At 54.1% G+C, this 57671-nt stretch carries 48 protein-coding genes and 2 pseudogenes (1 of these 50 running past the window's edge); 24 read left to right on the top strand and 26 right to left on the bottom strand.

Translation table 11 applies throughout. The features are described 5' to 3' along the window. On the top strand, nucleotides 1-707 hold the 3' portion of the coding sequence (argF, locus tag KXR87_RS11165) for an ornithine carbamoyltransferase (RefSeq protein WP_437432335.1). Its footprint begins 298 nt before the window's first position; the window shows 707 of its 1005 coding nt (coding positions 299-1005); its start codon lies beyond the left edge, outside the window; it ends in the stop codon at nucleotides 705-707. Between the two features lie 87 nt (nucleotides 708-794). Here the strand turns inward: argF and KXR87_RS11160 are convergent, their stop codons facing one another. The 7 genes and pseudogenes from KXR87_RS11160 to KXR87_RS11130 form a co-directional block, all read right to left on the bottom strand. Continuing rightward, nucleotides 795-1520 (bottom strand): GntR family transcriptional regulator, encoded by a 726-nt coding sequence (locus tag KXR87_RS11160; protein ID WP_437432334.1) that lies wholly within the window; start codon nucleotides 1518-1520, stop codon nucleotides 795-797. A gap of 86 nt (nucleotides 1521-1606) precedes the next feature. Beyond that, on the bottom strand, nucleotides 1607-3025 hold the full coding sequence (locus KXR87_RS11155; protein WP_437432333.1) for a YfcC family protein: 1419 nt from the start codon (nucleotides 3023-3025) through the stop codon (nucleotides 1607-1609). 68 nt (nucleotides 3026-3093) lie between these two features. Then, complete coding sequence (locus KXR87_RS11150; protein ID WP_437432332.1) at nucleotides 3094-4662, bottom strand: amidohydrolase; 1569 nt, start codon at nucleotides 4660-4662, stop codon at nucleotides 3094-3096. An 89-nt stretch (nucleotides 4663-4751) separates the two neighbouring features. Then, on the bottom strand, nucleotides 4752-5582 hold the full coding sequence (locus tag KXR87_RS11145; RefSeq protein WP_437432377.1) for a PfkB family carbohydrate kinase: 831 nt from the start codon (nucleotides 5580-5582) through the stop codon (nucleotides 4752-4754). A 10-nt stretch (nucleotides 5583-5592) separates the two neighbouring features. Next, nucleotides 5593-6567, bottom strand: a complete 975-nt coding sequence (locus tag KXR87_RS11140) for an SIS domain-containing protein (RefSeq protein WP_437432331.1) — start codon at nucleotides 6565-6567, stop codon at nucleotides 5593-5595. 481 nt (nucleotides 6568-7048) lie between these two features. Then, nucleotides 7049-7501, bottom strand: a complete 453-nt coding sequence (locus KXR87_RS11135) for a YhcH/YjgK/YiaL family protein (protein ID WP_437432330.1) — start codon at nucleotides 7499-7501, stop codon at nucleotides 7049-7051. A gap of 202 nt (nucleotides 7502-7703) precedes the next feature. Then, nucleotides 7704-7796: pseudogene (locus KXR87_RS11130) on the bottom strand (hypothetical protein); the annotation flags it as partial. Between KXR87_RS11130 and pyrL the strand changes: the two are divergent. The 5 genes from pyrL (at nucleotide 7776) to KXR87_RS11105 (ending at nucleotide 10383) form a co-directional block, all read left to right on the top strand. Next, nucleotides 7776-7922, top strand: a complete 147-nt coding sequence (gene pyrL / locus KXR87_RS11125) for a pyr operon leader peptide (RefSeq protein ID WP_437432329.1) — start codon at nucleotides 7776-7778, stop codon at nucleotides 7920-7922. The pseudogene KXR87_RS11130 and the gene pyrL sit on opposite strands and share 21 nt — an antisense overlap. Continuing rightward, nucleotides 7915-8850 carry an aspartate carbamoyltransferase gene (gene pyrB, locus KXR87_RS11120; protein WP_437432328.1) on the top strand — a complete coding sequence of 312 codons (936 nt, stop codon included), beginning with the start codon at nucleotides 7915-7917 and terminating at the stop codon, nucleotides 8848-8850. Before pyrL ends, pyrB begins: the two co-directional genes overlap by 8 nt. A gap of 12 nt (nucleotides 8851-8862) precedes the next feature. Beyond that, nucleotides 8863-9324 (top strand): aspartate carbamoyltransferase regulatory subunit, encoded by a 462-nt coding sequence (gene pyrI, locus KXR87_RS11115; RefSeq protein ID WP_437432327.1) that lies wholly within the window; start codon nucleotides 8863-8865, stop codon nucleotides 9322-9324. Between the two features lie 102 nt (nucleotides 9325-9426). Further along, nucleotides 9427-9813 (top strand): 2-iminobutanoate/2-iminopropanoate deaminase, encoded by a 387-nt coding sequence (gene ridA / locus KXR87_RS11110; protein WP_437432326.1) that lies wholly within the window; start codon nucleotides 9427-9429, stop codon nucleotides 9811-9813. Nucleotides 9814-9924: 111 nt separating this feature from the next. Beyond that, complete coding sequence (locus tag KXR87_RS11105; RefSeq protein WP_437432325.1) at nucleotides 9925-10383, top strand: transposase; 459 nt, start codon at nucleotides 9925-9927, stop codon at nucleotides 10381-10383. Nucleotides 10384-10755: 372 nt separating this feature from the next. On the opposite strand, the gene KXR87_RS11100 is transcribed toward KXR87_RS11105, so the two are convergent. From KXR87_RS11100 to mgtL, 3 genes are all read right to left on the bottom strand, one after another. Beyond that, on the bottom strand, nucleotides 10756-11169 hold the full coding sequence (locus KXR87_RS11100; protein ID WP_437432324.1) for a hypothetical protein: 414 nt from the start codon (nucleotides 11167-11169) through the stop codon (nucleotides 10756-10758). Between the two features lie 282 nt (nucleotides 11170-11451). After that, nucleotides 11452-14157, bottom strand: a complete 2706-nt coding sequence (gene mgtA / locus KXR87_RS11095) for a magnesium-translocating P-type ATPase (RefSeq protein WP_437432323.1) — start codon at nucleotides 14155-14157, stop codon at nucleotides 11452-11454. A gap of 114 nt (nucleotides 14158-14271) precedes the next feature. Then, nucleotides 14272-14322 (bottom strand): mgtA regulatory leader peptide MgtL, encoded by a 51-nt coding sequence (gene mgtL, locus KXR87_RS11090; protein ID WP_437432376.1) that lies wholly within the window; start codon nucleotides 14320-14322, stop codon nucleotides 14272-14274. Nucleotides 14323-14485: 163 nt separating this feature from the next. Here mgtL and treR point away from each other — a divergent pair, with 163 nt between their 5' ends. From treR to nrdG, 6 genes are all read left to right on the top strand, one after another. Then, nucleotides 14486-15433 (top strand): trehalose operon repressor TreR, encoded by a 948-nt coding sequence (treR, locus tag KXR87_RS11085; RefSeq protein WP_437432322.1) that lies wholly within the window; start codon nucleotides 14486-14488, stop codon nucleotides 15431-15433. A gap of 130 nt (nucleotides 15434-15563) precedes the next feature. Further along, complete coding sequence (gene treB / locus KXR87_RS11080) at nucleotides 15564-16982, top strand: PTS trehalose transporter subunit IIBC (protein ID WP_437432321.1); 1419 nt, start codon at nucleotides 15564-15566, stop codon at nucleotides 16980-16982. Between the two features lie 47 nt (nucleotides 16983-17029). Further along, nucleotides 17030-18691 carry an alpha,alpha-phosphotrehalase gene (treC, locus tag KXR87_RS11075; RefSeq protein ID WP_437432320.1) on the top strand — a complete coding sequence of 554 codons (1662 nt, stop codon included), beginning with the start codon at nucleotides 17030-17032 and terminating at the stop codon, nucleotides 18689-18691. Nucleotides 18692-19075: 384 nt separating this feature from the next. Continuing rightward, nucleotides 19076-21211 (top strand): anaerobic ribonucleoside-triphosphate reductase, encoded by a 2136-nt coding sequence (nrdD, locus tag KXR87_RS11070; protein ID WP_437432319.1) that lies wholly within the window; start codon nucleotides 19076-19078, stop codon nucleotides 21209-21211. Between the two features lie 33 nt (nucleotides 21212-21244). Beyond that, nucleotides 21245-21559 (top strand): hypothetical protein, encoded by a 315-nt coding sequence (locus tag KXR87_RS11065; protein ID WP_437432318.1) that lies wholly within the window; start codon nucleotides 21245-21247, stop codon nucleotides 21557-21559. A gap of 37 nt (nucleotides 21560-21596) precedes the next feature. Further along, entirely contained in the window at nucleotides 21597-22061 is a 465-nt protein-coding gene (gene nrdG, locus KXR87_RS11060) for an anaerobic ribonucleoside-triphosphate reductase-activating protein (protein ID WP_437432317.1), read from the top strand. 68 nt (nucleotides 22062-22129) lie between these two features. Here nrdG and KXR87_RS11055 read toward each other — a convergent pair whose 3' ends face one another. From KXR87_RS11055 to KXR87_RS11045, 3 genes are all read right to left on the bottom strand, one after another. Further along, a complete protein-coding gene (locus KXR87_RS11055; RefSeq protein ID WP_437432316.1) occupies nucleotides 22130-23131 on the bottom strand; it encodes a fimbrial protein in 1002 nt (333 codons plus the stop codon). 44 nt (nucleotides 23132-23175) lie between these two features. Then, nucleotides 23176-23886 carry a fimbrial biogenesis chaperone gene (locus KXR87_RS11050; RefSeq protein WP_437432315.1) on the bottom strand — a complete coding sequence of 237 codons (711 nt, stop codon included), beginning with the start codon at nucleotides 23884-23886 and terminating at the stop codon, nucleotides 23176-23178. 614 nt (nucleotides 23887-24500) lie between these two features. After that, nucleotides 24501-25100 carry a nitroreductase family protein gene (locus tag KXR87_RS11045; RefSeq protein WP_437432314.1) on the bottom strand — a complete coding sequence of 200 codons (600 nt, stop codon included), beginning with the start codon at nucleotides 25098-25100 and terminating at the stop codon, nucleotides 24501-24503. Nucleotides 25101-25486: 386 nt separating this feature from the next. Here KXR87_RS11045 and KXR87_RS11040 point away from each other — a divergent pair, with 386 nt between their 5' ends. Beyond that, on the top strand, nucleotides 25487-25966 hold the full coding sequence (locus tag KXR87_RS11040; protein ID WP_437432313.1) for a hypothetical protein: 480 nt from the start codon (nucleotides 25487-25489) through the stop codon (nucleotides 25964-25966). A gap of 148 nt (nucleotides 25967-26114) precedes the next feature. On the opposite strand, the gene KXR87_RS11035 is transcribed toward KXR87_RS11040, so the two are convergent. From KXR87_RS11035 to pmbA, 3 genes are all read right to left on the bottom strand, one after another. Beyond that, nucleotides 26115-26318 carry a hypothetical protein gene (locus KXR87_RS11035; protein ID WP_437432312.1) on the bottom strand — a complete coding sequence of 68 codons (204 nt, stop codon included), beginning with the start codon at nucleotides 26316-26318 and terminating at the stop codon, nucleotides 26115-26117. 182 nt (nucleotides 26319-26500) lie between these two features. Next, entirely contained in the window at nucleotides 26501-26890 is a 390-nt protein-coding gene (cybC, locus tag KXR87_RS11030) for a cytochrome b562 (protein ID WP_437432311.1), read from the bottom strand. A 153-nt stretch (nucleotides 26891-27043) separates the two neighbouring features. Next, a complete protein-coding gene (gene pmbA / locus KXR87_RS11025) occupies nucleotides 27044-28396 on the bottom strand; it encodes a metalloprotease PmbA (RefSeq protein ID WP_437432310.1) in 1353 nt (450 codons plus the stop codon). 94 nt (nucleotides 28397-28490) lie between these two features. Here pmbA and yjgA point away from each other — a divergent pair, with 94 nt between their 5' ends. The 3 genes and pseudogenes from yjgA to KXR87_RS11010 all read left to right on the top strand — a co-directional run bounded on the left by yjgA (nucleotide 28491) and on the right by KXR87_RS11010 (nucleotide 31101). Further along, entirely contained in the window at nucleotides 28491-29042 is a 552-nt protein-coding gene (gene yjgA / locus KXR87_RS11020; protein WP_437432309.1) for a ribosome biogenesis factor YjgA, read from the top strand. Between the two features lie 259 nt (nucleotides 29043-29301). Further along, nucleotides 29302-29640, top strand: a pseudogene (locus KXR87_RS11015) (NadS family protein). A gap of 252 nt (nucleotides 29641-29892) precedes the next feature. Next, complete coding sequence (locus KXR87_RS11010) at nucleotides 29893-31101, top strand: aldose 1-epimerase family protein (RefSeq protein WP_437432308.1); 1209 nt, start codon at nucleotides 29893-29895, stop codon at nucleotides 31099-31101. A gap of 66 nt (nucleotides 31102-31167) precedes the next feature. Here the strand turns inward: KXR87_RS11010 and mpl are convergent, their stop codons facing one another. Continuing rightward, nucleotides 31168-32547 (bottom strand): UDP-N-acetylmuramate:L-alanyl-gamma-D-glutamyl-meso-diaminopimelate ligase, encoded by a 1380-nt coding sequence (gene mpl, locus KXR87_RS11005; RefSeq protein ID WP_437432307.1) that lies wholly within the window; start codon nucleotides 32545-32547, stop codon nucleotides 31168-31170. Between the two features lie 174 nt (nucleotides 32548-32721). Between mpl and fbp the strand changes: the two genes are divergently transcribed. Continuing rightward, on the top strand, nucleotides 32722-33720 hold the full coding sequence (gene fbp / locus KXR87_RS11000; RefSeq protein ID WP_437432306.1) for a class 1 fructose-bisphosphatase: 999 nt from the start codon (nucleotides 32722-32724) through the stop codon (nucleotides 33718-33720). 60 nt (nucleotides 33721-33780) lie between these two features. Here the strand turns inward: fbp and KXR87_RS10995 are convergent, their stop codons facing one another. The 6 genes from KXR87_RS10995 to ytfQ all read right to left on the bottom strand — a co-directional run bounded on the left by KXR87_RS10995 (nucleotide 33781) and on the right by ytfQ (nucleotide 40780). Then, the gene (locus KXR87_RS10995; protein WP_437432305.1) at nucleotides 33781-34302 is read right to left on the bottom strand and encodes a DUF2569 domain-containing protein; all 522 of its coding nucleotides are present in this window, start codon (nucleotides 34300-34302) and stop codon (nucleotides 33781-33783) included. 54 nt (nucleotides 34303-34356) lie between these two features. Continuing rightward, a complete protein-coding gene (locus tag KXR87_RS10990) occupies nucleotides 34357-35922 on the bottom strand; it encodes a methyl-accepting chemotaxis protein (RefSeq protein ID WP_437432304.1) in 1566 nt (521 codons plus the stop codon). 111 nt (nucleotides 35923-36033) lie between these two features. Continuing rightward, complete coding sequence (gene yjfF, locus KXR87_RS10985) at nucleotides 36034-37032, bottom strand: galactofuranose ABC transporter, permease protein YjfF (RefSeq protein ID WP_437432303.1); 999 nt, start codon at nucleotides 37030-37032, stop codon at nucleotides 36034-36036. Further along, nucleotides 37019-38044 (bottom strand): galactofuranose ABC transporter, ATP-binding protein YtfT, encoded by a 1026-nt coding sequence (gene ytfT, locus KXR87_RS10980; RefSeq protein WP_437432302.1) that lies wholly within the window; start codon nucleotides 38042-38044, stop codon nucleotides 37019-37021. Before ytfT ends, yjfF begins: the two co-directional genes overlap by 14 nt. A gap of 10 nt (nucleotides 38045-38054) precedes the next feature. Then, nucleotides 38055-39557, bottom strand: a complete 1503-nt coding sequence (gene ytfR, locus KXR87_RS10975) for a galactofuranose ABC transporter, ATP-binding protein YtfR (RefSeq protein ID WP_437432301.1) — start codon at nucleotides 39555-39557, stop codon at nucleotides 38055-38057. A 266-nt stretch (nucleotides 39558-39823) separates the two neighbouring features. Then, nucleotides 39824-40780 carry a galactofuranose ABC transporter, galactofuranose-binding protein YtfQ gene (gene ytfQ / locus KXR87_RS10970; RefSeq protein ID WP_437432300.1) on the bottom strand — a complete coding sequence of 319 codons (957 nt, stop codon included), beginning with the start codon at nucleotides 40778-40780 and terminating at the stop codon, nucleotides 39824-39826. A 401-nt stretch (nucleotides 40781-41181) separates the two neighbouring features. Between ytfQ and ppa the strand changes: the two genes are divergently transcribed. From ppa to bla, 4 genes are all read left to right on the top strand, one after another. Beyond that, a complete protein-coding gene (ppa, locus tag KXR87_RS10965; RefSeq protein ID WP_263098289.1) occupies nucleotides 41182-41712 on the top strand; it encodes an inorganic diphosphatase in 531 nt (176 codons plus the stop codon). 130 nt (nucleotides 41713-41842) lie between these two features. Beyond that, nucleotides 41843-42913 (top strand): YncE family protein, encoded by a 1071-nt coding sequence (locus KXR87_RS10960; protein WP_437432299.1) that lies wholly within the window; start codon nucleotides 41843-41845, stop codon nucleotides 42911-42913. 272 nt (nucleotides 42914-43185) lie between these two features. Beyond that, nucleotides 43186-44769: a methyl-accepting chemotaxis protein gene (locus KXR87_RS10955; protein ID WP_437432298.1), complete on the top strand. Its 1584-nt coding sequence runs from the start codon at nucleotides 43186-43188 to the stop codon at nucleotides 44767-44769. Nucleotides 44770-44920: 151 nt separating this feature from the next. Then, the gene (bla, locus tag KXR87_RS10950) at nucleotides 44921-45775 is read left to right on the top strand and encodes a class A beta-lactamase (RefSeq protein WP_437432297.1); all 855 of its coding nucleotides are present in this window, start codon (nucleotides 44921-44923) and stop codon (nucleotides 45773-45775) included. 43 nt (nucleotides 45776-45818) lie between these two features. Here bla and KXR87_RS10945 read toward each other — a convergent pair whose 3' ends face one another. The 3 genes from KXR87_RS10945 to tamA are packed head-to-tail and all read right to left on the bottom strand — an operon-like array spanning nucleotide 45819 to nucleotide 51672. After that, nucleotides 45819-46163, bottom strand: coding sequence for a gamma-glutamylcyclotransferase family protein (locus KXR87_RS10945; RefSeq protein ID WP_437432296.1), 345 nt, complete (start codon nucleotides 46161-46163; stop codon nucleotides 45819-45821). A 2-nt stretch (nucleotides 46164-46165) separates the two neighbouring features. Then, on the bottom strand, nucleotides 46166-49942 hold the full coding sequence (tamB, locus tag KXR87_RS10940) for an autotransporter assembly complex protein TamB (protein ID WP_437432295.1): 3777 nt from the start codon (nucleotides 49940-49942) through the stop codon (nucleotides 46166-46168). Further along, nucleotides 49939-51672, bottom strand: coding sequence for an autotransporter assembly complex protein TamA (gene tamA / locus KXR87_RS10935; protein WP_437432294.1), 1734 nt, complete (start codon nucleotides 51670-51672; stop codon nucleotides 49939-49941). Before tamA ends, tamB begins: the two co-directional genes overlap by 4 nt. A 213-nt stretch (nucleotides 51673-51885) precedes the next feature. Here tamA and msrA point away from each other — a divergent pair, with 213 nt between their 5' ends. From msrA to KXR87_RS10920, 3 genes are all read left to right on the top strand, one after another. Then, the gene (msrA, locus tag KXR87_RS10930; RefSeq protein ID WP_437432293.1) at nucleotides 51886-52527 is read left to right on the top strand and encodes a peptide-methionine (S)-S-oxide reductase MsrA; all 642 of its coding nucleotides are present in this window, start codon (nucleotides 51886-51888) and stop codon (nucleotides 52525-52527) included. Between the two features lie 326 nt (nucleotides 52528-52853). After that, nucleotides 52854-54197, top strand: a complete 1344-nt coding sequence (locus KXR87_RS10925) for a hemolysin family protein (RefSeq protein ID WP_437432292.1) — start codon at nucleotides 52854-52856, stop codon at nucleotides 54195-54197. A gap of 214 nt (nucleotides 54198-54411) precedes the next feature. Further along, nucleotides 54412-57671: DUF6531 domain-containing protein (locus KXR87_RS10920; protein WP_437432291.1), on the top strand; the 3260-nt coding region annotated here is incomplete at its 3' end.

Below are 57671 nucleotides of genomic sequence, written 5' to 3'. Positions count from 1 at the left end.
TGTACGACGGGATTCAGTATCGTGGTTACGGCCAGGAAATCGTTGAAACGCTGGCGGAATTCGCCGGAGTACCGGTATGGAATGGCCTGACAAATGAGTTCCACCCGACCCAGCTGCTGGCCGATTTACTGACCATGCAGGAACACCTGCCGGGAAAACCCTTTAACGAGATGACCCTGGTGTATGCCGGCGATGCGCGCAATAACATGGGTAACTCAATGCTGGAAGCCGCCGCCCTGGTTGGCCTGGATCTGCGTCTTGTCGCCCCGACCGCCTGCTGGCCGGAAGAGCGCCTGGTGACAGAATGCACGGCGCAGGCCAGGAAGAACGGCGGCAACATTACACTGACTGAAGATATTGCCGCAGGCGTGAAGGACGCGGACTTTATCTACACTGACGTGTGGGTCTCAATGGGCGAGGCAAAGGAAAAATGGGCAGAGCGGATCAGCCTGCTACGCCCGTACCAGGTGAACAGCCAGATGCTGACACTGACCGGCAATGCCAATGTGAAATTCCTTCACTGCCTGCCGGCATTCCATGACGACCAGACCACGCTCGGCAAGAAAATGGCGGAAGAGTTTGGTCTGCACGGCGGGATGGAAGTGACGGATGAGGTGTTTGAATCAGCCGCAAGCATTGTGTTTGATCAGGCTGAAAACCGGATGCATACGATTAAAGCGGTGATGGTGGCGACGCTGGCTCCGTAATCATTTCCACGGCGCGCTACGCCTACCGTGGCGACACTCAGGCGTAGCCCGGATAAGCGCAGCGCATCCGGGAGAATCACCCGCATCTCAAAAATTGAATTTATACCGCTCGGCAACGATAAGCTGCTCGCCGTAGTGAATAGGCTGGTAGTCGGCATCCAGAATCAGCGTCTTCATTAAAAACAGCGGCTCTCCGAGCGGCTGTTCCAGCAACGTTGCCGTCTCGCCGTGGGCGCGCACCATCTCCACGGTGGTTTCCCCGGCATGGGTCGGGCAAATCGCGTACTTTTCGCGTAAAAGCTGATACAACGAACCGCTCAGATCTTCCTGCTGTAAAAAACCAAATCGCTTGAGTGAGTAGTAGTTATTCTCCAGCATCAAAGGTTGGTCCCCCGCGCGACGCAGGCGTTGAATATAGAGCAGCGAGTCGTCGTCAGCTAAGCGCAGCGCTTCGCGAATATGGTGATAATCGTCGAGGATAGCGGTACGCAGCACCTTGCTGGCGGTAGTCAGATGGCTACTGTCACAGGCATCGGTAAAGCTCAGCAGATGCACCACTTTACGTTCAATCTTCGGCAGACAAACAAAGGTACCCTTTCCCTGTTTCTTAACCAGATAGCCTTCGTCCACCAGCTCTTTAATAGCGTTACGCACCGTCACACGGCTAATGTCATACAGCTCGCTCAGCTCAACTTCGGTGGGTATTTTCGCCCCTTCCGTAAGTTTGCCGGAGGAGATATCGCTGAGGATTTTATCCTTCAACTGTCTGTATAGCGGGACAGCGGTCTGCTGTTGCAGTCCATTACTCAACATCGCGTATTCACCAACAGGGCCAATGATTTGAACCCGGATTATAGTCGATGCGCGCACGGCAAACTATGCCGGCGCGCATAGCGCGGTTAAACCCAGGCGGAGATGGCCGCAAAAATGGCGCTGGTGATCCACAGCAGCGGAAATAGGCGCATAATCACCCGCAGCCACTGACCAAACCCTACGCGCGCAATCGACAACCCGGCCAGCAGCACACCGCCGGTGGGCGAAATAAGATTGGTCAGCCCGTTACCAAATTGATAGGCCATCACCATCGCCTCTTTATTGATATTAACCAGATCGCCCAGCGGTGCGAGCACCGGCATGGTTAACGCCGCTTCCCCCGAAGAGGACGGCACGAAGAAGGTGATGATGTTATGGCTCAGCAGCATCAGCGTCGTAAAAGCATACTGCGGCAAACCATCCAGCATTTCCGACAGGCCATAGAGCAGGGTGTCGATGATTTTGCCGTTTTCCGCCACCACCAGAATGCCGCGCGCCAGGCCGATAACGACCGCGGCATAGACAAACTCTTTGCAGCCATCGACAAAGCTTTCCGCCACATCGCTCACAGACATTCTGCTGACGATACCGGCAAACAGCCCCAGCGCTAAAAAGACGGTACCAATCTCCACCATATACCAGCCACGGGTGATGAGCCCCCAGGAGATAACCGCCAGCGCGAGTACAAAGGCGATGATGATCAACCGGTCACTCAGCGAGAAGTATACCGTTCCTGTCTGCTCTCCCATAAACAGCGTGCGGTTCTGGGAGTCGCTTTCATACGACGGTGATTTGCTCGGATCACGCTTCACGCGATGGGCGTACCACATGGTGAAGATAATCGACATCGCGGTAAAAACCACCCAGGCAATGGCGCGCAGCCAGAGCTGTGGGTTGCCCTGAATACCGGCAACGCCCTGGGCGATAAGCACGGAAAAGGGGTTGGTCATCGCGCCGACGTAGCCAATCTGCGTCCCCAGAAACAAGATCAAAATGGCGGTGAGGGAGTCATAGCCCAGTGCGAACATCAGTGAAATGAAGATGGCATAGAGCGGAATGACCTCTTCGCTCATGCCGAAAGTCGCACCGCCCAAGCTGAACAGCGTCATAGACAGCGGAATCACCAGAATCCCTTTGCCTGCCAGCCGCTGCGCCAGCGCAAGCAGGCCGCGCTCAATGGCGCCGGTCCGCATAATGATGCCAAACGCGCCACCGACTATCAGCACAAAGGCGATCACATCGGCTGCTTTAATGATGCCTTCTAAGGGAGCGGCAAGAATTGCCGAAAGTCCCTGTCGTAAGTCACCATCAGTGGTGACTTTTTCAAGTACATGATAAGAGCCGGGCACCACCAGGCTTTTGGTCTCGCCACCCGGTAAAGTGACCGCGTGATAGTCAAAGCTGCCGCTGGGGATGCACCACGTTAAAACGGCAACCACAACAATGATAAAAAAGATCAGAGCGTAGCAGTGGGGTACGGCCCATTTTATTGTTGGAATACGCATAATCTGCCTCGGTAAGAATTCGCTTTATCGCCTGTCATCACGTCGTCTGTGCGCGTGAAGGCGGGCGTCTATAAAACATCGTGTGTTGTACGGCCATCCATCAGGGTCAGCACCACTCGCGCGTTACGCACTTCATCATCGGCACAGGTGAGCAGGTTGCGGTCGAACACGGCAATATCCGCGCGCTTGCCCACGGTCAGACTTCCGGTCTGTGCCCCCATGCCATGCTGAACGGCGGCGTTGATGGTCCAGGCTTTCAGAAGCTGTGTTCGCGTCATTCCGTGTTCGCGATACCACCCTTCTGGTGGCGAACCATCGGCAAAATGGCGACAGCAGGCCGCATAGATCGCATCGGGAATACTGGGGATAAACAGCGGCAAATCGGTGCCGATGGTCACCAGAACCCCGGCATTGAACAGCGCGGCATAGTTAAAGAACTGCCTCTCCCTGGCTTCGCCTCCGCGCTCACGCATATAGGCGTCAGACGCGCTCTGATTAAGCAGCAGTATCTGCGCGTAGACCTCAGCAGAAAGGTCCAGTGCGGCAAGACGTGGGATATCGTCCGGATGCGGGCACTCGAGATCGCTTAAGGCGTGATGGCGCACTCGAGGAGGATTGACGCGGTGACATTCAGCGAAAATATCGATGCAATGACGTATGGCGGCATCCCCTTCGGCGTTCAGGCAGCAATTAAGCCCAAGCCGGTCGGCTTCCAGCACCTGTTGGCGCAATACCGCGTAATCCACCGGTTTTTCGTTATGCGTGTGCGGCCGGTCAGTATAAGGCTGCAACATATCGCCGGTGTAATCGGCAATCACGCCATCTACCATAAATTTAAAGCCATGAAAACGCAGCCGGTAAGAGTGAAAACGGTCACGCGCCTGGCGGGCAAAAGTAAAATTAGCGGCGCTGGCCACTGGCTCACTGACCAGGCTGACGCGCAGTGACAGTTCATCATTCGCCTCAAGCCCGGCCCAGGCGTCCAGCAGCGCGGGGGCATCATCAAAACAGACATCTTTAATTGCCGTTATACCGCGCGTCGCCAGCATCGCCATAAAGGCGCGCAACTCTTCTTTTACCTGCCCCACGTCGTTAAGCATTTCTGTAAGCAGGTGCACACGTGCCTCCGCGCTACAGTCGTCAGGCGTGAACCCGTAGCGAGCGATCGCTGCCTGATTCATCCAGCAGTAGCTCTTGTCACTATTAATCGCGACCACCGGGCGATGGGGAAAAGCGTCGTCAAGTTCTGCACTGTCAGGCAACGCTCCCCACTGCGCCGCAGACCAGCCCCACGCGTAAAGGCTTTTTCCGGCAGGCAGACCCTGCTCCGCTTTTTTGAGCAGCGATAGTGCCGCCGCGCTAGTGTTCGTGGCGCTAAGATCTACGCCGCGATGCATGCTCATATACCCCGTGAAAAAGGTGTGATTATCACAAAAACCAGGACAAATTAGCCGCTCGCCAAGATCGCGAAAATGGGTAGTGGGGCCGCGCCACGGGCGAATATCTTCATCGTTTGCAAGTATCGCTGAAATAACGCCGTGGCTTATAACAATATATCCAGAAAATAATTCATCGCTGTCGGCAGTAAATATATTATCCGACCGCAGAATAAGATCGGCAGTATGATATTCAGGCATAACTCTTTCCTTATTGGGGAAAAAGCGCAAAACCGCGCCCCTTCCCCTCATAAAATGAGCGAAATAAAAACCTATTTAGATAGCGTTATTTAATAGCGAACACCGTAGCCGAAAGCCCCCTCTTTGAGGCAGATTTTCGCCGAAAATAATGCGGCTTGCTTAAGGCTTGCAGGAATCGCTTCTTCATCCGGGGTATTTGTCTGTGCAAGATAATGGCACAGGAAGGCGGTAATAAACGCGTCGCCTGCCCCCATCGTATCCACAGGCGTGACATATTCCGGGGCCTGTTGATACCACTGCTTGCCATCAAACAGAATTGCCCCTTCGCTGCCACGCGTGGCACAGACAATCCGACTGCCGCTATTATGCGCCTGCTGAATAATGCCTCGCGTCTGCTCAAGGCTGTAATCAGCGCAGGAGAAAAAGGCAAAGTCGACATACTGACAAAGCGGCAACGCCTCTTCGAGCACAAAATCATCCGAGAAGTCATACGAGACGGGCACACCCAGTTGCTGTAATGCCGGAAGCTGTTCTTCCATATAGCTATAACAACCGCTGTGAATGAGAGAATATTCCCGCAGATAGTCCGTATGATGGAAAATAAAATCCATTGAAGTTGTTTTACGAATACCTCCGGCATTTGATCCGAGAAATATTCGCTCGCCATTCTCTATTTTAAGCTGCGCACAACCATTCTCCCCGGAGACATATAAACAGTGCGGATGTTTGACACCCAGTTCGTCCAGTACGGAAATAACATGTTCTGCCGCGCTGTCATTGCCAAAAATGCCCAGATACGCCGCTTCATAGCCCAGCATAGAGGCATAAGCTGCAAAATTAAGCGCATTGCCGCCTGGGTACATCGTACGAATATGGGCATACTGATCGACGACATTATCGCCAACGCCTATGACTTTCATCATGCTCTCCTTAATACGCGACTTGTCCCATATAGCGACGTGTTTCCAGCGGGTGTTGACGAATATCCGCCAGCGCCGAACGATATTCACACATAATGCTGTAGAACAGCACCGGGTTAAAGAACTCCACGACGCGGGGAGGAAGTACGCCAATACCCAGCTCTTTTGCATCAACCACTTCCACTTTTTCTGCGTAGGTGGAAAGGAAAGCGTTAGCCCGCTCATCCATCACGCGCGTGCGACCTTCGTTCATCAGTAAGATAAACGGCGTCTCTTTATCGGTCACTTCAAACGGCCCGTGGAAATATTCGCCGGAGTGAATGGGCGCGGCGTGCAGCCACTGCATCTCCATTAACGAACAAATGGCGAAGCCGTAAGCATGGCCATAGGACGCACCGCTGGAAAGGATATAAAACAATTTTTCGTCCTGATAAAGACGGGCAAAGCGCTGGCAGCGGTCAGCCACCTGTTGACGCGCTTTTGCAATAACGCCGTTGATTTGTTCCATGCCCTGCTGAAAATCCGCATAAGGCGCATACCCTTCCACCTGATTGAGTACCTCGACGCACAGGCTGAGGATAATCGCCATCGGGTTATCAACGACATTGGTATCGTTGCCCCAGGCATACAGAATGTTATGGCTGGCGTGCTGAATAAGCTTCGCCTGTTCGTTGTGGGTCAGGGTCACGGTTTGCGCCTGATGCGCACGCGCCAGTTTTGCCGCCGCGACCGATTCCGGCGTATTGCCGCCGTGCGAACAGACAATGACCAGTGAGTTTTCACTGAGGGTTTTCGGGGTGGCATAAACAAATTCATTCGCGGTGTACATGCCCACATGCAGCGTGGTGGCTTCGCTGTCGAAGAAGTATTTTGCCGGATACATATCCACCAGCGAACCGCCACATGCCACCAGAAACACCTGGCGAATCCCGCCATTGTCTTTAACATTGGCCGCCAGTTTTTCAATAATTTCTTTGATATTCATAACGTTGAAAATCTCCACATAAGTTAGACGCAGGGATATTGAATTCGGGATAACATTAATACGTTATAATACGTATTAATGAGATCGCCATCATGTTTTCGTTATGCGATGTGGTAAGGGGAAGCCAGGCAGGGAGGGAAAGTGGAAAGCCAGATTCGTTGGGTGCGCTGTTCGTGTAGCTCTGATAAGGGGTGAGGGGTAGCCAGATGTTTTCCCGGGTGTGCATGCGCTTACCCGGGCTACGACCGGTTTTCTCCCTCTCCCCCCGGGGAGAGGCCAGGGCTAGGGGGGAAAATGCGGCTCGGGAGGTGGGTTCCGTTCACCTTATGTTCATGGCGAAATGGATCTCCGGACACGTGAACGGGTAAAGGGGAACACCGCGTTCCCCTTTACAATCTCTGCGGCCCCGCAAAGAAATCGGTGCTTCGCACGGCGATCGCTCTCCTCGCCCGGTAGGATGAGGGGAAACGGGTAACGCGAGTCAGGCTACTAAAACCTTCACCACCACTTTGCGCACCTGCGCAGGCGCACCGACGGCGCACAGCGGTTTATGCACTTCGCCGGGATAGAAGACCACAAAATCCCCTTCGCTCAGGGTGAAGGTTTTTTCCTCGTCGCCTTTCGGCAAAAACGCAATGTCTTTATCCGCCAGCCAGTCGGTATCCGGCGCACCCGCAGGCAGGGTGCTGAACGTCATGCCTTCCTGACCTTTCAGGACAATCTGGATATCCAGATAGCGCGCATGATACTCCGCACGGCGCTCGGCGAAAGGCTGAGTCATATCTTCTGACACCAGGTAAAACAGGCGGCTGCCGTCGATGTCATGTTTACCGGTTGGGGTGGCCTCGGTGACATGCGCTTTAATATGTTCAATGGCCTGGCGCAGCTCCTGCGGAAGCCAGCTCTGGAGGTGGTGGATATTGCCAACGATCATGATTCACTCCTTAATATAAAACAATGTTTCATTTTTTCTTTTATACGGAAAAACCCTGTTGGCTACCACCCCTTTCTGCCGAAGCTTTGCGCTAACGCATGTTTATTCCAGCGATCTCCCCTCCGTACCTGGCCCATGCAGGCACATCAGTTAATTACCCATAAATTATGCATTTATATGCAAATAAACCGATTGCTTATGGTAAATGTTGCATTAATCGCTTGATCGACCAAAACAGCTGAGTATAATCGCGGACAATTTGCCGGGAGGAAGCATGGTCCAGTGTGTTCGACATAGTGTCCCTGGGCGTCTGAAAAAGGACGCTGGCCTGCCGTTTTTCTTTCCGCTGCTTACCCCATTCCACAGCCCCTCTATTGAGGGGCTTTTTTTTGCGCAGTCGTCAGGAGATAACCATGGCTAATCCGCTGTATCAAAAACATATCATTTCCATAAACGATCTCAGCCGCGAAGAACTTGAACTGGTGCTGAACACTGCTGCCCGACTGAAAGCCAACCCGCAGCCAGAGCTGCTCAGGCACAAAGTGATCGCCAGCTGCTTCTTTGAAGCCTCTACCCGAACCCGCCTCTCCTTCGAGACCTCTATCCATCGTCTCGGGGCGAGCGTGGTAGGCTTCTCGGACAGCAGCAACACGTCGCTTGGCAAAAAAGGCGAAACCCTGGCGGACACTATCTCGGTTATCAGCACCTATGTGGATGCCATCGTGATGCGCCATCCGCAGGAAGGGGCCGCACGCCTTGCGACCGAATTCTCCGGCGGCATTCCTATCCTTAATGCCGGTGATGGCGCGAACCAGCACCCGACGCAAACGCTGCTCGATCTCTTCACCATCCAGGAGACTCAGGGCCGCCTGGAAAACCTCAACATCGCGATGGTCGGTGACCTGAAATATGGCCGCACCGTCCACTCGCTGGCGCAGGCCCTGGCGAAATTTAACGGCAACCGCTTCTACTTTATCGCCCCGGATGCGCTGGCCATGCCGCAGTACATTCTCGACATGCTGGATGAGAAAGGGCTTGCCTGGAGCATTCACGCCAGTATCGAGGAGGTGATGGCCGAGGTGGACATTCTCTATATGACCCGTGTGCAGAAAGAGCGTCTCGACCCGTCTGAATACGCCAACGTGAAGGCGCAGTTCATTCTGCGTGCCAGCGACCTGACCGGAGCACGTAGCAATATGAAAGTGCTGCACCCGCTGCCGCGCGTGGATGAGATAACGACCGATGTCGATAAGACGCCACACGCCTGGTACTTTCAGCAGGCAGGCAATGGCATCTTTGCGCGTCAGGCGATTCTGGCACTGGTTCTGAATAGTGATTTGGCTCTGTAGGAGGAAACGACAATGACACAGGATAACAAACTCCAGGTTGAAGCCATCAAACGTGGCACCGTAATTGACCATATCCCGGCACAGATCGGCTTCAAGCTACTGTCCCTGTTCAAGCTGACCGAAACCGACCAGCGCATCACCATCGGCCTGAACCTCCCCTCCGGCGAAATGGGCCGCAAGGATCTGATTAAAATTGAAAATACCTTCCTGACGGATGAGCAGGTCGATCAGCTGGCGCTGTATGCGCCGCTGGCGACGGTAAATCGTATCGATAATTACGAGGTGGTGAGTAAGTCACACCCGAACCTGCCGGATCGCATTGATAGCGTGCTGGTCTGCCCGAACAGCAACTGCATCAGCCACGCCGAGCCGGTGGCCTCCAGTTTTGCCGTAAAAAAACGCGCTAATGATATCGCCCTGAAGTGCAAATATTGCGAAAAAGAGTTTGCCCACTCGGTAGTACTGCGCGGTTAATCATCGGGTCGGGGTGAACAAAGCAGAGCAACAGGCATGCAACTTAAAGCATGATGGGTATAATGGCCCCGACCTTTTTACCGCTGTTCTTCAGGAGATAACATGACTAAAACTATCGCGACGGAAAATGCACCAGCAGCAATCGGCCCTTACGTACAGGGTGTTGATCTTGGCAGCATGATCATCACTTCCGGTCAGATCCCGGTAGATCCGAAAACCGGCAGCGTGCCGGAAGAGGTGGCAGCCCAGGCGCGCCAGTCGCTGGAAAACGTTAAAGCCATCGTCGAAGCCGCTGGCCTGAAAGTAGGTGACATTGTTAAGACAACGGTTTTCGTGAAAGATCTGAACGATTTCGCCACCGTTAACGCCACCTATGAAGCCTTTTTCGCAGAGCATAATGCGACCTTCCCGGCGCGCTCCTGCGTTGAAGTGGCCCGCCTGCCTAAAGATGTGAAAATCGAGATTGAAGCCATCGCGGTTCGCCGCTAGTCGCTGTCAGGCAAGATAATCCGGGTCGAAGCGAAGCCTGGATTATCTTTTCTCCTCATCGCCCCCACTTTTATTCCCCCAGTAGACAGGTCGCGCCACGGAGGTTCAGCAATGGCAAATGCACGATTTACAGAAGAGCAGATTGCGGCATTTCTGCAGCAGGCCAAAGGTGGCACACCGGGTAATGAACTGTGTGAGAAGTATGGCTTTAGCATGAGCACGCTTCGTCGCTGGGAAGAACAGCATGCCAGGCGCATTCGCGGTGACTTAAAGAAAATGGAAACCACAGCATCATTCGTCTTTCTCGGCTTCCTGGTTACCTCCGTATTGCTGGCACTGATTTTCTCGAAGGCCGTCGCTATCTGGACGATCCCTCTTTTCCTGGTTTACTGCGTGAGTTATATCTGCCGCTACCGCGCACTGTCTGCGAAACATATCAAAATAGGCGATACCTTCCTCGCCCGCTCAGGTGTGGGCACGGGTAATGCGTTTTATATGTTTAGCTGGACCATCCTGATCCTGGTTCTTGCCTCATTGGGATACGGGTTGATCCGGCTTATCTTTGAGTAATTGGCCTGTGCAGTCAGTAAAGGAATAAACCAATACTTTGCCAGTGTTGGTTAATGTCACCGAGTCCTTTGCAAGATTCTCGATCGTCCAGTTATACAACTCCATTGGGCTTGTAGTGTGAGATTCAATATATTTAGAGAGGCAAACCCGCCCCGTAATCCAACTTATTCTGGAGCGATAAACATTCAACTTCAGCACATCAGCACCTTCGTCTCGTACTCTTTCCAGGGTAAAAATCATTTCGTTGTCAGTTCTAAAACTGACAAGATCGTTATATCTCTGAGCTGAACCAATTAAAAAGACACATACCAATAGTACGAGCAGTAGAAAAACAACAGTTCGTCTGTGCTGCCGTAAAAAATGATTCATCGCTTATTCCCCCCATGAGAAAATATAACCCGATGAACCGATAAGGGCTTTATTCTTCTTGAGACATTTAATAGTGCCCCATTTCTCTCTGGCTGTCTGAATATTATTTTCATAACCAATAGTCTGATAACGATATCTGTAAGGCTGAAAGGGGCTGGCAAGCGCAATGCTCATTTCTCTCACCCTGACTTTCCCAGAGGATTTTTCCAGATAAACATATAACCCATGTCTGGAGAGCTCGTCAGCGTAGTGCAAACGTGACTGATCGTTACGGCACCATTGTACGGCCACCAACGCACTGCTTTCACGCACAAAATCCCAACAAGCGCAAATCACATAAAGCATATAAATAAATGCAGCAACCGTAACGATGCGGACTATCTTCGACAGGAAAAAGGCGTACCCACGTTCAGTCATGCCATTTAACCTCGGTCTCAATCGTGCCAAATATGTTGAACTCTCTGGCCAGACACTGTTGATCAAAATCGCCACATAATAACAACACGACTGAAGTTATATTAATCATGTAAAGACCAATAAAGGAATAAATATTCTTTTACGCTAACATCAATATTTAGCCTGTTCTGATAAGTAGCTTTAACCATTTATTATTTCAGAAAAAATTTAGCCCTCGTAAAGCGGGTCATAAAGGGCTAACAGAGAAAGCGTCATGGCTACCGTAGCAGCCATGAGGTGAGATTACTGCCAGCCATACCGGCGGCTGTAGAACCCTTTTACCAGTTGGGTCAGCGTCATATAGCCTGCCAGAATGGCAATCAGCCACGGGAAGTAAGACAGCGGCAGCGCCTGCAATTGCAGGTAACTCGCCAGCGGCGAGAACGGCAACGCAATGCCCACCACAATCACCATTAGCGTCATCATTATCAGCGGCCTGGCGGCGCGGCTCTGGATAAAGGGCACGCGACGGGTACGGATCATATGCACAATCAGCGTCTGCGACAGCAGTCCCACCACAAACCAGCCGGACTGGAACAGAGTCTGTGCTTCCGGCACGTTGGCCTTAAATACCCACCACATCACGCAGAAGGTCAAAATATCGAAGATGGAGCTTATCGGGCCGAAGAAGATCATAAAGCGCCCCAGATCCGCCGGGTTCCAGCGCTGCGGTTTTTGGATCTGCTCTTCGTCCACATTATCAAACGGGATCGCCACCTGGGACACATCATACAGCAGGTTCTGAATCAACAGGTGTAACGGCAGCATCGGCAGGAACGGCAGAAAGGCGCTCGCCACCAGTACGCTAAAGACGTTACCAAAGTTGGAGCTGGCGGTCATTTTGATGTATTTCAGCATGTTGGCGAAGGTCTTACGCCCTTCAATCACCCCTTCTTCCAGCACCATCAGGCTCTTTTCCAGCAGGATGATGTCGGCGGCTTCACGGGCAATATCCACTGCGCCATCAACGGAAATACCGATGTCCGCCGCACGCAGCGCAGGTGCATCGTTAATACCATCCCCCATAAAGCCTACCACGTGCCCCTCCCGCTTAAGCAGCGTGACAATACGCTCCTTGTGCATTGGCGTCAGGCGGGCAAACAGGGTGGTCTCTCTGGCACGTTTAGCCAGTTCGTCATCACCCATTTGCTCTGTCTGGTGGCCGGTAACCCACTCCCCCACCTCCAGCCCGACGTCACGGCACACTTTCGCTGCCACCAGCTCACTGTCTCCGGTGAGTATTTTGACCGTCACGCCGCTGGCCTTAAGTGCTTTCAGCGCCGGTTTGGTGCTCTCTTTCGGCGGATCAAGGAACGCCATGTAACCTTCGAGGATCAGATCCGACTCATCCACACGCAGGTAATCGCCGGTGCGCGCAGGCAGGTATTTCGTTGCCACCGCCACCACACGCAGCCCCAGGCGATTCTGCGTTTCGGTCACCCGCTGAATGCGTTTCAACATGCTTTCATCCAGCGGCACAATGCCGCCGTGGTAGCGTGCCTGAGTACAGACGCCAAGGACTTCCTGTAGCGCCCCTTTGCAAATCAACAGATGCTTATCCGCCTCTTCTGCTACCACCACTGACATACGACGGCGTTCAAAATCAAAGGGGATTTCGTCAATTTTCTGCCAGCGTGAAGCGAGCGCCTGGGCTGTTTCTGCTTCCACCCCTTCCAGCACCGCCACGTCGAGCAGGTTTTTTAGCCCGGTCTGGTAATGGCTGTTCAGCCAGGCCATATGCAGAACGTGCTCACTGAGTTTACCTGCTATATCTGTATGATTTTCAATAACAATCTTATCCTGAGTCAGGGTGCCGGTTTTGTCAGTACAAAGAATGTCCATCGCACCGAAGTTTTGAATGGCATCCAGATGCTTCACAATGACTTTTTGTTTTGCGAGCTTCACCGCACCACGCGCCAGCGTTGAGGTGACGATCATCGGCAGCATTTCCGGCGTTAAGCCCACCGCCACCGAGAGCGAGAAGAGCGCCGCTTCCCACCAGTCCCCCTTGGTAAACCCGTTTATCAACAGCACGACCGGCGTCATTACCATCATAAAGCGAATCAACAACATACTGACGCGGCTTATACCTTTCTGAAACGCATTCGGTTCGCTCTCCTGCTCGCCGACGCGCCCGGCCAGTTGACCAAACCAGGTATTGCCTCCCGTGGCGATGACGATGGCCTGCGCCGTGCCGCTTACAACGTTCGTGCCCATAAAGCACAGGGTGTCGCTCTCAAGCGGGTTGGTTTGTTCCGGGAGGCGCGTATGTGCCACTTTTTCCACCGGCAGCGACTCTCCGGTGAGGGACGCCTGGGCGACAAAAAGATCGCGAGCCTGCACCACACGTAGATCGGCAGGGATCATATCCCCCGCCGCCAGTCTGACGATGTCACCGGGCACCAGTTGATCGAGTGGGATCTCAAGCCAACTGTTTTCACCTCTGGCATTTATTATGCGCAGAACGGTCGCGGTATTACTCACCATTGCCTTGAGCGCATCCGCCGCCCTGGTGGATCGCGCCTCCTGAATGAAATTCAGGCAGGTGGAAATCGCCACCATCAGGCCTATAACCCCTGCTGCGAACAGATCTTCTGAGGCATAAGAGAAAAGTCCCAGACAGGTCAGCAGCAGGTTGAACGGGTTGCGATAACAGACCCACAGGTGTCCCCACCAGGGCATCGGGCGCTGGGCGGGGATCTGATTTATGCCGTGCGCTTCCCGCGCGCGCTGCACCTCCTGGGCATTCAGCCCCTCCGGGTGGGCGCTGAGGGGTTTCCACAGTTCAGGGATAGCCATCTTCGCAAGCGTCAGACAACGTGCGCTTAAGGAGGCGGAAACCTCAGCATGGGGGGAATGTGCCGCGTCAGGCAGCGGGTCGCGCTGCACCAGACGGCGAGGTAAATGACGGTTAAGCCGGGCGAGAATCCGGGTAATATTTTTGAACATGATAAGTCCCTTATCTTGCGGGCACGGGCAAGCCGCGTCCTGAAGACGTAATAAATTGTGCAGGGACGTGTGACGTCGCTGCCTTACGCTTCCGGTAAGGCAGCAGAGACGGGCTTACCGGAAGAAATATCTCCGTCGGGGGAGAGGTGCGGGATCAGGGTCCATAGAGCCTCCGGTAAGGGTAAAAATGTCTCGGTAACAGCGTGAAAATAGTAACGCAGGTGAATTAAACCGAACGTAAACCGGACTTTACTCATTGTCGTCTGGTTGAGTGTTGACCAAACTTGCTTTACTCTGCAAACCGCTGAAGAGGGACAGGACAGGACGCATGCAAAACCGGCTGACAATCAAAGACATTGCGCGCTTAAGTGGCGTCGGGAAATCCACCGTTTCTCGTGTGCTGAATAATGAAAGCGGCGTCAGTGAACGCACCCGCGAGCGCGTAGCAGCGGTGGTTAATCAGCATGGTTTCTCCCCTTCCCGTTCCGCACGCGCCATGCGCGGCCAGAGTGACAAAGTGGTCGCCATTATTGTCTCCCGCCTGGATTCTTTGTCTGAAAACCTCGCCGTCCAGACCATGCTGCCCGCCTTTTATGAGCAGGGTTACGACCCGATCATGATGGAGAGCCAGTTCTCCCCGGAACTGGTGAAAGAACACCTCCAGATGCTGAGCCGACGTAACATCGATGGCGTGGTGCTGTTTGGTTTTACCGGCATCACCGACACCCTGCTTCAGGCCTGGCGCGCCTCGCTGGTTCTGCTGGCGCGGGATGCCAAAGGTTTCGCCTCGGTCTGCTATGACGACCAGGGGGCCATTACGCTTTTGATGCAGCATCTTTTCGAGCGGGGCCACCGCCAGATCAGCTTTATCGGCGTCCCCCATAGCGATATCACCACCGGTCAGCGCCGCCACGAAGCCTACATGGCGTTTTGTCAGCAGCACCAGCTCACGCCGCATTACCTCCTGCCGGGGCTGGCGATGAAGCACGGTTATGACAACGTGGCCCGCGTGCTCACTCCGACGACGACCGCGCTGGTCTGCGCCACCGACACCCTCGCGCTCGGGGCGAGCAAATACCTGCAGGAACAGCGCACTGAAAATCTGCAGCTTGCGAGCGTAGGCAACACGCCGCTTATCAAATTTCTTCACCCGGAAATCATCACCGTGGATCCCGGCTATGCCGAAGCAGGCCGTCAGGCCGCCGCGCAGCTTATCGATCAGGTTAATGGTCGCGCCGATCCACGACAGATAGTGATCCCCGCCAGCCTCATTTGATCCCCTCTCCGTTCGGTTTATTGTGATCGTCGCCTGATTACGGGAACGTTCCCATTTTCAGTTATCCATTCAATGGATATGCTTGCGCGCATTCATCAGCAGTCATTATTTCTCTCAGTGGGGCATCACGATGAGCAAAGTCAGACAGGAGTATATTGCCAGGCTTATTGAGCTGGTCGGCGGGCGCGAGAACATCGCAACGGTGAGCCATTGCATCACCCGCTTGCGTTTCGTCCTCAATTCACCGGCCAAAGCCGACCCAAAAACAATCGACACTCTCCCTATGGTCAAAGGCTGTTTCACCAATGCCGGCCAGTTCCAGGTGGTGATCGGCACGGATGTGGGCGACTGGTATCAGGCTCTGATCGCCACGATCGGCCAGGCCTCCGTCGACAAAGAGCAGGCGAAACGTGCCGCCCGACAGAACATGAAATGGCACGAGCAGTTGATCTCGCACTTTGCAGAGATCTTCTTCCCGCTCCTTCCGGCGCTAATCAGCGGTGGCCTGATCCTTGGTTTTCGCAATGTCATTGGCGACCTGCCAATGAGCAACGGCCAAACCCTGGCGCAAATGTCTCCCGGCCTGAAAACCCTTTATGACTTCCTGTGGCTGATTGGCGAAGCGATCTTCTTTTATCTGCCGGTGGGTATCTGCTGGTCAGCGGTGCGTAAAATGGGCGGTACGCCGATCCTCGGTATTGTGCTCGGTGTGACCCTGGTGTCGCCGCAGCTGATGAACGCCTATGATCTCGGCAGTAAAATCCCGGAAGTGTGGAACTTCGGCCTGTTTGCCATTGAAAAAGTAGGCTACCAGGCACAGGTCATCCCCGCCCTGCTGGCAGGCCTGGCGCTGGGCGTGATTGAAACACGTCTCAAAAAATGGGTGCCGGACTATCTCTATCTGGTGATGGTGCCGGTCTGTTCGCTGCTGCTGGCGGTGTTTCTCGCCCACGCCTTTATCGGCCCGTTTGGCCGTATGATTGGCGACGGTGTGGCCTTTGCCGTCCGCCACCTGATGACCGGTAGCTTCGCGCCAATTGGCGCTGCGCTGTTCGGATTTCTGTATGCGCCGCTGGTCATCACGGGCGTGCATCAGACCACGCTTGCCATCGACATGCAGATGATCCAGAGCCTCGGCGGCACCCCGGTATGGCCGCTGATCGCCCTTTCGAATATTGCTCAGGCCTCGGCGGTGACGGGAATCATCCTCACCAGCCGTAAACAGAACGAGCGCGAAATTTCCGTTCCGGCTGCCATCGCCGCCTACCTTGGCGTAACCGAACCGGCCATGTACGGCATCAACCTGAAATATCGCTTCCCGATGCTCTGCGCAATGGTAGGTTCTGGCCTCGCCGGGCTGTTATGTGGTCTGAACGGCGTGATGGCGAACGGCATCGGCGTCGGCGGTCTGCCTGGCATCCTCTCCATTCAACCGGGCTACTGGCAGGTCTTCTCAGTGGCGATGGCGGTGGCGATTATCGTGCCAATGGCGCTCACCACGGTGATTTACCAGCGTAAGTTCCGCCAGGGCACGCTGCAGATTGTGTAACATTTTGGGGCGCGCTTGCGCCCCTTCGCTTTAACCAGGAAATCGCTATGAATACCCTTCCCCACTGGTGGCAGAACGGCGTCATCTATCAGATCTACCCCAAAAGCTTTCAGGACACGACCGGCAGCGGCACCGGCGATTTACGTGGCGTTATTCAGCGTCTTGATTACCTGAAAACGCTGGGCGTGGATGCAATCTGGCTGACCCCCTTCTATATTTCACCGCAGATAGACAATGGCTATGACGTGGCGGATTACACCGCCATTGACCCGGCGTACGGTACGCTGGCGGACTTCGACGAGCTGGTGGCGCAGGCTAAAGCGCGCGGCATTCGTCTGGTGCTCGACATGGTGCTTAACCACACGTCGACGGCACATCCGTGGTTTCACGACGCCTTACATCCGCAAAGCCCGTACCGGCACTATTACATCTGGCGCGAAGGCCAGCCTGACGCTCAACCCAACCACTGGCAGTCCAAGTTTGGCGGTAGTGCCTGGCAGTGGCACGCGCAAAGCGAAGCATACTATCTGCACCTTTTTGCTCCGGAGCAGGCGGATCTGAACTGGGAAAACCCGCAGGTTCGCGACGAGCTGAAAAAGATCTGCGAATTCTGGGCCGATCGCGGCGTCGAGGGTTTGCGTCTGGACGTGGTGAACCTGATTTCCAAAGACTGGAATTTCCCGGACGATCCACACGGTGACGGCCGCCGCTTCTATACCGATGGCCCGCGTGTGCATGAATTCTTACAAGAGATGAGCCGCGACGTGTTTACCCCACGTAAACTGATGACCGTCGGCGAAATGTCCTCCACCGCCCTCGAACACTGCCAACAGTACGCCAGTCTCGACGGACGTGAACTGTCGATGACCTTCAATTTCCACCACCTGAAAGTCGATTATCCCGGCGGCGAAAAATGGACGCTGGCGGCGCCGGACTATGTGGCGCTCAAAGCCCTGTTTAACCACTGGCAGCAGGGCATGCACAACCAGGCCTGGAATGCGCTCTTCTGGTGTAATCACGATCAGCCACGCATTGTGTCGCGCTTTGGCGATGAAGGAGAATTCCGGGTTCCGGCGGCGAAAATGCTGGCGATGGTGCTGCACGGTCTGCAGGGGACGCCTTACATTTATCAGGGCGAAGAGATTGGCATGACTAACCCGCACTTCTCGCAAATAACCGATTACCGCGACGTAGAGAGCCACAATATGTTTGCCAGCCTGCGCGCCAGCGGACGTGATGCCGATGAGCTGCTCGCCATTCTCGCCAGCAAATCCCGCGACAACAGTCGTACCCCCATGCAGTGGTCCGCAGAGAGGCATGGCGGATTTACCACCGGTACGCCGTGGATTTCACTGTGCAATAACGTGCAGGAAATTAACGCCGAGGCAGCACTTAACGATCCCGACTCGGTGTTCTATACCTATCAGCATCTGATCGCGCTACGTAAAACCCAGCCCGTACTGACCTGGGGTGACTATGAGGATCTGCTGCCGGAACACCCGTACCTGTGGTGTTACCGTCGCCAGCACAACGGGCAGACACTGATGGTGGCTGCTAACCTCAGCCACCAGTGCCAGCAGTGGCAGCCTGGCGATCAGGCGGGGTGCTGGCAGGTGCTGATGAACAACTATAACGAGATCTCACTCACCCCTGGCAATATGACGCTACGGCCATTCGAGGCCATCTGGTGGCTACAGCATCATGCTTAAGTGCACTGCCCGGCAGGTCGCTGCGGCCGGGCAGTGTACGATTACCATACTGTTTTTGTTGAATAATTAAGCAAAACTATTCCATGTGAATTTACAAACCTCCCCAGCGCCCGTCCTTTGTACTCTCTCTTTTTTACTTTGTCCTGAATCAATAAAAACGCAAACTTGTTTGATGCAAATCACTATATATAGAACTTAGAATGCACGCCGACCCAACATATTGTATTTATCGTCTATTATTCCAACAAAATAACGGCAGCATAACTGGCTGGAATTGTGGATAACAAGGGTCGGGATTCGGGGAACTCACTGTCGCGGCGACACTTAACGGCTGTGAATATTTCCTCACCTCTGTGGATAACCTGTTTTTAAGATGGAGTGATCATGACACCGCATGTGATGAAACGTGATGGCAAGAAAGTGCCTTTCAGGTCAGAGCGCATTCAGGAAGCAATTTTGCGTGCAGCTAAAGCAGCGGGAGTCGATGACGCAGACTATTGCGCCACCGTCGCGGAAGTCGTCAGTCAGCAGATGCACAACCGTGCGCAGGTTGATATCGGCGAAATTCAGATTGCGGTGGAAAACCAGTTGATGTCGGGGCCGCATAAACAGCTTGCCCGCGCCTACATCGAATACCGCCACGACCGCGATATCGCGCGTGAAAAGCGGGGTCGTCTGAATCAGGAAATTCGCGGCCTGGTTGAACAGACCAATTCTGCTCTGCTCAATGAAAATGCCAATAAAGACAGTAAAGTGATCCCGACGCAGCGCGATCTGCTGGCCGGTATCGTTGCCAAGCATTATGCCCGCCAGCACCTGCTGCCGCGCGACGTGGTACTGGCGCATGAACGTGGCGATATCCACTACCATGATCTCGATTACTCGCCGTTCTTCCCGATGTTCAACTGCATGCTGATCGACCTGAAAGGCATGCTGACGCAAGGTTTTAAAATGGGTAACGCGGAAATCGAGCCGCCAAAATCCATCTCCACGGCAACAGCCGTTACCGCCCAGATCATCGCTCAGGTCGCCAGCCATATTTACGGTGGCACCACCATCAACCGTATTGACGAAGTGCTCGCACCGTTCGTGACCGAGAGCTTTGAAAAACACCGTAAGATTGCCATTGACTGGCAGATCCCGGACGCCGACGGCTATGCCCGTACTCGCACCGAAAAAGAGTGCTACGACGCCTTCCAGTCGCTGGAGTATGAAGTCAACACGCTGCATACCGCCAACGGGCAGACTCCCTTTGTAACCTTCGGCTTTGGCCTTGGCACCAGCTGGGAATCGCGCCTCATCCAGCAATCGATTTTGCGTAACCGCATCGCGGGCCTGGGCAAAAACCGCAAAACGGCCGTCTTCCCGAAACTGGTCTTCGCCATTAAAGATGGCCTGAACCATAAGGTTGAGGATCCGAACTACGACATTAAACAGCTGGCGCTGGAGTGTGCGAGCAAGCGCATGTACCCGGACATTCTGAACTATGACCAGGTGGTGAAAGTCACCGGCTCGTTCAAAACCCCGATGGGCTGTCGCAGCTTCCTCGGCGTATACGAAGAGAATGGCGAGCAAATCCATGACGGGCGCAATAACCTCGGCGTGATAAGCCTGAACCTGCCGCGTATTGCTCTGGAAGCCAAAGGCAATGAAGCCGCATTCTGGGCGCTGCTGGATGAACGTCTGGTGCTGGCGCGTAAAGCCCTGATGACCCGCATTGCGCGCCTTGAAGGGGTGAAAGCGCGTGTGGCACCTATCCTCTACATGGAAGGGGCGTGCGGTGTGCGTCTGAAAGCAGACGATGACGTCTCTGAAATCTTCAAAAATGGCCGCGCCTCTATTTCACTGGGCTATATCGGCATTCACGAAACCATCAATGCACTGTTCGGCAAAGCGCATATGTTTGACAGCGAAACGCTGCGTGCCAAAGGGGTGGCGATTGTGGAGCGTCTGCGTCAGGCCGTGGATCAGTGGAAAGACGAGACCGGCTACGGCTTTAGTCTCTACAGTACGCCGAGCGAGAACCTGTGCGACCGATTCTGCCGCCTCGACACCGCGGAGTTTGGCGTGGTCGACGGGGTCACCGATAAAGGCTACTACACCAATAGCTTCCATCTCGACGTCGAGAAAAAGGTGAACCCGTACGACAAGATTGATTTCGAGGCGCCGTACCCGCCGCTCGCCAGCGGAGGCTTTATTTGCTATGGCGAGTATCCAAACATCCAGCACAACCTGCGCGCACTGGAAGATGTCTGGGATTACAGCTATCAGCATGTGCCTTATTACGGCACCAATACCCCTATCGACGAGTGCTATGAGTGCGGCTTCACCGGCGAGTTCGAATGTACCAGCAAAGGCTTTACCTGCCCGAAATGCGGTAACCACGACGCCGCCCGCGTCTCGGTCACCCGCCGCGTGTGTGGCTACTTAGGCAGCCCGGATGCGCGTCCCTTTAATGCCGGAAAGCAGGAAGAAGTGAAACGCCGGGTTAAGCATCTGGGAAATGGGCAAATCGGTTAAGTTCTAACAGCAAGCAAACCAGGAGATCGCAGTATGAATACTTACGAGTTAATCAAGCATGCAATTCTGAACAAAAAACAAATTACTGCTGTATACGATGGCTATTATCGAGAAATGTGTCCGCACGCTTTAGGAACTAAAAATGGCAAGCAACAAGCATTGTTCTTCCAATTCGGGGGGGAAAGCAGCAAGGGAAAAATCGACTCTTCATCCCCCTACAACTGGCGTTGCTTACGGCTGGTCGATTTAGAAAATGTTCAAATCCGTGATGGTCAGTGGTACACCGCCGACAATCACAGTAAAGCCCAAACTTGTGTAGATATTATTGACGTCGAAGTAAAACTTTAAGGAATTTTAGGCCGGTAAAAACCGGCCTAGTAGAAAAATGAATTACCACCAGTACTACCCTGTCGATATCGTCAACGGCACCGGCACCCGCTGCACCCTGTTCGTTTCCGGATGCGTGCACGAATGCCAGGGCTGCTACAACAAAAGCACCTGGCGGCTAAACTCCGGCATGCCGTTTACGCAGGAAATGGAAGACCAGATCATCAGCGATCTCAACGATACCCGCATCAAACGCCAGGGGCTGTCGCTCTCCGGCGGCGATCCGCTGCATCCGCAGAACGTACCGGCGATCCTGAAACTGGTCAAACGCGTGCGGGCCGAATGCCCGGGCAAAGATATCTGGCTGTGGACGGGTTATAAGATGGACGAACTAAACGAGGCACAAAGAGCGGTGGTGGCGTTGATCAATGTGCTGATCGACGGGAAGTTTGTGCAGGATCTAAAAGACCCCATGCTCATCTGGCGGGGCAGCAGCAATCAGGTGGTGCATCACCTGCGCTAAAAAATCACCTCAGAACACATGCTGAGGTGATTTACAGGCCGAATAAGCGCATCGCCGCAGTGAGAGAATTACTCATATGACATCGTAAATTCCACCGCAGAGTTTGCCGAACCGGGGCTGACCTCACCCGTGCGGATAAAGCGGGCTTTCATCGGGATAACGTAATCACCGCCCAGGGATGGGCTGTAGCCGGAGTATTTCACCGCGCTGTTAAACGGCACCAGTGTGTCATTGGCATACAACACTTGCACCCCCACCCCGCTCGCTGTGGAACCACTTCGCAGGGTGATATGCTGATCACTGCTTCCTGAATTGACAAGATTGATCCCCGCAGCGGGCTTAAAAGTATACTTCACCGCCGCCATATCCTTACTGCATTTTTTGATTTCAAAATTAAATGGTGTGGCGCTACTGGTGGAACCTACGCTTGGGAAATCCGATTTACTGTGTTTGTTGAGGTCAACGGAAATATCGGGGGTTTCGCAGGATTTGATGGTGACGGGGATATTACTGGTTATTTTTATTTCGGCAGTTTTCATGCCAGCAATGGTGGAAACTGAATTATTTACCCAGCCTTCAACCGTAAAGTTAAGTTGTAACGGACCGTCATCCTGACTAACCGGACCGATAACATAGAACTGAAGGTATGTATTAAGAAACTTGAAACTCCCAAAACTATTAAGTGGCCATTGGAGATATATCGATAAATTGTTACCAACAACATTACTTTCACTCACTACCCAAACCTTAACACCTATGCCTTCTACATTAGTCTTATAAATCCCGGGATAAACAGACTCTGTCAGAGTTTCTGCGAATTTCGTCATCATATCAACCGGCGCTGAATCGCATCGAAAAAATGCCTGTCCCCCTTGCGGAATTGTGATGACCGGACCCAGCGGTGTATTCGGCTGCTGATTACTCGCTACTGATAGCGATGCAATATCAACAGTGTAAGACCTGTTGTAAATACCACCACCAGTAAACCAACAACCTGCATTGCTGATAAAACTCAGTGTCATCAGCCCCAAAAGAAGGGACAAATTTAAAAAGTGCTTAAGCATATTCATCGCATATTTCCCTGCTCCAACCGGAGCGCAAATAACTCATTGCTTTAACGTCTATAGACAGCTTGATGTCGCGTAAAGCCGCCGTGATCGTTAATCGTGGTGAAATAAATAATTCCCTTTCCCGCACCCGACAACGTAAATACAGAACGCGCTTTCGCCGGGCACATGCCTGTTATTTCCTCAGCATGTGCCCCGGCTTCACTGAGGCTGAGACGAGCAAACGAGACACTGAATGCCGACGGGTTCTCGCATTCGATTTTGTTCTGGCCTGCTACGCTGAGAAGCCGCCAGCGAAGCGCGTTAACGGCATCGCCCGGCGAGCCTGGCAACCCTACGGGACGGTAAAAGAGTTTTAAACGGGAACGCACCGGGAACTCAATAACATTATTGTCCTTTGCCTTGTGCTTCATTTTTGGCTGCACTTCCAGCACGTTCAGCCAGAAAACCGATTCACGATCCGGCGAAATATTACCGCCGATAAAACGGATACGCAGCGTCTGGCCTTTGGCACTATTGAGACGAAAGATGGGTGGCGTAACAATAAAAGGGACGGTAGACATGTCGGGCCGAAGAGTGGGATCGCCATTATCCATCCATGCCTGTAACAGACGCGGCGTGCTGGCATTGTTGGTCAGCGCGAGCGTTATTTCGCCCTTTGCCGCCGGATAAATAATCCGCGTGCTGTCAAACTGAATCCCTGCCTGCGTCGCCGTACACCAGAACAGAGAAAAGAGAAAAAATGCACATCCATGCATGGTATATCCCTCCGTGAAATATATTATTCGCCTCTACACATTTATATAAAGAATATTAGCTTCATATTATCACAAACATTCATGTGAATGATAAATATGAGCAACATATAATGCTCATGAAAAAAAGAGGGACGAATTACTTCATGTAATATTGTTTTCGCGGATTGTACTGAATTTCACGTATCGCTTTCAACCTCCTTTTTCATAGCTTTTAGAGGAAATTGTATTGAGACATGAAATTTATTTGATAAATGGACATGAAGATTTAGCTGAAAACAAGGAAATGTATGTGCATTTTTTGCATAAAGATGAAAGGGTAATTACACACGGTAAATGATTTTTAGCAAATGCAGGGCACTGATGAATATAAAAACCTGTATACACTTTAAATTTTTTCGTCATATTTGAAGGGTTGCGGTAATACCGAAAGGTTAAAGCTCGCTCTCTTTTTTGGCCCTTTACAGGCAGGTGAATTATCACCTGTCATGTTGATACTCCTCTTCACGGAAGTTCATAAATAGCCCGGACAAGACACTTGTGCCACTCTTCGGGATTCCCCGGTAGCGCAATGCTTACCGGAGAAAACCGTTTTATCAAATATCCGGACCGGCGGATTACTTGGCAACGATAAAGCGTTTTTCATCTTCGATGAAGGTTTTGTCGCCTGCCGGCGCCTGAATGGAACCGAAGTTCATATGGCCACGCAGTTTCCAGCTGGCCGGGACATTCCAGGTACGCTGAACGTCTTCATCCACCAGCGGATTATAGTGCTGGAGGTTTGCGCCAATTCCTTTCTCCGCCAGCGCCATCCAGACGGCATACTGGGCGATACCCGAACTATGTTCTGACCAAATCGGGAAGTTATCCGCGTATGCCGCAAATTGCTCCTGCAGCGCGGTCACCACACCCTGATCTTCAAAGAACAGTACAGAACCTGCCGCGGCGGCGAAGCCATCGAGTTTATCGGAGGTCGCATGGAAGCTCTCAGCCGGAACGATTTTTCTCAGTTGTTCGCGTACCAGTTCCCAGAATTTATTGTGCTCACTGCCCAGCAGGATAAGCGCGCGGGAGCTCTGTGAGTTGAAGGCAGAAGGCGCTTGCTTGATGGCGTCCTGAATGATCTGAACAACGTCATCTTCCGGCAACGGCAGATCTTTGCCCAGTGCATAAATGGTTCTGCGTTGTTTCGCTAAAGCAAGGTAGTTCTCTGGCATAACGCCTCCTGAAAGGGTGGTTAATTCCAACGGGGTTGTGGTCTGCGCGACAGGCTGCTCACGTGATAAGAGTGCGTTCAAAATGCGCTGAAACGAGTTCATGATTCGCCGATTCCTGTCTTTCCCTTAAACGAGAGCAAACAACCCGGTGGCAGTTTGCCCTGACAATTGAAAAGAGTAATCCCAACAGCCGGTTAGGGAAAGCCTAACTATTTGTTTCTATCGTTCAAAAAAAATGAAAGAACAATAACAGCGACAATTAACTAAACAAATTCCTGCCGCTGCCGATAACGACGTAGTCTCGTTTTGTCTAACGCAGACTCATCATTCCAGCGAGGCACTTACGCTCCAGGCGTCGGATTCTACGTTATATTCCGGAGATGATAATGAACGGTATTGATAAAATTACCGCCGTGAGTGCTGGCGCACACGGCGATTCTCATCCATCAGATAATGACAGCACGTTGGCTCTGCGAAATAAACCTAAATCTGCAGAGATAAATGCTGATAATAAAAATAGCGAGCCGGAGGAAAGCAGTACGAAAGTTTCTCTGGCAACGACATCAGTAGCTGAAATTAAAAAAGAAAAGCAATTAAAACACGAGGAGGTAAAGAAGACCGATTATACGCTGGAGATGACCGGTATCCCGCTCTATCACGGCCGACTGGTCTCTGTAACGAAGTATCCCAACGGAGAGAAAGTCACGGTAGATGCCTTCTCAGGGCTGAAAGTAAGCGCCCCGGAACTCGCCTTTAACGTGAGCCAACCGGCGACAGTTATCAAAGAAATACTCAATGATAAAATGACAAATATTGCGGCTAAGGAAGGAGAATCTATTAAGTCTCGCAATGAAGAAAAACAATAACCATTAATAAATATAAACCCTCCTCCTTGCATAATTTGTATTTAATGCTACACGAGAGGGAAAATAATAAAACCTTACCCCCGCAAGGGAAATAAGCATACGCAGCATAAATTTTTATATTAACTGGCCAACGGTGGGGCGCGTTGTATCAACGCGCAGCCACAAACGGGTGCAGAAGCGCAATGCCCTCGCCAAACATTGTGCTGACAGGCGTCTTACGCTCAACAACCGCATTAACAAACGCCGCCGCCGCAAAGCCATCTCCATACAGCGGGCCGCAAAGTGTGGTGAGGCAGGTATGCGCCAGGATCACACGAAAGTGACGCTGGTCGAAATATTTTCCAGCATTCACGGGCGCGTTCCGTCCATCAACACCAGGAAGCCACTTCGTATTCGCTGATAACAGTATCCGTTGAGATAGCTGCGTGTTATGCGTTAAGCGCTGACGCATTAACGGGCATAAAGGCAGGCTGTACGTGAGGAGGAATACCTCAGTGAGGGCGAAAGTGGGGCAAGCGCCCCACTTCAGGATAATTAACGAAACTTCTTGTGGTTGCTGTTGCGGGTGGCTTTAAACGCTTCCGCCGCCGCTTTTGCTTCTTTCACTTTGCCTTCGTTGGCCAGTTTAAGCGCGCCATCAATCTGCGTGATCAGCGTGTCCATGCCCTGTCGGTAATCTTTCATTTCAGGGCTGTCCGGCGCTTTACCTTCCAGCTTAGGCGGGGTCGCTTTCTGCGCATCCTCTGCTGCGGTGCGCATTTTGGTTAACGCATCTTTAATGGTCGCCGCATCGTCAGCTTTCTCGACCACTTTCAGATTTTCATTGAGGGTATCCATATCCTCTTCAAGATCGGCGGCAAATGCCTGCACCGAACCGAGGACAAGGGTAGAGACAGCTAACATCGCCAGCAGTTTTTTCCGCATTGCTCACTTCCTTTTTTATTATTAAAAAGTCATACCCTGAATAAGTCGAGTTTCAGGCAACTGGCAAACACGCCCATCCCATGAGCTTACATGCGTAAGTGGCGGGGATAAGTGCGTGCAGCCAGGCACCTGTAACCTGAAGTATCGCGGGTTTTACTGGCCGGCGATTTTCATCTCCGGCAACAACACTGAACCACACTGAATATTGCTACGTGTTTCGATATCGTCAGCAATCGTAACAATATTACGCCACATATCTTTCAGATTTCCTGCAATCGTTATCTCACTGACCGGATATTGGATCTCGCCGTTTTCGACCCAGAAACCGGCCGCGCCACGGGAGTAATCCCCGGTGATACCGCTCACGCCCTGACCCATCAGTTCGGTGACCACAAGGCCGGTGCCCATCTGTTTCAGCAGTTGTTCAAAGCCCAACCCGCGCCCTTTAATCCGCCAGTTATGGATGCCACCAGCGTGCCCGGTGCTTTTCAGGCCGAGTTTGCGTGCGGAGTAGTTAGTCAGCAGCCATTGGGTCAGCACGCCGTCTTTGATGATGTCGCGACGTTCGGTGCGTACCCCTTCGCTGTCAAACGGCGTGGAGGCCAGTCCTTTACGCAGGTGCGGATGCTCTTCAATGGTCAGCCACTCAGGGAGGATCTGCTGGCCCAGCGAATCCAGCAGGAAGGTGGATTTACGGTATACCGACCCGCCCGCAATCGCCCCAACCAGATGACCGAAGAGTCCGGTTGCCACTTCATTGGCGAAGATAACCGGGGCTTTCATGGTCGACAGTTTACGCGGCGCCAGACGGGACAGGGTGCGGCGCGCGCACTCTTCCCCTACCCATTCTGCACTCTTCAGGTCACGAATATCACGGCCAATGGTGTAGGCGTAATCGCGCTCCATATCGCCATTTTCTTCAGCGATCACGCAGCTTGAAAGAGAGTGGCGGGTCGAGGCATAGCCTTGCAACATACCGTGGCTGTTGCCGAAGACTTTAATACCGTAGTGGCTGTTGAAGCTACCGCCTTCAGTATTGTTGATACGTTTGTCAGCCTGTAACGCCGCCTGCTCGGCCCGGGCGGCCAGCTCAATGGCCTCGTCCGGAGAGACTTCCGCCGGGTGGAACAGATCCAGATCCGGCGCCTCGAAGGCCAGCAGATCTTTTTCTGCTACCCCCGCGCAGGGGTCCGGGGAGGTATAACGGGCAATATCCAGCGCAGCCTGCACCGTGCGGGCAATGGCGTCGGGACTTAAATCGGTCGATGAAGCACTGCCTTTACGGTTTTGATGATAGACCGTGATGCCCAGCGCGCCGTCACTGTTGAACTCGACGTTTTCCACTTCACCGTAGCGCGTACTGACGCTAATCCCGGTGGTTTTGCTGACGGCCACTTCCGCACCGTCTGATTTTCCAGACGCCAGTTCCAGCGCGGTAGAGACGGCCTCTTCCAGTGCCTTACGTTGTTGTGCAACTTGTGTGATTACTTTCATCGCCAATGCCATAATTAAAGGAGAGATAATTTGAAGTCTAACAGAGAACCGTTTTTCAGTGCGCACCTTAACTGGTAACATTAGCCTCTTTTTTAAGGAGCCATAGATGACAAAGCAGCCCGAAGACTGGCTCGACGACGTTCCCGGTGACGACATCGAGGACGAAGATGATGAGATAATCTGGGTCAGTAAAAGTGAAATTAAGCGTGATGCCGAAGAGTTAAAACAGCTCGGCCTCGAAATGGTTGAGCTTGGTAAAAACGCGCTTGATAAAATCCCGCTTGACCCGGACCTGCGCGCGGCCATTGAACTCGCCCAGCGCATTAAGAAAGAAGGACGCCGCCGTCAGCTCCAGCTGATTGGTAAAATGTTGCGTCAGCGCGACGTTGAGCCGATTCGCCAGGCGCTGGATAAACTGAAAAACCGTCATAACCAGCAGGTGGCGCTGTTTCATAAACTGGAGCAGATCCGCGATCGTCTGATTGAAAATGGCGACGATGCGCTGGCGGAAGTGATGAACCTGTGGCCTGATGCCGATCGTCAGCAGCTACGTTCACTCATCCGTAATGCTAAAAAAGAGAAAGAAGGCAATAAGCCGCCAAAATCTTCTCGTCTGATTTTCCAGTATCTGCGCGAGCTGGCAGAAGGTCAGGAATAATCCCTTCGCAGATGTGCGGACTCGCCTCCGCACATCGCTTTTGCTTTCCTCTTCATACTTCATCCCCCTCCTTTTTCCGTAATTCACTGCCGCCGGTTTAGCGTACCGGGTACACAAACGTTTATCCTGAAAATGAACGAGACGATTTAACCAGTGAACAAAAAAAGCGCTGAAGTCGCTAACCGGCATGCTGATTTAACGCTGGCGTACAGCGTTCTACTAAGCCGATTGGGACATTAACGAAGGCGATAAGATTACCATGAAAGCCGAATTATCTGCCGATCTGCTGGCAAGTGCGAAAGAAAGGGGCAGAATTGATAAAGGTGAAAACGCCCGCCCCGAGCATGTTCATACCTTTGGCGAAATCGACGTTAAAGCCATTCGTGAAGCAACAGAATTAATGCAACACGCTTTTGCTGCTACCGTAGGTGTAAGCAATGGGCTGGTTAAAAGCCAGTAATCAAAGCGCCGCAAGCCAGCGGGCACTCCCCGAAAGCGTCTTCTGCTTTGGCAAGCCAACCCCTTTGTCATTAACCCGTTAAAAACCCTCTGCCATACACGGCGTCATCATAATCAACGATGCGGTTCTGCTTTTTAAGGATTATTACCTCATAATCTGCTAATGCTTTGCAGTTGGATTAGCTGAATCGTTAAAGCATAACCCTGCCAACTTCACAACTTTTCTGTATGTATCACTAGTATTTCATTGATTAAAGCGATCAATATCGTATTTTTGATCGTCTCATCGCCCTTTATTCCATCAGATCGATTCGATCACATTTTTTGGAGTCAGCAATTATTAGATTTCACGGGTCAGAAACATAATCGATTCAGCAAAAAGGAATGATGAATGAAAAAAACAGTCGTGATCTCTGCCCTCGCCCTGCTTATCTCCGGCAACGTCAGTGCGAAAACCTGGTTGCTGACCAGCGCTGAAAGCGGCATAGAACAAGGAAACTGGCAGGTGAACAGCCAGCAGCTGAAAATTAAAGATCAGAACTTCAGCATTGAGCAGAAGGTGCTGCATGGTGGTAAGCAGGAAGGCAGCAAAATCATCACCATTACCAGCCAGAACGGGCTGACAATCACCCTTAGCCCAACGCGAGGCATGAACTTACTGCGTGTTGAAGGTTTTGGCGTGCGCATGGGCTGGGATTCACCGGTAAAAGAGGTGGTAAACCCCGCCTATATCAACCTGGAGAGCCGCAATGGTCTGGGCTGGCTGGATGGATTCAACGAGATGCTGGTACGCTGCGGTTATGAGTGGACCGGCCATCCGGTGACCGCGGACGGACAAATTTACACCCTGCATGGCAAAGTGGGCAACACCCCGGCTTCGCAGGTTTCCGTCGATGTCAGCGAAGAAGCGCCGTATGAAATTCGCATTCGCGGTCTGGTCAAAGAGAGCACCTTCAAGAAGGCCGATCTGCAAACGACGATGGAGTTGAGCTACATCCCTGGCAGCAACAGCTTCACGCTGCACGACGTGCTGACCAACCATGCTGACTATGCGCACGACTATCAGATTATTTATCACAGCAATTTTGGTACGCCGATCCTCGAAGAAGGTGCGCGCTTTATCGCCCCGGTCGAAAGCGTCAGTCCATTTAACGATTACGCCAAAGCGGGCCTGAAGGAGTGGCAAACCTACAGTGGCCCCACCAAAGGCTTCGATGAGATGGTCTTTAACCTAAAACCGCTGGCAGACGCCAGCAAACAGACCGTAGCAGCCGTCATTAATAAGGCGGGCGACAAAGGGGCCGCCATCAGCTTTAACACCCAGCAGTTGCCTGTTCTGACGTTGTGGAAAAACACCGATACCTTAAAGCAGGGCTATGTCACCGGCATTGAACCTGGCACCAGCTACGCCTATCCGGTCACCATCGAGCGTGAACAGAAACGCGTGAAGAAACTGGAACCCGGCCAGAGCACTCGCTTTGACCTTACCTACACCCTGTTGCATAACGCAGGCCAGGTGCAGGAAGTGGAAAAACGGGTAGCGGATATTCAGGGCAGTAAAACGCAGCAGGTGATTGAGACACCTATCGCGAAAGAGTAGGCATAAAAAAACCGCGCCATTCCCATCAGATGGCGCGGTTCCCAGTCGATGACTTTACCGGCTCACTTATCCGGCTGCGGCCACTGCGGCTTTCTTCGCCAGACCATCCAGCAGTTTCTGATGAATTCCCCCAAAACCCCCGTTACTCATCACCAGAATATGATCGCCCGGCAGTGCGGTTTTCAGGATCATGTCGGTCAGCACATCAACATCACCGCTCCAGTATGCAGGCTGTACACAGGCGTCAGCCACTTCAGCCACCTGCCACGGAATGTGCTGCGGCTGAAGGAGGAAGACCTCATCCGCCCGGCCAAGAGAGGGGGCGAGATCGTCTTTGCTGTGCCCCATTTTCATGGTGTTAGAGCGCGGCTCCAGCACCGCGATAATACGCGCCGTGCCGCCCACTTTGCTGCGCAGCGCGGCAAGCGTCGCCAGAATCGCCGTCGGATGGTGTGCAAAATCGTCATACACTTTCACACCATGCGCTTCACCACGTAGCTCCAGACGGCGGCGCGCATTAATGAACGTACCCAGCGCGTCTGCGGCGTCTTTCGGCGCGACACCCACATGACGGGCAGCAGCGATCGCCATCAGTCCGTTATGCATGTTGTGCTCACCTACCAGGCCCCATTTCACCTGACCTACCACTTCGCCATCAAGCAGTACTTCCCATTCTGACGCGTCAGTGGTCAGTTTTTTCGCCAGCCAGTGGCCCTGTTCACCGACCAGCTCCTGCTCGCTCCAGCAGCCCATCGCCAGCGTCTGCTTCAGATTGATGTCGTTTTCCGGCCAGATGATCTTGCCCTGCCCCGGTACAATGCGTACCAGGTGGTGGAACTGTTTCTGAATCGCTTTCAGATCGTCAAAGATGTCCGCATGGTCGAATTCAAGGTTGTTGAGGATCAGCGTGCGCGGGCAGTAGTGAACAAATTTGGAGCGTTTGTCGAAGAACGCACAGTCGTACTCATCCGCTTCGATAACAAAGAACGGGCTCTCTCCCAGGCGGGCGGAAACCTCAAAATTGCCCGGTACGCCACCAATCACAAAACCCGGCTTGTACCCGCAGGCTTCAAGGATCCAGGTCGCCATTCCGGCAGTGGTGGTTTTACCGTGTGTGCCCGCAACCGCGACTACCCAGCGGTCGCGCAGAACGAAATCATGCAGCCACTGAGGGCCAGACATGAACGGAATATTTCTCTCCAGCACCGCTTCAACACAGGGATTCCCGCGCGTCATTGCATTGCCAATAATGACTAAATCCGGCGCGTTATCGAGCTGGCTGGCGTCGTAACCCTGAATAAGTTCAATGCCTTGCTTCTCAAGCAACGTGCTCATCGGCGGATACACATTGGCGTCCGACCCCGTCACCTCGTGACCCAGCGAGCGGGCAAGCATTGCCAGACCGCCCATGAAAGTGCCACAAATCCCCAATATATGAATGCGCATTCGTCTCTATCCTTCTTATCTTTGGCGCACATTTTACTCATATGTTTAACATGACGGAAATGCATTTCAGGATAATCCGTATCCTGCTGGCGCGATTCACCTGTGCGCGATCATTTGAATCTTTGTTAAGATTGTTGAGGTCACATTACTCCACACAAAATGCAGGGACAGGGTATGAAAACGTTAGGTGAATTTATTGTTGAGAAACAGCATGAGTTTTCTCACGCTACCGGTGAGTTAACCGCGCTGCTGTCAGCAATAAAACTGGGTGCCAAGATCATCCATCGCGATATCAACAAAGCCGGTCTGGTTGATATCCTGGGTGCCAGCGGTGCTGAGAACGTGCAGGGCGAGGTACAGCAAAAGCTCGATCTGTTCGCCAATGAAAAACTAAAAGCCGCACTGCGTGCACGTGATATTGTCGCCGGGATCGCCTCTGAAGAAGAAGATGAAATCGTTGTCTTTGAAGGGTGTGAACATGCGAAGTATGTCGTGCTCATGGACCCACTCGATGGTTCCAGTAACATTGATGTTAACGTTTCTGTCGGGACTATTTTCTCCATCTATCGTCGCGTCACACCGGTCGGCACCCCCGTTACCGAAGAAGACTTCCTGCAACCGGGCAGCCAGCAGGTAGCCGCAGGTTATGTGGTTTACGGTTCGTCCACCATGCTGGTTTACACCACCGGTTGCGGCGTTCACGCCTTCACCTATGATCCCTCTTTGGGCGTGTTCTGCCTCTGCCAGGAGCGTATGCGCTTCCCGGAGAAGGGCAACACCTACTCCATCAACGAAGGCAACTACATTAAGTTCCCGCAGGGCGTGAAGAAGTATCTTAAGTTCTGTCAGGAAGAAGATAAGGCGACGCTGCGTCCCTACACCACGCGCTATATCGGCTCACTGGTGGCTGACTTCCATCGTAACCTGCTGAAAGGCGGGATCTACCTCTACCCAAGCACCGCAAGCCACCCGGAAGGGAAACTGCGCCTGCTGTATGAGTGCAACCCGATGGCGTTCCTGGCGGAACAGGCTGGCGGTAAAGCGAGTGACGGTAAAGACCGCATTCTGGATATCGTGCCGCAAAGTCTGCACCAGCGCCGCCCGTTCTTCGTCGGCAACGAGCATATGGTGAATGATGTAGAACGTCTTATGCGTGAGTACCCGGACGCGTAACACCCATAATCCGGATGCGGCCCTGCGCCGTCATCCGGGTTTCCCCGGCGCAGTAATGCGTTAATGCACAAAGGTACGTTTAACGCGTGTTGAAACGCGGAAGTAGGGTATCCAGATGCAGCAGGCAACAATCGCACGAATCAGAGAACGTGCATCGTCATAGCCAAGCGGAATGTTCATCAGTGCGTTCGCCAGCCACAAATCCACGCCCACAAACACCACGCCGTAAAGAAGAAAAATGATGTAAGTAAGCGGTAACCTGCGCTTTTTGCGCAGAAAGAGACTGCCCACATAAATCGTCAGCAGAAATTGTCCGATAAAACCAAAGAGCTCAAAATAAATGACCCCCAGCCCACGGGGGGTGACGCTGCTGCCAAATTCCAGCAGGGTACGTGCGGTATTGTTGATGGCGAAAATACTGGCCACTAACGCCACAAGCAGTCCCAGCGCGGGAAGATACAGCCAGCCACCGATTTTCTTACATTCTTTGTTCTCGCACGCTTCGCAATAATCACCGCCCTTAAGCACTTCGTTATCGCATTGAGTACAAATATTTTTTCTGATTTCTTCCTGCGTCTCCATCTATCCCTGCCCTGTCGATAATTAACGCCGTGCGAACCTGCACGGCGTTAATTATTATGCAGCTGACTGTAAACGGAAAGAAGCCATTGCATCCAGGAGTTCACGGGACTGCTCTTCCAGCGAGCGTGTTGCCGCAGAAGATTGCTGTACCAGTGCGGCGTTCTGCTGCGCCGTCTCGTCCATCTGACTGACCGCGATATTCACCTGTTCGATACCACGGCTCTGCTCCTGCGAGGCGCTGGCAATCTCGCGCATCAGCCTGGTCATTCGCATCACTTCCGCAGCGATTTCATCCATCGTTTCACCCGCCTGCATCGCCAGATCGCTGCCTTCAGAAACATGAGCCTGAGAGCTGCTGATAAGCTGACGGATCTCTTTGGCGGCATCGCCGCTGCGGCTCGCCAGGTTGCGCACTTCCCCTGCCACCACTGCAAAACCGCGCCCTTGTTCGCCGGCACGCGCCGCTTCGACCGCCGCGTTGAGCGCCAGGATATTGGTCTGGAAAGCGATGCTGTCGATCATGCTGAGAATGTCGGCAATACGGCTGGAGCTGTCGGAGATATCACGCATTTTTTCAATCACGTAGCAGACCATCTCACTGCCGCGGTCGGCGGTATCGGAGACGGTTTTCGCCAGCTGATGCGCCTGATCGGCGTTATCCGCATTCTGCTTCACGGTGGCGGTGATCTCTTCCATGCTCGCCGCGGTCTGTTCCAGCGATGTGGCGGTAGATTCCGTGCGCTGCGCCAGGTCGACGTTACCCAGTGATAGCTCACGGCTGCCGGTGTCAATCTGCGAACTGGCATCACGCACGCGGGTCACCGAGTTGATAAGCGAATAGCGCATATTCTCAATGGCAGTGTTAAGTCGGCTGAACTCTTTACTAGCAGTGTGAGCACTTACTTCGGTCAAATTGCCTGCGGCGACATGCTCAAGCTGACTGATAGAGGATTCCAGCGGCTTTAGCAGCATATGGCGTAGTGCAAGCCAGGCCAGCACAATGACCCCTGCCGCCGCTATTGCCACTACCACAATCAGCATCATGACCACGTTTTTGCTCGACTGCACGGCACTGACTTCCGCTTTGCCTCTGGCTTCACCCCATGCCTGAAATGTCTGCATGTCGTTATCAAATTGCCGTGAGACAGGGATGAGTTTGTTTTCCAGTAGCTCGTAATAGTCATCAGCGCTCTGGGACTTCAGGGCTGCCTGCATCGGTTTGATGCCCTGAGCAACGTAAGCCGCATAGCTTTTAGAAACCTGCGCCATGAGCGCAGCGCCCTTTTCATCCTCTATGCCACCCTTAAGCACGCTATCCAGCGCCTTCTGACCTTTGTCTATCTCGTCATTAATGGCGGCAACCGACTTCCCGGCATCCGCCAGCAGCCCGACCTCCATCATGCGCACCGCCTGGCCTGACTCATTACGCGCCCGCAAAATCCGCGTGTAGCCTTCGTTAAGGCGCGCCATTTTCTCCCCCTGCAACACGCTAACGCGCTCAAGGGAGGAGGAACTTTTACTGAGGGCATAAATTCCCATGCCGCTGACCAGCAGCAGGAGGAAAGTCATTACGGCGAGGAGAGATAACAGGCCGGTACGGAGCGAGAGCGTTCTGAGCATGATAGTTTTTCCGGTAACAGAGATTCTTTCAGGCGTAAATTAAGCCTCATTGGCAGGTTATCGTCCGCCACCGGAAAAACTTTAGTTCTTTATAGTAATTTCAATAGGTTACTACTTTGGCGCCATCGTACTAACGCGGGTTACGGGCGAGCTTTGACGGTTCTCCCAGAGTACTGTCAGACCACGTTGCAACGCGATAAAAATAAATAACAAAATGCCGATAGCGATTTTGGTCCACCAGGAGCTGAGCGTACCGTCAAAGTTGATATAGGTCTGAATCAACCCCTGGATAGCCACGCCAAACAGGGTGCCGAGTACCGTGCCCACTCCGCCGCTGAGCAGTGTACCGCCAATCACCACCGAGGCGATGGCATCAAGCTCGACCCCAACCCCCGCCAGCGCATACCCTGCCTGGGTGTAGACCGAAAAGACAATGCCTGCCAGCGTTGCAAGGCCGGTTGACAGCATGTAGATACGAATGGTTGTACTGCGGGTGGAGATCCCCATCAGGTTCGCGGAGGTCGCGCTGCCCCCAATCGCATACACCTCATTACCAAAGCGAGTGCGGTGCGCGAGGAAAATACCAATTACCACGACGCCCAGCATCAGCAGCCCCATCGCACTCAGGCGTCCGCCGCCGGGAATCAGCCAGGAGAGGCTGGACAGGCTATCGTAGACCGGGTGATTAATCGGAATGGACTCTTCCGAGAGCAGGTAGCTCACCCCGCGCAGGAAGAACATCCCGGCCAGGGTAATGATAAAGGCGGGGATTTTCAGCGCGTCAATCAAAAGCCCCATAAAGGCCCCGAATGCGCAGCCCATCGCCAGCACCAGCGGAAAGGCCAGCAGGGGCGAAATGCCCCAGAAGCCGATCGCTTTGGCTAAGAACACCCCGGTGAAGGCAATCACCGAGCCAACGGAGAGGTCAATTCCGCCGGAGAGAATAACAAAGGTCATGCCGACGGCGATAATTCCCAGAAAGGCGTTATCGGTCAGAATGTTACAGATTACCCGTGTCGACGCGAAACCGGGAAACTGCGTCAGACAGTAGAGATACCCCAGCACGAAGACGCCGAGGGTGATCATCAGCGGCAGGTTACGTTTTATCATGACCGCGAGCTCCTTTAATCAGTGCAATAAAGCGCGGCGACTGAACAATCAGCACGCACAGCACCACCACTGCTTTCACCACCTGGTTAAGCTCTGGCTGGAAGCCCGAGAGCAAAATCCCCGTATTCATGCCCTGAATAATCAGCGCACCTATGACCGATAGCACCAGATTAAAACGCCCGCCCATCAGGGAGGCGCCCCCGATGACGACCGCCAGAATCGCGTCCAGCTCCAGCCACAATCCCGCGTTGTTCGCATCCGCCCCACGAATATCCGCCGCGACAATCACCCCGGCGATGGCGGCGCAGACGCCGCTCAGTACGTAGGTCAGCATCACTACCACGCGGGTGTTTACGCCAGCGTTTTTGGCGGCCCGAATGTTGATCCCCACCGCTTCGATAAACATACCCAGTGCGGTTTTGCGGGTGAACAGCCAGAAGATAACCAGCGTCACCAGCGCAATAATTACCGGTGTCGGGAACAGCAGCAGCTTGCCGCTGCCGAACCAGGCAAGATCCGGGGCAGTAAAGGTGACAATCTGCCCTGAGGTGATAAGCTGCGCCACGCCGCGCCCGGCGACCATCAGAATCAGCGTGGCGACAAAGGGCTGAATTTTGAGTATCGCCACCAGCACGCCGTTCCACAGCCCGGCCAGCACACCAGTGCCGAGCGCCGCGAGCAGCACTATCGGCAGGCTATGCCCGGCGACGGTCATTGAGGCTGCCGTTGCGCCGGCAATGGCCATGGTTGCCCCGACCGACAAATCAATACCACCGGTCGCAATCACCAGCGTCATGCCAATAGCCAGTAAAGCGACGGGGGCCGCACGGTTGAGAATGTCTATCGGGCTACCGAAAAGGCGCCCATCCTGCAACATAATCTGAAAAAAGTGGGGAGCAACCAGGCTGTCGACCAGCAGCACCAGCAGGAGCGCCAGGATCTGCGGCGTGCCTGTCGGCCATGTGAAGCGCCGTTTCGACGGCCCGGTTTGCGGAAGTGACTGAGGCATCACAGATTACTCCTTATGCCGCGATGGCATTCATGATCGCCGGAACCGACAGCTCAGCAAGCGGAATTTCCGCTACCTGTTTGCGATCGCGCATGATAATTACCCGGTCGGCATAGCCCACCAGCTCCTCCAGCTCCGAGGAGATAACCAGCAGCGCCAGACCATCAGCGCAGAGGGTTTCAATCAGACGAATGATCTCCGCGTGGGCCCCCACATCGATGCCGCGGGTCGGTTCATCAAGGATGAGGAACTGCGGCTTCGTCAGCAGCCAGCGTGAAAGCAGCACTTTTTGCTGATTACCACCGGACAGAAATTCAATGGGCTGTTCGGCGCTCGGCGTGCGAATGCCCAACTGACGAATAAAACGCTCGGCGATGGCGTTCTGTTCGCGCCGGGGTATCGGACGCAGCCAGCCGCGCTGGGCCTGTAGCGCCAGCACGATATTTTCTCTCACCGAAGCGGCGGCAATAATGCCATCGGTTTTACGATCTTCAGGGCAAAAGCCGATGCCCAGACAGGAGGCCTGATGCGGCGAACGCAGGGCCTGCGGCTTACCTTTGATGAGGGCGCTACCGCTGTCGGCAGGCTTGATCCCAAAAATCACTTCGGCGGTTTCGGTACGCCCGGAACCAAGCAGTCCCGCCAGTCCGACAATTTCACCGGGGCGAACTTCAAGGTCGAATGGCGTAATGACGCCCTTCTTACCAAAATCTTTAAATGCCGCGACGGGTTTTTCGCTGAGCAGGGTGCGTCCTGCGCGTTGCAGAGCGTTACTGTCCAGCTCGCGCCCCAGCATCATTTTCACCAGTTCGATTTGCGGGAGTTCGCGGGTTTCGCGGCAGCCCACAAAGCTGCCATTACGCAGCACGGTGATGCGGTCGCTCACCTCATAAACCTGATCGAGAAAGTGAGTGACGAAAATCAGCGCGACACCCTGCGCACGAAGCTGGCGCATGAGCGTGAAGAGCATCTCCACCTCCTGGGTATCCAGGCTGGCGGTAGGCTCATCCAGAATCAGCACTTTCGCAGAGAGATCGATGGCGCGACAAATCGCCACAATCTGTTGCATGGCGACGGAAAAGCGGTTGAGCGGTTCACGCACGTCCAGCGAAAAGCCGTAAGAAGCCATAAGCTCGGTGGCCCGCTTCTCCATCTCTTTACGGCGCAGTAAACCAAAGCGGCGAGGCTCACGGCCAATAAACAGGTTATCCGCCACCGACATATTCGGCAGCAGGTTCACCTCCTGGTAGACCGTCCCGATGCCCAGTTGCTGGGCATGGGCGGTATTTTTGGGGTTGATCTGCTGGCCTTCCAGCCAGATAGTGCCGCTGTTTGCATGATAGACGCCGGTTAAGGCTTTAATCAGCGTTGATTTTCCCGCCCCGTTCTCACCGAGCAATGCCATAATTTCGCCTTTGCGCAGGCTGAAATTGACGTTATCCAGCGCTTTAACGCCCGGAAAATACTGGCAGAGCCCCTCAGTACGGAGGATTTCCTGGTGTTGTTCAGTCGTCATTGTATTCTCCCCCTCACCCTGACCCTCTCCCCAGAGGGGAGAGGGGATTAATAGTGCCAACCCTTAACTCTCTCGCCTCTTCGGGAGAGAGGGGATTAATCGTGCCAACCCTTAACTCCCTCTCCTCTTCGGGAGAGAGGAGATTAATCGTGCCAACCCTTAACTCCCTCTCCTCTTCGGGAGAGAGGGGATTAATCGTGCCAGCCCTTCGACTCCCTCTCCCCTCCGGGGAGAGGGCTGGGGTGAGGGGCAGAGCGACAAAGGCATCAGTAGCCCATATTTTTCTTCTTCTCTAACTCTTCTTTCGCCGTGTCCGGCAGGTAGAGCGTCGATTTGGTGATAGTAACTTTTTCAGGCAGGGTGCCGTCTTTCTTGAATTTCTCCAGCGCATCAAATGCCGGGCCAGCCATGTTCGGGGTCAGCTCAACGCTGGCGTTGGCTTCACCGTCGATCATCGCTTTGTAGATATCCGGTACGCCGTCAATAGAGCCTGTCAGGATGTCTTTGCCCGGCTTCAGACCCGCTTCTTTAATCGCCTGGATAGCACCGATCACCATGTCATCGTTATGGGCATAAACCATGCAGATGTTCTTGCCGTTGTTCTCGGCTTTGATAAAGCTTTCCATGACCTCTTTCCCTTTACTGCGGGTGAAGTCGCCAGACTGAGAGCGGATAATTTTGATATTGGAAGCTTTAGAGATGGCTTCGGCGAAACCTTTCTTACGATCGATGGCGACGCTTGCCCCTACGGTACCTTGCAGTTCCACAACATTACATTGCTTACCGTCGACCTGCTTAATAAGCCAGTCACCAATGAGACGGCCTTCCAGCACGTTGTCGGCGGTAACCGTGGTCATATAAAGATCTTTATCTTTCACATCAATGGTGCGGTCGAGCAGGAAGACCGGAATTTTGGCGTCTTTCGCTTCCTTCAGCACCGGTTCCCACCCCGTTGCCACAACAGGCGCGATAAAGATGGCGTCCACACCCTGCGCAATAAACGAGCGCACGGCTTTAATCTGGTTTTCCTGTTTTTGCTGTGCATCAGCGATTTTCAGGGTGATACCGCGTTTTTGAGCCTCGCTCTTCGCGACGTTGGTTTCGGCGGCACGCCAGCCGGATTCAGAACCAACCTGCGAAAATCCCACCGTTAAAGGGGCGGCCATCGCCATAGACGACATGGCTGCTGAAACTGCTGTGACAAGAAGTAAGCGCTTCCACATAAGAGTATCCTCGTAGGGTTATTGTTGGCTGCAACTTTGCCTGCGGGAAAACTATAGACAATAGGAGATGTAACAGAATGCGTTACATCACAAATTGGAAAAGTGAATAAATTGTTAGCTTCCAGTTGCGATCTGGCGCGCGAAAAGAGCATGAGGGATCGGGCCTGCATCATGCTTTGAAATTACAGTCTTTTTCAGGTGAAACTGCTCTCAGCACCCTCAGTGTAATCGCTTACATAATTTTATTGATGATGCGGCTGTCTTTATGGACAATCCGGTCATGTTTTTATGCAAAATAGTCTGCCGCTGATGGGGTGAAGAGTAAAACAGGCGGAGACATTCGCGGGGAGTTGGCTATAATACCCGGCACTTGTTTGCCACACATTTCAAAGGAAACAAACATGAGCTTACTCAACGTCCCGGCGGGTAAAGATCTGCCAGAAGATATCTATGTAGTGATTGAAATCCCGGCTAACGCTGACCCGATTAAATACGAAGTCGATAAAGACAGCGGCGCGCTGTTCGTTGACCGCTTCATGTCTACTGCGATGTTCTATCCGTGCAACTACGGCTACATCAACCACACCCTCTCTCTGGACGGTGACCCGGTTGACGTACTGGTCCCAACGCCATACCCGCTGGAGCCAGGCTCAGTGATCCGCTGCCGTCCGGTTGGCGTGCTGAAAATGACCGACGAGTCAGGTGAAGACGCCAAACTGGTTGCGGTTCCGCACACCAAACTGAGCAAAGAGTACGATCACATTAAAGATGTAAACGATCTGCCTGAGCTGCTGAAGGCCCAGATCACGCACTTCTTCGAGCACTATAAAGATCTCGAAAAAGGCAAATGGGTGAAAGTAGACGGTTGGGACAACGCTGAAGCCGCTAAAGCTGAAATCGTTGCTTCCTTCGAGCGCGCTGCGAAGAAGTAATCCCTTTGCTTGAAAAGCCCTGAACGTCGGTGACGGCGGCTCAGGGCTTTTTTGTACCTGTTACGAACATTGCAAACGTTACTGACAATAATTATCATTTGCGTTCCATAAATAACATTAAGATACGCCAATGACCTTATCTCGTTTACCTGCCCTGAAAGCGGCCTCTGCGATTACTCTCTCTCTGACTCTGCTTGTGACATCGTTTTCTGCCAGCGCAGCAACACGTCCGCAAAGCGACTTTCTGACCGCGTCCCCCGGTCCGGGAATTTATGAGCTGGCATATGACGCGAGCCAGAACACACTGTTCGCTGCCTCTGCCCCCTCTTTCGATAAAGACAAAACGCATGGTCTCGTTTACCGCCTCGATCCGCAGACCCTGAATACCACCGGCACGCTGAACACCAGCCGCCGCGCGTTCGCCACCGCGCTGGATGAAGCAAACCACAGGTTATACCTCGGTAACACGCTGGAAGGCTCCGTGACCCTGCTGGATACCCGTAGCGGTAAGGAACTGAAAACCCTGCAGCTGAGCGATACCTCAAACCCGGAAGCGATTATTCATACCCGCGAAATGGCGCTGGATAACGTCCACCACCGTTTATATGTTTCCGGCGTAGCAAAAGAGGGAGTGGTCTGGGTTATTGACACCCAAACAAATACGCTATTGACCACCATAAAAGCGATGGGTAAATGGCCAACAGGCCTTGCCGTGAATAGCGAAAAAGGTCTGGTATATGTCATTAACGGCAGTGGCGAGTTGGTTACTATCGATGGGAAAGATAATTCAATCGTCAGCCGCCATGTGATTGAAGGCAATAAAAAACACTTCTTCCTGAATATCGCACTCGACAGCAAAAACGATCGCGCTTTTATTACTGACCCGGATCTGCCCAATATTCTGGTCGTCGATACCCGTAACGGTAAAATTATCCACAGTATTAATAACGTTAACTCTCTGGCGGTGCTTTACAACGCCAAACGCGATGAAATTTATATTACCCATCGCAATGCAAAACTCATCAGCATTATTGACGGCACCTCCTATCGCCTTAAAACCTATATTGCTACCGAATTACTGCCCAACAGCCTGGCGCTGGCGGCTAACGGTAGCGAACTGTTTGTCAGCCTGAAGCAGGGCGAAAAAGAGATGAGCAAATCAGCAGACGCAGTGCTGAAAATCGATCTGGAAAAAATCTGACCGGGATGAGAGTGACGCCGCGCCCTGTTATCCGGTGCGGCGTCATCACGGGCGCTTTTCCTGTAACAGACGGCGGACGGGTCGGTTTTTTGACCCTGTTTCGCCCGTTTATTGCGCTGTCATAAAAGTGCCATAAAATTCTTTTTCCATGCTAATGAATGGCATAAGCCAGACTGAGGCTATCACCCTGTTTTTCCTGCCATAAAGTCCTCTCCCCGTTGGTCGATACCCCCTGTTTGTGATCAATGTCTCGTGAACTCAACGGAAGCGGTATGAAACTCAATCAATTCACCATCGGACAACGTCTTGGCCTGATGGCTACGCTATTACTCCTGGCAACGCTGTTTATCGGGTTACGTGGGCTTGCTATCAACAGCGCCGGTTTCGACCAGAACCAAAAAATGATGAACACCGAAAAAGTGCTGGCCGACAGTATCGACACCGCCCGTAACGCCCAGGTACAGTTCAAAATTCAGGTGCAGGAGTGGAAAAACACCTTACTGCGCGGCACACAAGGCCAGGAAACGTTTGATAAATATAAAAACGCGTTTATTGCGCAGAGTCAGACAACCCAGCAGTTACTGCAAAAACTCAGTGGTCTGCTGCCGCAGTTGGGCATGGATAATAAGCAGGTAGAGAAGACCCTTATTCTGCATGCCGAACTTGAGCAGCATTACCTGAGCGCCTTACAGCAGTTTGTACTGACCGACGCCACCAGCGCCTCACGGGTAGACAAACTGGTCACCGGTATCGATCGTGAGCCGACCAGGATGATCGACGAGGTGGTGGCACGCACGCTGGAACACGCCAACAACATTCACACCGAGACGGATGCCCGCAACCAGGCGCAGTTTGAGCAAACGCGCCTGATGCTACTCACTGCAATGGCCATTACGATGCTGGTCGGCGCGCTTATTACCTGGTGGCTGGTGCGCAGTATTACGCACCCGCTGGCTCAGGCGGTCGCGGTCGCCCGTACGGTGGCATCCGGTGATTTGAAAACCACCTTTACGGTTTCCGGTCGCGATGAAACCGCAGAACTGATGCAGGCGCTTAAAGAGATGAACGGCAACCTGACCCGCATTGTGCACGGCGTGCGTCATAGTACCGAATCCATCGCTTCCGCCTCGGCAGAGATTGCCACGGGCAGCCGTGAACTCTCCTCGCGTAATGAAGCGCAGGCCAGCGCGCTTGAACAAACCGCGGCCTCAATGGAAGAGCTGACGTCGGTTGTGAAAAGCAACGCGGAGAACTCCCGCTTCGCCAGCACCATTGCACGTGATGCCTTTACTATCGCCGGTCAGGGTGGCGAGGCCGTGGAACGTGTGGTGCAGACCATGAGCGACATTCACCAGCTCTCCAGTGAAATTAACAGCATCATTGGCGTGATTGACAGCATCGCCTTCCAGACCAATATTCTGGCGCTGAATGCCGCAGTGGAAGCCGCGCGCGCCGGGGCGGAAGGCCGGGGTTTCGCGGTGGTGGCGGCAGAAGTACGTGCGCTGGCACAACGATCTTCTTCAGCCGCGCGCGATATCCGTCACCTCATCGACAATTCCGTTGGCCGTATCGCCGAAGGGAACACGCAGGTGCAGAATGCGGGTTCCGCCATGAATGAAATACTGCGCAGCGTGCAACAGGTCAGTGAACTGGTGGAAACCATTTCAGCGGCCAGCAAAGAGCAAAGTACCGGTATCGATCAGGTGAACGTCGCGGTCACCCATATGGATACCGCTACCCAGCAGAACGCCACCCTTTCGCAGGCGTCCTCAGCCGCGGCTCATGAAATGCAGCGCCAGGCAGAGGAGCTGTTAGAGGCTGTCAGCCTCTTTAAACTGCATCAGAGCGCCGCTTAATCCCGAACGCCATCCGGCTTCATTGCCGGATGGCACAGTACCTCTCCCGACTGATTTTACCCACTTCACGTCCAGGCAACCGCGCACTGAAAATCATCTGCGCCTACAATGCATCTCTGTCATAAACCCGATCCCAAGGAAGAGTATTGCTATGCTACGGTTTCGCCTGCCCCTCATCCCCTTGTTGAGTACCTTTTGCCTGCCCGCGTGGGCTCACCCGGAAACACTGAATAAAGTTAAAGAAGTCGAACAGCAGCTTCATGCCCGCGTGGGCTATGCCGAAGTCTCTCTGGCTGATGGCAAGATTCTGGAGAGCTATCGTTCTCAGGAACGTTTTCCGATGATGAGCACCTTTAAAGCGCTGCTATGCGGTGCAGTATTATCTCGAGTTGACGCCGGTAAGGAGCAACTGACACGCCGCGTTCATTACCGTCAGCAGGATTTGATTGAGTACTCACCGGTGACGGAAAAGCACCTTACCGACGGTATGACGGTGGCTGAACTCTGCGATGCCGCCATCACCATGAGTGATAACACGTCGGCTAACCTGTTGCTGACGACAGTTGGCGGCCCACTGGAATTAACCGCGTTTTTACGCAAGATGGGCGATGAGGCCACGCGTCTTGACAGATGGGAGCCTGACTTAAATGCCGCCCTGCCAGGAGATGAGCGAGATACCACCACACCAGAAAGCATGGCACGGACGCTGCGTCAGCTTCTCATCGGCAAGGTACTGACGCCAACGTCACGCCAGCAGCTACTGGACTGGATGGAGGCAGATAACGTCGGCGGGCCTTTGCTGCGTTCTGTTACGCCTGCAGGGTGGTTTATTGCTGATAAAACAGGAGCGGGCGAGCGGGGTTCCCGCGGCATCGTTGCGGCGCTGGGGCCAGATGGCAAGCCGGCACGCATTGTGGTGATTTACCTGACCGGAACACAGGCCACGATGGATGAACGAAACAAGAAAATTGCGGAAATCGGCGCGTCGCTGATTGAACACTGGTAGCGGGGTAAAAAACAACGCCACCCGAAGGTGGCGTTGTTTCGTTTTAAGCCTGGTCTCTGTCCAACCAGTTGCCTGTCACGATGTGCTGTCGCCCATCAACAGGACGCTGATACACATACATCCAGGCGCTGCCATAGGGCGTCTGGATGAGCTGGCGTTTGTATTCGCCACCTGCGGTACGCAATGCGTCCAGCTCGCTCAGGGTCGCCGCGTCAATGCGGTACACTTCACCCTGCACACATCCATCACCCGGCACAGCACCAGGGTAGTGCCCCAGACTGTAGAGTTGATAATGTTCAACGTTGTGATCGCCAAGCCACTGGGCATTTGTCATCCAATGACTATTGCCCTGCTTGCGTCGTAAACTGCCGTAGACAAATATTCGCATTGCTAGAACTCAAACTGATAGAGCAAATCAAGTGCCTGATCTATGCCAGACACCGCTTCCAGGTACAACTTAGGCATCAGGCGATAACGTAACGTAAGAGTCGCCAGTGAGTCAAAAATTCCCACGCCATATTTTACCTGCAGACCCGGCAATACATAACCACTGACCACCACCTGAGAGGAGTCACCCACCCCTTCGGTATCGAGCGCCAGATTACTGACGCCAAAGGTCTCGCCGATTTTACCCACAACCTGGCCACTTTGTGCAACCCCCAGACCGACCAGAGCAGAAGTCATCGCTTCACTATCGCTTTGACCACTCTCCAGACCCTGCCCGCGTAGCAGGTAGGATAACGCTTCCTGCTGCGACATTGCCGGGTCAGAGAAGATTTCTGCTTTCGGTTCATCAGCCATACCGGTGACGCGTACCCCGGCCGTCACGTCGTTTTCAGTCGCCTCCGGGTTACGGATCGCCTCAATGTTAAGTAATGGCTGGTCAGGTGGACCGGAGAACAATAACTCACCTTTACGCACAAGCAAATCCTGACCGTACGCATGATAACGCCCTTCCGGAATATTGATCTGTCCGTTAAGACCAAGCCCTTGTTTATCCTGAACAACTTTTAAATCACCCGTTAAGCGTGCTTTCAGGCCAAAAGCGCTCATACGCACGTTATTGCCCACATGCACCGTCAGATTGCTGTTAATCGGAATGGCGGCGGTTTTGGCTTCTTCCGGTTTCAGGTCTGAATTGAGCATCACTTCGTCGCTGGAGGTGCCAACCGCACTCTCGGGAACTTCATGCACGACGATGCGCGCCCAGGGCACATCCACATTGCCATCCAGGGTGAACAGACTCGGCGTCGCTTCAAACACCAGGTCCGGCGACACGTCGAGGCGCACCATGGGCGGCACGGTGATCCGGACGTTACTGCCTTTCGCCGCAACACGGGCGCGCCAGTTATCTATCTGACTCCAGTCCGCATCACCGCTCAGGCTAATCTGCCCGCGCTGCGTGCGCACCACCCCCTGTAGCGTGGATGTGGTGCCATTAAAGTTCATCGCCAGCTGGCTTGGCTGCATGTCGAACGGCATAAAGTTGCCTTCCACATCCACACCGTTAAGTTGCATCTGCCCGAACAATTGCGGGCTTTGCAGGTTGCCGCCAAGCCGCAGACTGGCATTCAGCGTGCCTGCCGCTTTCTCGCCACGGGTAAAGATAGCGTTCGCCATCGCCAGTGAGAAATTACGGATGTTCACATTACCACCGAGGTTGCGCCGCCCCTGTGGGTCGGTCACCTGGATCTGACCGTCAAACTGCCCGTTGTTGGTCAGGCGCATCATCCAGCCCACATCCGCGCGGTTATTACGCAACTGCGCATTGAGGTTGAGCGTCTCGAAGGCCACCGGCAGTGGCGAGCCATTAATAAGCTGCGTCACACGAACATTTCGTCCGTTCAGCGTCACTTCACCCTGCGGCAACCCCGCTTTGGTGGTGTCCCAGCTCACGTCGGCTTTTCCGCTGAAGGTGCCGCTGGCCTGCGTCGCCTCCGGCATAAAGGGTTTAAGCATGGCCAGATCGAAGCGGTTGAGATTGACCACGGCCCGCCCTTCTGCGCCAGCATCAATGGTTTGTGGTACGCACAGCTCCGCATTTGGGTTGCTCCAGCAGTGCGGCCCGATGCTGATTTTCTGCTCCTGATTGCGGTAATCCAGCGCAACGGAACGATTGAGCACCAGCGGTCCAACGGGGGTGGTGAAGCGGGTATCGCTGAGCGTGCCTTTCCAGCGCTGCTCGTTGCGATCAAAGCTCCCCGCCAGCTTCAGTTGCCCGGCAACCGGCTTGCCCTGTACGCGCAGTTCAAGCTCGTGCTGTTTTTCACTGCCTTTTGCAGCCAGCGTTACCAGGCTGAGATTGACGTTGGGCTGAGAAATCCGCTCCACACGCACGTTCATCGTCCCGGCTATCTGGTCGCTGGATTTGATATCCCCTTTCACCAGCACTCTGGCGATGCGTAGTTCCTGCCAGCGCAAATTATTGGCGGTAATGTCAGCCAGCACCTGCGGTGCTTCTACCGTGCCGCGAATATTAACCAGCCCTTTCGCGGTGCCACCGAGGCCCGGCAGGGCGTTATCCAGCCCCGGCGCATCAATGGTGGCATCCAGATTAAGATCTTTTACCCCCAGCTCGCCTTTCACGTCTGCTTTATTACGCCCCAGCTCCAGATGCAGGCCGGGAATAACCCACTGCATATAGCTGTTGCCTTTAAGATGACCGTCGACGCTCACTTTATTCTGTTTTACGTTCCCGGCGAGCTTCAGCTCAGGAATATCGACCTGCCAGGTACCGCCGTACAGACTGCCACGCATTTTCGCCAGCCCGCTTAGCTTCGCCGGCCACTCCGGGAAGGTTTTGGCGGTGTTAATGCCGTCCAGCGTTAACTCACCCCGCCAGCTGATGGCCTGCTGCCAGTCAAGTAGCGCCTTGAGCTCGGTTTTTCCCTCCAGCGCCGCCACGCTCAGCTTGTCGATATTGATCTGCTGCTCGTTCCCTTTACCGTCCAGGGTAATGGTGGCAGGGGGTAAATCCGCGCCTTTCACCGCCGTACGGAACGACAGCCTGTAGTCGGTCATTTTCCCGCTCAGCTTGAGCTTGAGGTCATCGGCCTGATACTGCTTTTCACCGGTAAACGGCCAGTAAAGCTGTTCGCTGGTGATATCGAGATTGAGCGGCAGCCCGGCTTCAGCCAGCTGCGTCTGCCCACGCAGAACAATATCGACCGGGCCGGACAGGTTAACGCCAAACTCCAGCTGCTTGCGTACTTCGCCGCCGACTTTCAGCTTCACCTTCTCACCTTTAATCGGGTCGACATTGAGGGTGGAATTGAGCGTGATATCTACCGGCCAGTTATCACGTAGCGTCGCGGTGCCGGTCGCATTCACGGTGCCCTGGTTTGAATCAACATCCAGCGCATCCAGTTTCATATTACCGTCGATGCTACTGACTTTAAGCAGCATAGTGCTGACGATAATGTCCGTGTCGCCGGTCAGGCGCAGTTGTTCCCCACGGAACTCTTCGATATTCAGGTTGAGCGGCAGGTGAACGTCCGTCATCTCCGGCAGGACCGGTTTCGAAAACAGTTGTTTTAGCGACTCACCGAGCGGTAACTCGTCAGGTCTGGGCTGTTGAATCTTTGGATCAACCACCTCCTCCTGCGCCACCTCCGCCACCTTAGGTAGTGCTATCAATAACCCACGCAGCGACGTGGGTTTCAGGGTCAGGTTTTTATCCTGCCAGTTCAGGGCGGAGGAGAAATCCATCACCGACACGGTGGTGTCATCAATTTTGATGTTGACGTTGTTGAGCGCCACATGACTAAGGGTAATAGGGTACGGGGTGGAAAGATTGAGCGGCCCGCTCTCCTCTTCTTCGACTTTAGCGGCGGGCGGCATCTTTTTGGTATCAACGACGACATTGATGTCTTTGAGCGAAATATCGTTCACACACAGGCTGGTGTCACGCAGGCAACCGAGCTTTACACCGAGATGAAGCTCTCCGGCATTCACTGCCACGCCGGGACTGTCGTAACGCACGTTTTTCAGCGTCAGATCACGCCAGCCACCGGTCACCTGATCGATATGCAGCCCCGGCACCCAGCGATTCGCCGCATTAAATAACAGATGCAGGCCGCTGGTGGTCCCCACCAGAAAGGCTATCGTCCCCAGAACCAGCAGAATAAACACCAGTACGCCGAGGCTTATCTTCTTCCATAAACTCATAATTCAGGCCCCAGACCGATGTAAAACTGTAAACCGTGCTCATCTTTGTCGCCCACCGGAACGGCGAGATCGAGCTTGATCGGGCCGACCGGCGACTGCCAGCGCACGCCGACACCGGTACCGGTTTTAAAATCGCTGCGACGAATGTCACTGACCGCCTCGCCGCTGTCGACGAAGACCGCTCCCCACCATTTTCCGGTGACGTTGTACTGGTACTCCAGCGAGCCGGTCGCCATTTTGGAGGCACCGATCAGTTTGCCATCGTCATTTTCCGGGGCGATCGATTTGTACTTATAGCCACGAATACTGCGATCGCCACCGGCGAAGAAGCGCAGATCCGGTGGAACGCGATCAAAGTCATCAGTTTCGATCCAGCCCACGTTGCCACGGGCGACGAAACGGTGACGATCGTAGAGGGTGCGGATCCAGACGTTCTGCGCCTGCATCACCACAAACTCAACGTCCGAGCCCCAGGCGGTGCTCGAATAATCTACCGAGTAACGCTGCGAGTCGCCCCAGGTCGGCATCAACCCACCGCGTGAACGGGTACGGCTTATCATCACCCCAGGGTAGAGCAGCATGGTGGTGTTGGTGACATTGGCCTGAGTAAAGTGGTCAAGGCTCCAGCGCAGGTTAATGGCGCGCTGCCAGCCACTGGAGAGATCCCAGTAGCGGGAGACCGCAAGGGTCGTGGAGTCGGCTTCCGTATCGTTAAGATCGGTGCGCTTAAAGCCGCCCTGCACAAGGTAATACTGCTCAAGCGGATTTTTCAAAAGCGGCATTTTATAGCTGAAATCAAGCTGCTGTTCGGGTGCCGAGACGCTGGCGGTGGTCGAGAAACTGTGTCCGTAAGAGTTTACCCAGGGCTTACGCCAGGTCGCTTTAACACGTGGCCCCACGTCGGTGGAGTAGCCCACGCCGGTCTCAATAGTATTTTCTATGCGCGGTGAGACCACACCCTTTAGCGGCAGCACTTTTGTTTTACGCGATTTGTCGAATTCGGGAGCCACGATGACGGAATTAAACCAGCCGGTAGCCGACAGCCGGCGGTTCAGCTCTGCCAAATCTTTCGTCTGGTAATAATCGCCTTTTTCAAAAGGCACGAGGTTTTGCAGATACTCTTCGCGGATTTGCGACCCTTCAAAGGTGACGTCGCCAAAGCGGTAACGCTCACCGCTGTCGTAGTCGATATCCCAGAAAGCCTGGCGTCTGTCCAGGGCGATCCCCAGCTGGCTATGATTATACTGGCTGTCAAAGTAGCCTTTGCGCAGGGCCACGCGGGTCAGAGATTTCTTGAAGCCGTCGTAGTCGCCATGATTGAGAATGGTGCCCGTTTTTGGGCGCTTGCTTAATAACGCCAGGTAATCTTCGTCGGTGCGTGCACCGCCGCGCAGAATCACGTCCGTGCCACCAATGCGCACCGGTTCACCCGCCGTCACGTGGGCAATCAGCACCTGGCGCCCTTTGGCCGGAGGGGGGCGTAGCTCAAATTGAATCGTCGGCTCGTAGTAACCGAGTGCTTTTAGTCCTTCACGAATGGCATCATCAACGCGTGCCTGGAACCGTTTATCCGGCGTGACTTCATCGCTCTGGATGGTCGATAACTGGGCGCGGACGTTTTTTTGTAATGTCCCGGTTAACCCTTCGAGCTGTAATCGCACGTTTGCCGCGACAGCGCTCTCGCATGCCAGTAATAAGCCGACAAAACATAAATAACGGATTTTTGGCACGTTTTCTCCTGAATATCCCTTGTTCCCGCCCCTGGAAGGAAACGTCAACGCCGCTCCGCGGCCTGTAAAAAATCCAAAATGTGGATTGAAAAACGGAAGACACCCCAAATATTTCTTATGTTTAAATCTAGTCTTATTTACCACGTTTATTGTGTTAAAAGAGACGCTTCGTTACAACCTTAACCGCAACTTGCGATCCTGGGAGGGCTCACCATGAGTCTGTTTGATAAAAAAAATCTTGTTACTCAATCGGATGCGCTACCCGGACGTAACACCCCGATGCCTGTCGCAGGCTTACATGCCGTGAACGAACACTCGATGACCAACGTGCCAGATGGCATGGAAACCGCCTTTTTTGCGATGGGCTGCTTCTGGGGCGTTGAGCGCCTGTTCTGGCAATTACCTGGGGTGTACAGCACTGCCGCAGGCTACATGGGCGGCTACACGCCAAATCCTACCTATCGGGAAGTCTGCACCGGGCAGACCGGCCACACCGAGGCCGTTCGCGTGGTCTATGATCCTGCCGTGATCAGCTATGATCAGCTCCTGCAGACATTCTGGGAAAATCACGATCCGGCGCAGGGTATGCGTCAGGGTAACGATCAGGGCACCCAGTACCGCTCGGCCATTTTTCCGCTGACCCCGGAACAAGATGCAGCGGCACGTGCGAGCCTTGAGCGTTTCCAGCAGGCAATGCATGCGGCCAATGACGAACGCACCATCACTACAGAAATCACCACCGCGCCGCCGTTCTATTATGCGGAAGATGATCATCAGCAGTATCTGCACAAAAATCCGTATGGCTACTGCGGTATTGGCGGCATTGGCGTCTGCCTGCCGCCGCAGCTGGCATAACCCCTGATTTTCCATCAGCGATAACCGGCTTGCCTGTTGGGCCGGTTCCTCTTTTCCATACCCCCGTGTCTTCGATATACCCTTTGGTTATGCAGAGACGGTGACGTTTCCATCCATTTCTGGCGCAAATGAGGCCAGATTGACGAAAGAACCGCCTGCCGGGTTACGTAACAAACTGCTTACACTGCTGGCGAGCGGTTATCCGCTTACGCTATACTAGCCAACGAAATTGCCGGCCCACCGCTTCGGACCGGCTTTTAATGTGCTATGCCACATGGATTATTCAATTTCCCCTTCCGAGGATCCGGTCACCGACTGGATAAATTATGTTAAACAGCATCTTAGTCATACTCTGTCTGATCGTTGTAAGTGCATTCTTCTCGTTGTCTGAGATATCACTTGCCGCATCCAGAAAAATCAAACTGAAACTGCTTGCCGATGATGGCAACATCAATGCGCAGCGCATTTTAAAAATGCAGGAAAACCCCGGCACCTTCTTTACCGTGGTGCAGATTGGCCTCAACGCCGTCGCCATTCTCGGCGGTATCGTCGGAGACGCCGCCTTCTCCCCCGCCTTTTACAGCATGCTCATCAGCGTGGTCTCACCTGAACTGGCAGAGCGCCTGAGCTTTATTATCTCATTCACGTTAGTAACGGGTTTGTTCATCCTGTTCGCCGACCTGACCCCGAAACGCATCGGTATGATCGCGCCTGAAGTTGTGGCTTTGCGCATTATCAACCCGATGCGCTTCTGCCTGTTTATCTTCCGCCCGCTGGTGTGGTTCTTTAACGGCATGGCCAACAACATCTTCCGCCTGTTTAAACTACCGATGGAGCGCAAAGACGATATTACCTCTGATGACGTTTATGCCGTTTTCGAAGCCGGTGCCCTGGCCGGGGTGCTGCGTAAGCAGGAGCATGAGCTGATTGAGAACGTCTTTGAACTGGAGTCACGTACTGTTCCCTCCTCCATGACGTCGCGTGAGAACATCATCTGGTTCGATCTCCATGAAGATGAGCAGAGTCTGAAGAATAAAGTAGCCCGGCACCCGCACTCGAAGTTCCTGGTCTGCAATGGCGACATTGACCATATCGTTGGCTACGTCGACTCCAAAGATCTGCTGAACCGTGTGCTGGGCAACCAGAGTCTGGCACTGAACAGCGGCGTGCAGATCCGCAATACCCTGATTGTGCCCGATACGCTGACCCTCTCCGAAGCGCTGGAAAGCTTCAAAACCGCCGGGGAAGACTTTGCGGTAATCATGAATGAATACGCGCTGGTGGTGGGCATTATCACCCTGAACGACGTGATGACCACGCTGATGGGCGATCTGGTGGGCCAGGGGCTGGAAGAGCAAATCGTGGCGCGTGATGAAAACTCATGGCTGGTGGACGGCGGTACGCCCATTGACGACGTGATGCGCGTGCTGGACATCGACGAGTTCCCGCAGTCCGGTAATTACGAAACCATCGGCGGCTTTATGATGTTTATGCTGCGCAAGATCCCGAAACGCACCGACGCGGTGAAATTCTCTGGCTACAAGTTCGAGGTGGTGGATATTGATAACTACCGCATCGACCAGTTGCTGGTGACGCGTATCGACAGCAAAGCCACTGTGTTAACGCCAAAGCTGCCGGATGCGGAAGAAAAAATAGCGAACGACGCCTAATTTTCTCCCTACCTTAAAAACATCAACGGCTCCATTTTGGAGCCGTGCCAGTCAGTTTAGCGCGGACTGGTTTCACCTACTCTACCTGCCTGTTTCTCCCTATTGTTCTGTTCAACTCCCCTAAACGTTTTCCTAATCTGCCCGGTTGCGGATCGGGTTCTCTGTTTCCTTCCCGTTGCACAGCATAAGTATATCCCTGTTTTTACCGGCGGGCATGAGGCCTGCCGTCATAGTGATGATTGGGGCACCCACCGGGGTGGCCTGCTCGGTCTGCCCCGGGGGTATCACCTCCGGCTCCCCGGTCAACCCGCTTCCCGGTGCCAAAGTGTTGCCCGGCGAAACCGATATCGCCCTTCCCGGCCCGCTGCCTTTTCTGCTCACCCGCACCTACAGCAGTTACCGTACCCCCACTCCCGCCCCGGTCGGTCTCTTCGGCCCCGGCTGGAAAGCCCCGTCTGATATCGTCCTGCAGATACAGGACGGGGCGCTTATCCTCAATGACAACGGCGGGCGCAGCATTCACTTTGAGYATCTGCTGCCCGGCGAGACCGCCTTCAGCCGCTCTGAACTGTTCTGGCTTGCCCGGGGTGGCGTGGACCGGTTGCACGCAAGTAACCCCCTGCATACTGTGTGGCAGACCCTGCCGGAAGACCTCCGCCTCAGTCAGCATACGTACCTGGCCATCAGCAGCCTGCAGGGYCCCTGGTGGATTCTGGGGTGGGCTGAGCGCGTACCGGGCATCGATGAAGCGCTGCCACCYCCGCTGCCACCGTACCGGGTGCTGACCGGGCTGGCTGACCGTTTCGGGCATACACTGACGTATCACCGCGAGGCCGCAGGTGAGTTTACCGGGCATATCACGGCGGTAACGGACGGCGCAGGGCGTCGCTTTCGCCTGATGCTGAGTACACGACCAGAGCGTGMCCGGCAGCAGGGATTACCGGCCTGTCCTGATGCGCCGGTCGCCACCCGCTATGGTCAGGACAGCGGTATCCGGCTGGACGCCGTCTGGCTGACGCATGACCCCGAATACCCCGACACCCTGCCAGCGGCACCGCTGGCGCGCTATGTGTATTCCCCGGCCGGAGAGCTGGCAGCCGTGTATGACCGGGGCGATGTGCAGGTGCGTCGCTTTGCATACGACCCGGCACACCCCGGCAGGATGGTGGCGCACGGCTATGCCGGTCGCCCTGAGACCACCTATTGCTACGATGCGTCAGGACGGGTAACGGAGCAGCATAATCCGGCAGGCTTAAGCTACCGCTATGATTATGCCCGCGACCAGGTTGCCATCACCGACAGCCTGAACCGCCGGGAGGTCCTGCACACCGAAGGCGAAGGTGGCCTGAAGCGGGTGGTGAAAAAAGAGCACGCCGACGGCAGCGTGACGCTCAGCGCATACAATCCGATGGGCTGGCTTATCGAACAGACCGATACGGCAGGCCGCAAAACGCAGTACCGGCATAATATTGCCTCCGGCAACATCACCGGCATTGTCACCCCCGATGGCAGGCTGACCGAATTTTATCACACCCCTCAGCGACAGCTCTGCGCCGTGAAGTACCCGGATGGTCTGGTCCTGCGTCTCACATACGATGCGCAGGGCCGCCTGACGGCAGAGACCTCCCGCGAGGGCAATACCACCCGCTACGGGTACGAGGACCCGCGCAGTGAATACCCGTCCCGTATTCAGGACGCTACCGGCAGCCAGAAACAGATAACCCGCAACCGCTACGGTCAGGTACTGACTTTCACCGACTGCTCGGGATACCAGACCCACTATGAATACAATCGCTTCGGGCAGGTGACAGCCATCCATCACGAGGAAGGGCTGAGCCAGGTGTTCGCGTACAACGAACGGGGCCAGATGGTCAGCCAGACGGATGCTGACGGCCATGAAACCCGCTATGCGTACAACGATGCCGGTGACCTGACCACGGTGATACTGCCGGACGGCAGGCGCAGTGAAACCGGGTATGACGCCACGGGCCGGGCCGTGTCCACCACGCAGGATGGCCTGACCCGGCAACTCGATTACGATGCCGCGGGGCGTGTCACCCGGCTCACGAATGAAAACGGCCGCCACTGTACACTGCATTACGACGTACTGGACCGGCTGACGCAGCAGACCGGTTTCGACGGCAGGACACAGTATTACCGGTACGACCTGACCGGCAGGCTGAGCCGCAGCGAAGAGGAAGACCTCATCACCCTCTGGCACTACGATGCATCCGACCGGCTGACGCACCGCAGCATGAACGGCGAGCCTGCAGAGCACTGGCACTATGACGACCGCGGCTGGCTGACTGAAATCAGCCACCTCAGCGAAGGGCACCGGGTCGCCGTGCACTATCAGTACGATGACCGTGGCCGCCTGGTCAGTGAGCGCCAGACGGTACAGGCCCCGGACACGGCGGCACTGCTCTGGCAGCACGAAACCACACACGCCCGGAATGAACAGGGACAGGTGAACCGCTTCCGGCCGGACAGCCTTCCCCCGGTGGAGTGGCTGACATACGGCTCCGGATACCTGGCAGGCATGAAGCTCGGCGACACCCCGCTCATGGAGTTCACCCGCGACCGTCTGCACCGGGAAACCCTGCGCCACTTCGGCACACCTTTATATACGTTGTCCACCGCCTGGACCCCCGGCGGGCAGCTGCAGAGCCACCACCTCAACAGCCCGCAGCAGGACCGCGACTATGGCTACGATGCAGTCGGGCAACTGGTACGCATCAGCGGCCCGCTTCAGGTCAGGGAGTATACGTACGGCTCCGGCGGCAGACTGACCGCTGTGCGTACCACCAGTGAGAACCTTGATGGGCAGCACACTTACCTCACCGACCCTGCAGGCAACCGGCTGCCTGAGCCCGGGCTGCATCCAGAGCGCGCCCTGACAGCATGGCCGGATAACCGTATCCATGAAGACGCACATTATCTGTACCATCACGACCGCCACGGCAGGCTGACAGAGAAAACGGCGCGCACGCCGGTGGATGACGGGGACAGCCATCACTACCGTTACGATAACCAGCACCGGCTGATTCATTTCATCCACACGCGGCATAACGGCCTCAGGGCTGAAGGCCGCTACCTCTACGACCCGCTGGGCCGCCGGCTGGCGAAGCAGTTCCGGCATCAGGAGCATGTGGAACCGTCACTGACCTGGTACGGCTGGGACGGCGACCGGCTGGTGACCACGCAGACGGCGCAGTCCCGCATCCAGACGATTTATGAACCCGGCAGCTTTACGCCGCTCATCCGGGTGGAAACCGCCACGGCGGAACTGGATGCCCTGCGCCATCACCGGACGCTGGCGCAGAAACTGCAACAGGATGGCAGTGAGGCCGGTTATGCCGTGGTGTTCCCGCCAGAGCTGGTGGCAATGCTGGACCGGCTTGAGGGTGAGCTGCGGGCCGGGGCCGTCAGCACGGAGAGCCATCAGTGGCTGGCCGGATGCGGCCTGACGCCGGA

It is taken from the genome of Yokenella regensburgei (assembly GCF_051486985.1).
Lineage (GTDB): Bacteria > Pseudomonadota > Gammaproteobacteria > Enterobacterales > Enterobacteriaceae > CBFFRJ01.
Note: the sequence above shows the minus strand (reverse complement) of the source record. Positions and strands in the feature narration are given on the sequence as shown.

What these genes read in the sequence shown, in the direction of transcription:
- KXR87_RS11160 (WP_437432334.1), bottom strand. Translation starts at nt 1,520, where the DNA reads ATGTTGAGTAATGGACTGCAACAGCAGACCGCTGTCCCGCTATACAGA.
- KXR87_RS11155 (WP_437432333.1), bottom strand. Translation starts at nt 3,025, where the DNA reads ATGCGTATTCCAACAATAAAATGGGCCGTACCCCACTGCTACGCTCTG.
- KXR87_RS11150 (WP_437432332.1), bottom strand. Translation starts at nt 4,662, where the DNA reads ATGCCTGAATATCATACTGCCGATCTTATTCTGCGGTCGGATAATATA.
- KXR87_RS11145 (WP_437432377.1), bottom strand. Translation starts at nt 5,582, where the DNA reads ATGAAAGTCATAGGCGTTGGCGATAATGTCGTCGATCAGTATGCCCAT.
- KXR87_RS11140 (WP_437432331.1), bottom strand. Translation starts at nt 6,567, where the DNA reads ATGAATATCAAAGAAATTATTGAAAAACTGGCGGCCAATGTTAAAGAC.
- KXR87_RS11135 (WP_437432330.1), bottom strand. Translation starts at nt 7,501, where the DNA reads ATGATCGTTGGCAATATCCACCACCTCCAGAGCTGGCTTCCGCAGGAG.
- pyrL (WP_437432329.1), top strand. Translation starts at nt 7,776, where the DNA reads ATGGTCCAGTGTGTTCGACATAGTGTCCCTGGGCGTCTGAAAAAGGAC.
- pyrB (WP_437432328.1), top strand. Translation starts at nt 7,915, where the DNA reads ATGGCTAATCCGCTGTATCAAAAACATATCATTTCCATAAACGATCTC.
- pyrI (WP_437432327.1), top strand. Translation starts at nt 8,863, where the DNA reads ATGACACAGGATAACAAACTCCAGGTTGAAGCCATCAAACGTGGCACC.
- ridA (WP_437432326.1), top strand. Translation starts at nt 9,427, where the DNA reads ATGACTAAAACTATCGCGACGGAAAATGCACCAGCAGCAATCGGCCCT.
- KXR87_RS11105 (WP_437432325.1), top strand. Translation starts at nt 9,925, where the DNA reads ATGGCAAATGCACGATTTACAGAAGAGCAGATTGCGGCATTTCTGCAG.
- KXR87_RS11100 (WP_437432324.1), bottom strand. Translation starts at nt 11,169, where the DNA reads ATGACTGAACGTGGGTACGCCTTTTTCCTGTCGAAGATAGTCCGCATC.
- mgtA (WP_437432323.1), bottom strand. Translation starts at nt 14,157, where the DNA reads ATGTTCAAAAATATTACCCGGATTCTCGCCCGGCTTAACCGTCATTTA.
- treR (WP_437432322.1), top strand. Translation starts at nt 14,486, where the DNA reads ATGCAAAACCGGCTGACAATCAAAGACATTGCGCGCTTAAGTGGCGTC.
- treB (WP_437432321.1), top strand. Translation starts at nt 15,564, where the DNA reads ATGAGCAAAGTCAGACAGGAGTATATTGCCAGGCTTATTGAGCTGGTC.
- treC (WP_437432320.1), top strand. Translation starts at nt 17,030, where the DNA reads ATGAATACCCTTCCCCACTGGTGGCAGAACGGCGTCATCTATCAGATC.
- nrdD (WP_437432319.1), top strand. Translation starts at nt 19,076, where the DNA reads ATGACACCGCATGTGATGAAACGTGATGGCAAGAAAGTGCCTTTCAGG.
- KXR87_RS11065 (WP_437432318.1), top strand. Translation starts at nt 21,245, where the DNA reads ATGAATACTTACGAGTTAATCAAGCATGCAATTCTGAACAAAAAACAA.
- nrdG (WP_437432317.1), top strand. Translation starts at nt 21,597, where the DNA reads ATGAATTACCACCAGTACTACCCTGTCGATATCGTCAACGGCACCGGC.
- KXR87_RS11055 (WP_437432316.1), bottom strand. Translation starts at nt 23,131, where the DNA reads ATGAATATGCTTAAGCACTTTTTAAATTTGTCCCTTCTTTTGGGGCTG.
- KXR87_RS11050 (WP_437432315.1), bottom strand. Translation starts at nt 23,886, where the DNA reads ATGCATGGATGTGCATTTTTTCTCTTTTCTCTGTTCTGGTGTACGGCG.
- KXR87_RS11045 (WP_437432314.1), bottom strand. Translation starts at nt 25,100, where the DNA reads ATGCCAGAGAACTACCTTGCTTTAGCGAAACAACGCAGAACCATTTAT.
- KXR87_RS11040 (WP_437432313.1), top strand. Translation starts at nt 25,487, where the DNA reads ATGAACGGTATTGATAAAATTACCGCCGTGAGTGCTGGCGCACACGGC.
- cybC (WP_437432311.1), bottom strand. Translation starts at nt 26,890, where the DNA reads ATGCGGAAAAAACTGCTGGCGATGTTAGCTGTCTCTACCCTTGTCCTC.
- pmbA (WP_437432310.1), bottom strand. Translation starts at nt 28,396, where the DNA reads ATGGCATTGGCGATGAAAGTAATCACACAAGTTGCACAACAACGTAAG.
- yjgA (WP_437432309.1), top strand. Translation starts at nt 28,491, where the DNA reads ATGACAAAGCAGCCCGAAGACTGGCTCGACGACGTTCCCGGTGACGAC.
- KXR87_RS11010 (WP_437432308.1), top strand. Translation starts at nt 29,893, where the DNA reads ATGAAAAAAACAGTCGTGATCTCTGCCCTCGCCCTGCTTATCTCCGGC.
- mpl (WP_437432307.1), bottom strand. Translation starts at nt 32,547, where the DNA reads ATGCGCATTCATATATTGGGGATTTGTGGCACTTTCATGGGCGGTCTG.
- fbp (WP_437432306.1), top strand. Translation starts at nt 32,722, where the DNA reads ATGAAAACGTTAGGTGAATTTATTGTTGAGAAACAGCATGAGTTTTCT.
- KXR87_RS10995 (WP_437432305.1), bottom strand. Translation starts at nt 34,302, where the DNA reads ATGGAGACGCAGGAAGAAATCAGAAAAAATATTTGTACTCAATGCGAT.
- KXR87_RS10990 (WP_437432304.1), bottom strand. Translation starts at nt 35,922, where the DNA reads ATGCTCAGAACGCTCTCGCTCCGTACCGGCCTGTTATCTCTCCTCGCC.
- yjfF (WP_437432303.1), bottom strand. Translation starts at nt 37,032, where the DNA reads ATGATAAAACGTAACCTGCCGCTGATGATCACCCTCGGCGTCTTCGTG.
- ytfR (WP_437432301.1), bottom strand. Translation starts at nt 39,557, where the DNA reads ATGACGACTGAACAACACCAGGAAATCCTCCGTACTGAGGGGCTCTGC.
- ytfQ (WP_437432300.1), bottom strand. Translation starts at nt 40,780, where the DNA reads ATGTGGAAGCGCTTACTTCTTGTCACAGCAGTTTCAGCAGCCATGTCG.
- ppa (WP_263098289.1), top strand. Translation starts at nt 41,182, where the DNA reads ATGAGCTTACTCAACGTCCCGGCGGGTAAAGATCTGCCAGAAGATATC.
- KXR87_RS10960 (WP_437432299.1), top strand. Translation starts at nt 41,843, where the DNA reads ATGACCTTATCTCGTTTACCTGCCCTGAAAGCGGCCTCTGCGATTACT.
- KXR87_RS10955 (WP_437432298.1), top strand. Translation starts at nt 43,186, where the DNA reads ATGAAACTCAATCAATTCACCATCGGACAACGTCTTGGCCTGATGGCT.
- bla (WP_437432297.1), top strand. Translation starts at nt 44,921, where the DNA reads ATGCTACGGTTTCGCCTGCCCCTCATCCCCTTGTTGAGTACCTTTTGC.
- KXR87_RS10945 (WP_437432296.1), bottom strand. Translation starts at nt 46,163, where the DNA reads ATGCGAATATTTGTCTACGGCAGTTTACGACGCAAGCAGGGCAATAGT.
- tamB (WP_437432295.1), bottom strand. Translation starts at nt 49,942, where the DNA reads ATGAGTTTATGGAAGAAGATAAGCCTCGGCGTACTGGTGTTTATTCTG.
- msrA (WP_437432293.1), top strand. Translation starts at nt 51,886, where the DNA reads ATGAGTCTGTTTGATAAAAAAAATCTTGTTACTCAATCGGATGCGCTA.
- KXR87_RS10925 (WP_437432292.1), top strand. Translation starts at nt 52,854, where the DNA reads ATGTTAAACAGCATCTTAGTCATACTCTGTCTGATCGTTGTAAGTGCA.